The organism is Pseudonocardia lacus, assembly GCF_018531445.1.
GTDB lineage: Bacteria > Actinomycetota > Actinomycetes > Mycobacteriales > Pseudonocardiaceae > Pseudonocardia > Pseudonocardia lacus.
The window spans coordinates 1-52,276 of sequence record NZ_JAHDTH010000032.1; the positions used below are offsets into that span (position 1 = coordinate 1).

The 52,276-nt window shown below is 74.9% G+C and carries 53 protein-coding genes and 1 pseudogene; 27 read left to right on the forward strand and 27 right to left on the reverse strand.

Annotation, left to right across the window (positions count from 1 at the left end; all coding sequences use genetic code 11):
• On the forward strand, window positions 1–912 hold a 912-nt coding region (locus KIK08_RS09565; RefSeq protein WP_305849576.1), incomplete at its 5' end, for a putative PEP-binding protein.
• Window positions 913–1,001: 89 nt separating this feature from the next.
• Here the strand turns inward: KIK08_RS09565 and KIK08_RS09570 are convergent.
• Together KIK08_RS09570 and KIK08_RS09575 are read right to left on the reverse strand one after the other, a co-directional pair.
• Window positions 1,002–1,508 carry a flavin reductase family protein gene (locus KIK08_RS09570; RefSeq protein ID WP_214402683.1) on the reverse strand — a complete coding sequence of 169 codons (507 nt, stop codon included), beginning with the start codon at window positions 1,506–1,508 and terminating at the stop codon, window positions 1,002–1,004.
• 93 nt (window positions 1,509–1,601) lie between these two features.
• On the reverse strand, window positions 1,602–2,690 hold the full coding sequence (locus KIK08_RS09575; protein ID WP_250556657.1) for a sigma-70 family RNA polymerase sigma factor: 1,089 nt from the start codon (window positions 2,688–2,690) through the stop codon (window positions 1,602–1,604).
• Window positions 2,691–2,987: 297 nt separating this feature from the next.
• Here KIK08_RS09575 and KIK08_RS09580 point away from each other — a divergent pair, with 297 nt between their 5' ends.
• A complete protein-coding gene (locus tag KIK08_RS09580) occupies window positions 2,988–3,377 on the forward strand; it encodes a helix-turn-helix domain-containing protein (protein ID WP_214402684.1) in 390 nt (129 codons plus the stop codon).
• Window positions 3,378–3,421: 44 nt separating this feature from the next.
• On the opposite strand, the gene dtd is transcribed toward KIK08_RS09580, so the two are convergent.
• Together dtd and KIK08_RS09590 are read right to left on the reverse strand one after the other, a co-directional pair.
• Window positions 3,422–3,847 (reverse strand): D-aminoacyl-tRNA deacylase, encoded by a 426-nt coding sequence (dtd, locus tag KIK08_RS09585; protein ID WP_214402685.1) that lies wholly within the window; start codon window positions 3,845–3,847, stop codon window positions 3,422–3,424.
• Window positions 3,844–5,334, reverse strand: coding sequence for a DUF7782 domain-containing protein (locus KIK08_RS09590; RefSeq protein ID WP_214402686.1), 1,491 nt, complete (start codon window positions 5,332–5,334; stop codon window positions 3,844–3,846). Before KIK08_RS09590 ends, dtd begins: the two co-directional genes overlap by 4 nt.
• A gap of 58 nt (window positions 5,335–5,392) precedes the next feature.
• Here KIK08_RS09590 and KIK08_RS09595 point away from each other — a divergent pair, with 58 nt between their 5' ends.
• The 3 genes from KIK08_RS09595 (at window position 5,393) to KIK08_RS09605 (ending at window position 6,906) form a co-directional block, all read left to right on the forward strand.
• Window positions 5,393–5,971 (forward strand): HhH-GPD-type base excision DNA repair protein, encoded by a 579-nt coding sequence (locus tag KIK08_RS09595; protein WP_214402687.1) that lies wholly within the window; start codon window positions 5,393–5,395, stop codon window positions 5,969–5,971.
• 28 nt (window positions 5,972–5,999) lie between these two features.
• Window positions 6,000–6,407, forward strand: coding sequence for an ArsR/SmtB family transcription factor (locus tag KIK08_RS09600; protein ID WP_214402688.1), 408 nt, complete (start codon window positions 6,000–6,002; stop codon window positions 6,405–6,407).
• Window positions 6,408–6,588: 181 nt separating this feature from the next.
• The gene (locus tag KIK08_RS09605; protein WP_214402689.1) at window positions 6,589–6,906 is read left to right on the forward strand and encodes a DUF3099 domain-containing protein; all 318 of its coding nucleotides are present in this window, start codon (window positions 6,589–6,591) and stop codon (window positions 6,904–6,906) included.
• Between the two features lie 41 nt (window positions 6,907–6,947).
• Here KIK08_RS09605 and KIK08_RS09610 read toward each other — a convergent pair whose 3' ends face one another.
• Complete coding sequence (locus KIK08_RS09610; protein ID WP_214402690.1) at window positions 6,948–7,814, reverse strand: carbohydrate kinase family protein; 867 nt, start codon at window positions 7,812–7,814, stop codon at window positions 6,948–6,950.
• A 2-nt stretch (window positions 7,815–7,816) separates the two neighbouring features.
• Complete coding sequence (locus KIK08_RS09615) at window positions 7,817–8,737, reverse strand: pseudouridine-5'-phosphate glycosidase (RefSeq protein WP_214402691.1); 921 nt, start codon at window positions 8,735–8,737, stop codon at window positions 7,817–7,819.
• Window positions 8,738–8,838: 101 nt separating this feature from the next.
• Between KIK08_RS09615 and KIK08_RS09620 the strand changes: the two genes are divergently transcribed.
• Both KIK08_RS09620 and KIK08_RS09625 read left to right on the forward strand, forming a co-directional pair.
• Complete coding sequence (locus tag KIK08_RS09620; RefSeq protein ID WP_214402692.1) at window positions 8,839–9,087, forward strand: DUF3039 domain-containing protein; 249 nt, start codon at window positions 8,839–8,841, stop codon at window positions 9,085–9,087.
• 45 nt (window positions 9,088–9,132) lie between these two features.
• On the forward strand, window positions 9,133–9,822 hold the full coding sequence (locus KIK08_RS09625; RefSeq protein WP_214402693.1) for a class I SAM-dependent methyltransferase: 690 nt from the start codon (window positions 9,133–9,135) through the stop codon (window positions 9,820–9,822).
• On the opposite strand, the gene KIK08_RS09630 is transcribed toward KIK08_RS09625, so the two are convergent.
• The 3 genes from KIK08_RS09630 to KIK08_RS09640 all read right to left on the reverse strand — a co-directional run bounded on the left by KIK08_RS09630 (window position 9,750) and on the right by KIK08_RS09640 (window position 13,466).
• A complete protein-coding gene (locus KIK08_RS09630; protein WP_214402694.1) occupies window positions 9,750–10,361 on the reverse strand; it encodes a TetR/AcrR family transcriptional regulator in 612 nt (203 codons plus the stop codon). The genes KIK08_RS09625 and KIK08_RS09630 overlap by 73 nt on opposite strands.
• 496 nt (window positions 10,362–10,857) lie before the next feature.
• The gene (locus KIK08_RS41330) at window positions 10,858–12,282 is read right to left on the reverse strand and encodes a hypothetical protein (RefSeq protein ID WP_214402695.1); all 1,425 of its coding nucleotides are present in this window, start codon (window positions 12,280–12,282) and stop codon (window positions 10,858–10,860) included.
• Window positions 12,279–13,466, reverse strand: a complete 1,188-nt coding sequence (locus KIK08_RS09640; protein ID WP_214402696.1) for a YihY/virulence factor BrkB family protein — start codon at window positions 13,464–13,466, stop codon at window positions 12,279–12,281. Before KIK08_RS09640 ends, KIK08_RS41330 begins: the two co-directional genes overlap by 4 nt.
• A 177-nt stretch (window positions 13,467–13,643) precedes the next feature.
• Between KIK08_RS09640 and KIK08_RS09645 the strand changes: the two genes are divergently transcribed.
• Window positions 13,644–15,350, forward strand: a complete 1,707-nt coding sequence (locus KIK08_RS09645) for a DEAD/DEAH box helicase (RefSeq protein ID WP_308257526.1) — start codon at window positions 13,644–13,646, stop codon at window positions 15,348–15,350.
• A 95-nt stretch (window positions 15,351–15,445) separates the two neighbouring features.
• Here the strand turns inward: KIK08_RS09645 and KIK08_RS39735 are convergent, their stop codons facing one another.
• Window positions 15,446–15,631, reverse strand: coding sequence for a DUF7455 domain-containing protein (locus KIK08_RS39735; RefSeq protein WP_250556658.1), 186 nt, complete (start codon window positions 15,629–15,631; stop codon window positions 15,446–15,448).
• 354 nt (window positions 15,632–15,985) lie between these two features.
• Here KIK08_RS39735 and KIK08_RS09650 point away from each other — a divergent pair, with 354 nt between their 5' ends.
• From KIK08_RS09650 to KIK08_RS09670, 5 genes are all read left to right on the forward strand, one after another.
• On the forward strand, window positions 15,986–16,783 hold the full coding sequence (locus KIK08_RS09650; protein ID WP_214402728.1) for an EamA family transporter: 798 nt from the start codon (window positions 15,986–15,988) through the stop codon (window positions 16,781–16,783).
• A gap of 306 nt (window positions 16,784–17,089) precedes the next feature.
• On the forward strand, window positions 17,090–18,217 hold the full coding sequence (locus KIK08_RS09655; RefSeq protein ID WP_214402698.1) for a sugar ABC transporter substrate-binding protein: 1,128 nt from the start codon (window positions 17,090–17,092) through the stop codon (window positions 18,215–18,217).
• A gap of 80 nt (window positions 18,218–18,297) precedes the next feature.
• A complete protein-coding gene (locus tag KIK08_RS09660) occupies window positions 18,298–19,071 on the forward strand; it encodes an ATP-binding cassette domain-containing protein (protein WP_214402699.1) in 774 nt (257 codons plus the stop codon).
• Window positions 19,071–20,552, forward strand: a complete 1,482-nt coding sequence (locus tag KIK08_RS09665; protein WP_214402700.1) for a sugar ABC transporter permease — start codon at window positions 19,071–19,073, stop codon at window positions 20,550–20,552. Before KIK08_RS09660 ends, KIK08_RS09665 begins: the two co-directional genes overlap by 1 nt.
• A 122-nt stretch (window positions 20,553–20,674) precedes the next feature.
• Entirely contained in the window at window positions 20,675–21,781 is a 1,107-nt protein-coding gene (locus tag KIK08_RS09670; RefSeq protein WP_250556669.1) for an ROK family protein, read from the forward strand.
• Between the two features lie 164 nt (window positions 21,782–21,945).
• Here the strand turns inward: KIK08_RS09670 and KIK08_RS09675 are convergent, their stop codons facing one another.
• Complete coding sequence (locus KIK08_RS09675; protein WP_214402702.1) at window positions 21,946–22,791, reverse strand: hypothetical protein; 846 nt, start codon at window positions 22,789–22,791, stop codon at window positions 21,946–21,948.
• A gap of 458 nt (window positions 22,792–23,249) precedes the next feature.
• Here KIK08_RS09675 and KIK08_RS09680 point away from each other — a divergent pair, with 458 nt between their 5' ends.
• The 5 genes from KIK08_RS09680 to KIK08_RS09700 all read left to right on the forward strand — a co-directional run bounded on the left by KIK08_RS09680 (window position 23,250) and on the right by KIK08_RS09700 (window position 28,216).
• The gene (locus tag KIK08_RS09680; RefSeq protein ID WP_308257527.1) at window positions 23,250–24,236 is read left to right on the forward strand and encodes an ABC transporter substrate-binding protein; all 987 of its coding nucleotides are present in this window, start codon (window positions 23,250–23,252) and stop codon (window positions 24,234–24,236) included.
• Entirely contained in the window at window positions 24,233–24,997 is a 765-nt protein-coding gene (locus KIK08_RS09685; RefSeq protein ID WP_308257528.1) for an ABC transporter permease, read from the forward strand. The genes KIK08_RS09680 and KIK08_RS09685 overlap by 4 nt, the downstream gene beginning before the upstream one ends.
• Window positions 24,990–25,793: an ABC transporter ATP-binding protein gene (locus KIK08_RS09690; protein ID WP_308257529.1), complete on the forward strand. Its 804-nt coding sequence runs from the start codon at window positions 24,990–24,992 to the stop codon at window positions 25,791–25,793. The genes KIK08_RS09685 and KIK08_RS09690 overlap by 8 nt, the downstream gene beginning before the upstream one ends.
• A gap of 94 nt (window positions 25,794–25,887) precedes the next feature.
• A complete protein-coding gene (locus KIK08_RS09695; RefSeq protein ID WP_214402704.1) occupies window positions 25,888–27,069 on the forward strand; it encodes an acyl-CoA dehydrogenase family protein in 1,182 nt (393 codons plus the stop codon).
• Entirely contained in the window at window positions 27,062–28,216 is a 1,155-nt protein-coding gene (locus KIK08_RS09700; protein ID WP_214402705.1) for an acyl-CoA dehydrogenase family protein, read from the forward strand. The genes KIK08_RS09695 and KIK08_RS09700 overlap by 8 nt, the downstream gene beginning before the upstream one ends.
• Window positions 28,217–28,294: 78 nt before the next feature.
• On the opposite strand, the gene KIK08_RS09705 is transcribed toward KIK08_RS09700, so the two are convergent.
• The 3 genes from KIK08_RS09705 to KIK08_RS09715 form a co-directional block, all read right to left on the reverse strand.
• The gene (locus KIK08_RS09705) at window positions 28,295–29,491 is read right to left on the reverse strand and encodes an FAD-dependent oxidoreductase (protein WP_214402706.1); all 1,197 of its coding nucleotides are present in this window, start codon (window positions 29,489–29,491) and stop codon (window positions 28,295–28,297) included.
• A 161-nt stretch (window positions 29,492–29,652) separates the two neighbouring features.
• A complete protein-coding gene (locus KIK08_RS09710) occupies window positions 29,653–30,312 on the reverse strand; it encodes a PadR family transcriptional regulator (protein ID WP_214402707.1) in 660 nt (219 codons plus the stop codon).
• Window positions 30,313–30,405: 93 nt separating this feature from the next.
• Window positions 30,406–30,915, reverse strand: coding sequence for an O-acetyl-ADP-ribose deacetylase (locus tag KIK08_RS09715; RefSeq protein ID WP_214402708.1), 510 nt, complete (start codon window positions 30,913–30,915; stop codon window positions 30,406–30,408).
• A 113-nt stretch (window positions 30,916–31,028) separates the two neighbouring features.
• On the opposite strand from KIK08_RS09715, the gene KIK08_RS09720 reads away from it, so the two are divergent.
• A complete protein-coding gene (locus KIK08_RS09720; RefSeq protein ID WP_214402709.1) occupies window positions 31,029–31,181 on the forward strand; it encodes a hypothetical protein in 153 nt (50 codons plus the stop codon).
• 67 nt (window positions 31,182–31,248) lie between these two features.
• Window positions 31,249–32,448: a multidrug effflux MFS transporter gene (locus KIK08_RS09725; RefSeq protein ID WP_214402710.1), complete on the forward strand. Its 1,200-nt coding sequence runs from the start codon at window positions 31,249–31,251 to the stop codon at window positions 32,446–32,448.
• On the opposite strand, the gene KIK08_RS09730 is transcribed toward KIK08_RS09725, so the two are convergent.
• Both KIK08_RS09730 and KIK08_RS09735 read right to left on the reverse strand, forming a co-directional pair.
• Window positions 32,402–33,682 carry an RNA polymerase sigma factor gene (locus KIK08_RS09730; RefSeq protein ID WP_214402711.1) on the reverse strand — a complete coding sequence of 427 codons (1,281 nt, stop codon included), beginning with the start codon at window positions 33,680–33,682 and terminating at the stop codon, window positions 32,402–32,404. The genes KIK08_RS09725 and KIK08_RS09730 overlap by 47 nt on opposite strands.
• Window positions 33,679–34,029 (reverse strand): YciI family protein, encoded by a 351-nt coding sequence (locus tag KIK08_RS09735; protein WP_214402712.1) that lies wholly within the window; start codon window positions 34,027–34,029, stop codon window positions 33,679–33,681. Before KIK08_RS09735 ends, KIK08_RS09730 begins: the two co-directional genes overlap by 4 nt.
• Before the next feature lie 234 nt (window positions 34,030–34,263).
• Between KIK08_RS09735 and KIK08_RS09740 the strand changes: the two genes are divergently transcribed.
• Both KIK08_RS09740 and KIK08_RS09745 read left to right on the forward strand, forming a co-directional pair.
• A complete protein-coding gene (locus KIK08_RS09740) occupies window positions 34,264–35,877 on the forward strand; it encodes a multidrug effflux MFS transporter (RefSeq protein ID WP_214402713.1) in 1,614 nt (537 codons plus the stop codon).
• Window positions 35,878–35,931: 54 nt separating this feature from the next.
• Window positions 35,932–37,353: a DUF2252 domain-containing protein gene (locus KIK08_RS09745; protein ID WP_308257531.1), complete on the forward strand. Its 1,422-nt coding sequence runs from the start codon at window positions 35,932–35,934 to the stop codon at window positions 37,351–37,353.
• A 32-nt stretch (window positions 37,354–37,385) separates the two neighbouring features.
• On the opposite strand, the gene KIK08_RS09750 is transcribed toward KIK08_RS09745, so the two are convergent.
• A complete protein-coding gene (locus KIK08_RS09750; protein ID WP_214402714.1) occupies window positions 37,386–37,730 on the reverse strand; it encodes a DUF3040 domain-containing protein in 345 nt (114 codons plus the stop codon).
• Between the two features lie 72 nt (window positions 37,731–37,802).
• Here KIK08_RS09750 and KIK08_RS09755 point away from each other — a divergent pair, with 72 nt between their 5' ends.
• The gene (locus tag KIK08_RS09755; protein WP_250556659.1) at window positions 37,803–38,555 is read left to right on the forward strand and encodes an alpha/beta fold hydrolase; all 753 of its coding nucleotides are present in this window, start codon (window positions 37,803–37,805) and stop codon (window positions 38,553–38,555) included.
• Between the two features lie 23 nt (window positions 38,556–38,578).
• On the opposite strand, the gene KIK08_RS09760 is transcribed toward KIK08_RS09755, so the two are convergent.
• From KIK08_RS09760 to KIK08_RS09800, 9 genes and pseudogenes are all read right to left on the reverse strand, one after another.
• Window positions 38,579–40,081 (reverse strand): hypothetical protein, encoded by a 1,503-nt coding sequence (locus KIK08_RS09760; protein WP_214402715.1) that lies wholly within the window; start codon window positions 40,079–40,081, stop codon window positions 38,579–38,581.
• Between the two features lie 288 nt (window positions 40,082–40,369).
• Window positions 40,370–40,669, reverse strand: coding sequence for a hypothetical protein (locus tag KIK08_RS09765; protein WP_214402716.1), 300 nt, complete (start codon window positions 40,667–40,669; stop codon window positions 40,370–40,372).
• An 83-nt stretch (window positions 40,670–40,752) separates the two neighbouring features.
• Entirely contained in the window at window positions 40,753–41,388 is a 636-nt protein-coding gene (locus KIK08_RS09770; protein ID WP_214402717.1) for a TetR/AcrR family transcriptional regulator, read from the reverse strand.
• A 28-nt stretch (window positions 41,389–41,416) separates the two neighbouring features.
• Complete coding sequence (locus tag KIK08_RS09775) at window positions 41,417–41,629, reverse strand: ferredoxin (protein WP_408004655.1); 213 nt, start codon at window positions 41,627–41,629, stop codon at window positions 41,417–41,419.
• A complete protein-coding gene (locus KIK08_RS09780; RefSeq protein ID WP_214402718.1) occupies window positions 41,626–42,828 on the reverse strand; it encodes a cytochrome P450 in 1,203 nt (400 codons plus the stop codon). Before KIK08_RS09780 ends, KIK08_RS09775 begins: the two co-directional genes overlap by 4 nt.
• Before the next feature lie 49 nt (window positions 42,829–42,877).
• The gene (locus tag KIK08_RS09785; protein WP_250556660.1) at window positions 42,878–43,273 is read right to left on the reverse strand and encodes a TraB/GumN family protein; all 396 of its coding nucleotides are present in this window, start codon (window positions 43,271–43,273) and stop codon (window positions 42,878–42,880) included.
• A gap of 121 nt (window positions 43,274–43,394) precedes the next feature.
• Window positions 43,395–43,907, reverse strand: a pseudogene (locus KIK08_RS42210) (erythromycin esterase family protein); the annotation flags it as partial.
• A gap of 204 nt (window positions 43,908–44,111) precedes the next feature.
• Window positions 44,112–44,822: a VOC family protein gene (locus KIK08_RS09795; protein WP_214402720.1), complete on the reverse strand. Its 711-nt coding sequence runs from the start codon at window positions 44,820–44,822 to the stop codon at window positions 44,112–44,114.
• 7 nt (window positions 44,823–44,829) lie between these two features.
• Complete coding sequence (locus KIK08_RS09800; protein ID WP_214402721.1) at window positions 44,830–45,792, reverse strand: cyclase family protein; 963 nt, start codon at window positions 45,790–45,792, stop codon at window positions 44,830–44,832.
• A gap of 265 nt (window positions 45,793–46,057) precedes the next feature.
• Here KIK08_RS09800 and KIK08_RS09805 point away from each other — a divergent pair, with 265 nt between their 5' ends.
• Window positions 46,058–47,599: an acyl-CoA synthetase gene (locus KIK08_RS09805; RefSeq protein WP_214402722.1), complete on the forward strand. Its 1,542-nt coding sequence runs from the start codon at window positions 46,058–46,060 to the stop codon at window positions 47,597–47,599.
• 88 nt (window positions 47,600–47,687) lie between these two features.
• Here KIK08_RS09805 and KIK08_RS09810 read toward each other — a convergent pair whose 3' ends face one another.
• On the reverse strand, window positions 47,688–48,461 hold the full coding sequence (locus KIK08_RS09810; RefSeq protein WP_214402723.1) for an SDR family NAD(P)-dependent oxidoreductase: 774 nt from the start codon (window positions 48,459–48,461) through the stop codon (window positions 47,688–47,690).
• A 149-nt stretch (window positions 48,462–48,610) separates the two neighbouring features.
• On the opposite strand from KIK08_RS09810, the gene KIK08_RS09815 reads away from it, so the two are divergent.
• From KIK08_RS09815 to KIK08_RS41630, 3 genes are all read left to right on the forward strand, one after another.
• Window positions 48,611–50,755: an acyl-CoA dehydrogenase family protein gene (locus KIK08_RS09815; protein WP_214402724.1), complete on the forward strand. Its 2,145-nt coding sequence runs from the start codon at window positions 48,611–48,613 to the stop codon at window positions 50,753–50,755.
• A 203-nt stretch (window positions 50,756–50,958) separates the two neighbouring features.
• The gene (locus tag KIK08_RS09820; RefSeq protein ID WP_214402725.1) at window positions 50,959–51,132 is read left to right on the forward strand and encodes a hypothetical protein; all 174 of its coding nucleotides are present in this window, start codon (window positions 50,959–50,961) and stop codon (window positions 51,130–51,132) included.
• Window positions 51,129–52,276 (forward strand): ABC transporter permease (locus KIK08_RS41630; protein WP_214402726.1); only part of this gene is annotated, 1,148 nt, incomplete at its 3' end. The genes KIK08_RS09820 and KIK08_RS41630, both read left to right, overlap by 4 nt.

The following is a 52,276-nucleotide window of genomic DNA, read 5'->3' on the forward strand; positions in this document are numbered from 1 at the left end:
GAGCCCGCGCGGACCCGCGACGGCGTGCACGTGCTGGTCGGGGCGAACGTCGGCTCCCCGGCCGACGCCGCGGCCGCCGTCGGCGCCGACCTGGCCGGCCTGGTGCGCACCGAGTTCCTGTTCCTCGACCGCGACAGCGCCCCGGACGTCGACGAGCAGGTGGCCGCCTACCGCGGGGTCGCCGAGGCGATGGGCGGGCGGCGGATCACGCTGCGCACCCTGGACGTGGGCGGCGACAAGCCGCTGCCCTACCTGCCGCTGCCGCCCGAGGCCAACCCGTTCCTCGGGGTGCGCGGCATCCGGCTCGCCGGACCGCACCCCGCGCTGCTGCGCGACCAGCTGCGCGCCGCGGTCCGGGTGGCCCACGAGACGCCGGTCAGCCTGATGCTGCCGATGGTCGCCGCGCTCGACGAGCTGCTGGCCACCCGGCGGGAGCTGGACGCGGTGATCGCCGAGGAGGGCCGCGGTGCGCCGGCCGGCCTGCAGATCGGCATCATGGTCGAGGTGCCGGCCACGGCGCTCAAGGCCGCGGCGTTCGTGCCGCACGTCGACTTCCTCAGCATCGGCACCAACGACCTCACCCAGTACGCGATGGCCGCCGAGCGCGGCAACCCGGCCGTGGCCGCGCTGGCCGACCCGCTCGACCCCGGCGTCCTGCGCCTGGTCGAGGTGGTGTGCCGGGCCGCGCAGGGCCGGGCGCTGGTGGCGGTGTGCGGGGAGGCGGCCGGCGACCCGCTGGCCGCCCGGCTGCTGGTGGGGCTGGGCGTGCGGGAGCTGAGCGTGGTGCCGCCGCTGGTCGCCGCGACCAAGCAGGTGGTGCGCGAGCTGGACGCCGGCGCGGCGGCGCTGGCCGCCGTCGGCGCCCTCACCGCCGACAGCGCCGCCGCCGTCCGGGCGGCCGCGGCCGGCTGATCACCCCGTCCCGGAGTTCAGGAAAGCCACGATGCTGCCCTGTGGGTACAGCATCGTGGCTTTCCTGAACCGGGGCGCGGGGGCGGAGGTCAGGTCGGGGGGCGGCCGGTGACGCCGTATGCGCCGCGGTAGTAGAGCAGGGGCGGGCGCTCGGCGTCGGCGCCCAGGTCGTGCACCCGGCCCACGACGATCGTGTGGTCGCCGCCGTCGTACTCGTTCCACAGGGTGCAGTCGATCCAGGCGCTCACGCCCTCCAGGATCGGCGCGCCCGACGGGGCCGGACGCCACGCCACGCCGGCGAACTTGTCCACCCCGGAGCGGGCGAAGCCCGCGCTGAGCTCCTGGTGGTCGGCGGCCAGGACGTTGACGCAGAAGCCGCTGGCCGTGCGGATCCGCGGCCACGTGGTCGACGTCCGGGCGGGGGAGAGGCTGACCAGCGGTGGGTCGAGGGAGAGCGAGGCGAAGGACTGGCAGGTGAAGCCCGCGGGCCCGTCGTCGCTCATCGCGGTGACGACCACGATCCCCGACACGAAGTGCCCCAGGACCTCCCGCATCACCGCGGGCGAGACCGGTCCGGGCGGCGCGCTACCCGTCATGGTGCAGACACTAGTTGCCGAAACGCCGGTGGGGACCGTCGCCGAGGCGACGATCCCCACAGATCTGCGGATGCGTGGATCAGCTGACGGTGGTCAGCTGGCGTAGGCGCGCAGCCGGTCGGCCCGCTCGCCGAGGCGCAGCTTGGCCATGACCTCGCGCTCGATCTGGCGGACGCGCTCGCGGGAGAGCCCGAAGCGGCGCCCGATCTGGTCCAGCGTGCGCGGCTGGCCGTCGTCGAGGCCGTAGCGCATGCGGATCACGTTCTGCTCGCGGTCCTCCAGGGTGGCCAGCACCCGGCGGAGGTCGTCGTGCAGGAGGTGGGAGATGACCGTGGTCTCCGCGTCGGCCGACTCGCCGTCCTCGATGAAGTCGCCCAGGGGCGCCTCCTCGTCGGACCCGACCGGCATGTCCAGGCTCACCGGGTCGCGCGCGTGGTCGAGCAGATCGGCGATCTTGTTCTCCGCGATGCCGGACTCCGCGGCCAGCTCCTCGTGGGTCGCGTCGCGGCCGAGGCGCTGGTGCAGGTCGCGGCGGATGCGGGCGAGCTTGTTGACCTGCTCGACGAGGTGCACGGGCAGCCGGATCGTGCGGGCCTGGTCGGCCATGCCACGGGTGATGGCCTGGCGGATCCACCACGTGGCGTAGGTGGAGAACTTGAAGCCCTTGGCGTAGTCGAACTTCTCCACCGCGCGGATCAGACCCAGGTTGCCCTCCTGGATCAGGTCGAGCAGGGGCATGCCGCGACCGGTGTAGCGCTTGGCCAGCGACACGACGAGCCGGAGGTTGGCCTCCAGCAGGTGGTTGCGGGCGCGGGTGCCGTCGCGGACGACGTGGCGCAGGTCCGCGGCGTACTGCTTGTCGAGCGGGCGGCCCTCGGCGGCGGCCGTGTCCAGGACGTGCTGGGCGAACACCCCGGCCTCGATGCGGCGGGCCAGGTCGACCTCCTGCGCCGCGGTGAGCAGCGCGGTCTTGCCGATGCCGTTCAGGTAGACGCGGACCAGGTCGGCCGCCGGGCTCTGGGCGTCGAGGTCCTCCGCGGACAGCTCCGGGCGCCCCGACTCCTGCGTGGTCTCCTCGATCGACTCCTCGGTGGCGAGCGCCCTGGTGCGATCGGTACGCTGTGCCGGGACCGTCGACACCGTCGTACGGTCTCCCCGCGCTGCGGTGAGTGACGTCGTCATGTGCGTGAGTTCCTCCCCTGCGCGACCCCGGGCGGGCGTGGTGTGCCTCTGCCGGGGTTCTCAGTGCGTCCAACGCGCCGCCGCGCCGTAACGTTCCCAACACGGCGATGTGCCCTCGACCACTCTCAGCGGTCTTTCAGCGTCGACGTGGTGTAGATACCCGGCTTCACCGCCGCCACACGGCAACCGCCCGCGGTGTGACGCATCGCGCCCGCGGGCCTACGCCGGTCGGACCGAGCCCCCGCGGGCCCGACCGGCAGGAGTTCCGTCCATCGTGGTCCCCGGCATGATGGGGACATGAGTTCGGACGGTGACGGGGCCCGGTCGCGGTCGGCGTGGTCGAACCCGCTGGGCGAGTTCATCCGCGCCCAGCGCCAGCTCGCCCGCCTGTCGCTGCGTGAGATGGCCGCCATGACCAGCGTCTCCAACGCCTACCTCTCGCAGGTGGAGCGAGGGCTGCACCAGCCGTCGCTGAAGGTGCTGCAGTCCATCGCCGAGGCGCTGCAGCTGTCCACCGAGCAGCTGCTGGGCCAGGCCGGCTGGGCGACCGGGGCGGAGAAGGACGCGCCCGCGGCGCAGCCCGCCCCGATCGGCACCGAGGACGCCATCCGGGCCGACCCGCGGCTCACCCCCGAGCAGCGCACCGCGTTGATCGGCGTGTACCGCAGCTTCGTCGGCGACGACTGAATCCCCCGCGGCGGTCGCCCGTCCGAACAGCCGGGGAAGCGCGGTCAGGTCTCGACCAGGACGGTGAACGGGCCGTCGTTGACCGATTCGACGGCCATGCTCGCCCCGAACACCCCGGTCGCCACCGTGGCCCCGCGATCACGCAGCCGCGCCACGACGGCCTCCACGAGGGGCTGCGCGTGCTCCGGGCGGGCCGCCGCCGACCACGACGGCCGCCTGCCCTTGCGCGTGTCGCCGTAGAGCGTGAACTGGCTGACCACCAGCAGCGGGGCGCCGGTCTCGGCGCAGGAGCGCTCGTCGGACAGGATCCGCAGCTCGTGCAGCTTGCGGGCCATCGCGTCGGCCGCACCGGCGCCGTCGTCGCGGTGCACGCCCAGCAGCACCAGCAGCCCGGGGCCGGTGATCTCCCCGACGACCTCGTCGGCCACGCGCACCGCGGCGCGCCGCACGCGGGCGGCGACCGCCCTCACGGCCCGGCCGGGCGCAGCAGCCCGTGCCGGACGAACTCGCGCACGGCCGGCAGCGTCGCCGCGACCAGCTCGTCGGCCGGCCGGTCGTGGGCGAACGACAGCAGCTCGACGAGCTCGTCGAGGGCCAGCGCGCCCCGGCAGCCGGCCAGCAGCGCGGCGGCGGGCTCGTCGACCTCGTGGCGCCAGCGCGGCCCGTCCATGCGCGTCACCGCGGCGCCGACCTCGCTCCACCCGTCGTCGCCCGGCTCGGCGAACCGCTCCAGCACCACCGACGGCGCCAGGACGAGCCGGGCGGACAGCAGTGCCTCGTCGGTGGCGTGGGCGCGCAGCCAGTCGATGCGGTCGAGCCAGCCCTCGACCTCGGGGCCGAGCGGGTCCTCGAACTCGCCGTGCAGGTCCTCGAACACGACGGTGGGCGGCCCGTCGGTGCGCCGCAGCACCAGGTGGCCGAAGCCGACGGCCTCCACCCGCTCGCGCTCCATCCAGTCCAACCACTCCCCGGCCTGCGCGCGCGCCTGCGGGGAGGCGGTGTCCAGCCCGCCGTCGCGCTGCCAGGTGCCCACGTGCAGGGCCGGGTCGGCGACCTCGCGCTGCACGATCCAGGCGTCGACGCCGTCGGGCAGCCAGGAGCGCAGCCGGTCGGGCCAGTCCTCGCCGCGCACGTGCAGCCACGAGCCCAGCAGTTGGGCGACCCCGCCCGGGGCGAGGTGGTCGGGCAGCGCGCGGACCAGCATGGCCAGCGCGTCGTCGCCGCCCATGCCGGAGTCGCGGTAGACGAAGTCGACGCGCGGCGGCCCGGGCACGAACGGCGGGTTGGAGACGATGCGGTCGAACCGCCGCCCGGCCACCGGCTCGAGCCACGGGCCCTCCAGCAGTTCGACGTCGAGCTCGTTGAGCGCGAACGTGGCCCGGGCCATGGCCAGCGCCCGCGGCGCGACGTCGGTCGCGGTGACCGAGTCGACGTGCCGGGTGGCGTGCAGCGCCTGCACCCCGCAGCCGGTACCGAGGTCGAGCAGGGTGCCGGCGGGGCGGCGGGCGGTGGCCGCGGCGAGGGTGAGCGACGCGGCGCCGACGCCGGTCACGTGGTCGCGCTCCTGGCGGCGGCGGTCGAGGTCGGACAGCACCCACCAGTCGCGGTCCTCGTCGCCGTAGGGGCGCAGGTCGAGCACCGCGACCCAGCCGTCGCCGTCGCCACGATCAGCTCTGCGCAGCAGCCCGGCGGCCGCGGCGTCGGCCGGGTCCAGCGGGGCCAGCGCCGCGCGCACCGCCGCGTCGGGCTCGACGGAACCCAGCAGCAGGAGCCGGACGAGGACGCCGAGCTCGCCCGCGTCGCGGGTGGTGCGGAACGCCGGCTCGACCTCGCCGCGGCCCAGCGCGGCGTGCGCGGAGCCGCCGAGCAGCGCACGCACCCCGTCGGTGGAGTAGGCGGCCTTGGTCAGCGCGGTGCGCAGGGCGTCGGCGACGGCGGGGGAGAACTGCGGATCCACCCCCCGATCCTCCCGGAGCGGCCGCCGTCCGCTCGTCGGGGGCGCTAACCTGCTCGCCGTGCCGCTCCGCCTGAGCCAGAACGCCGACGCCGACGCGCTGCTCGACCGCGACCCGCTGGCCCTGCTGATCGGGATGCTGCTCGACCAGCGGGTGCCGATGGAGCACGCCTTCTGGGCGCCTGCCGAGCTGGCCGACCGGCTCGGCCGCGACCGGCTCGACGCCGCCGAGATCGCCGGGTACGACCCGCAGGCCCTGGTGGCGATCTTCGCGAAGCCGCGGGCCCTGCACCGCTTCCCCAAGATGATGGCCGAGCGGGTGCAGGCGCTGTGCGCGGCGGTGGTCGAGCGCTACGACGGCGACATCTCCCGGCTGTGGGCCGACGTCCCCGACGGCCTCACCCTGCGCTCGCGGCTGGTCGCCCTGCCCGGCTACGGCATGCAGAAGGCGCAGATCTTCACGGCGCTGCTGGGCAAGCAGCGGGGGGTGACCCCGCCGGGCTGGCGCGAGGCGGCGGGCGCGTACGGCGAGGAGGGCTGCTTCCGCTCCGTCGCCGACGTCGTCGACCCGGAGTCGCTGGCGAAGGTCCGCGAGACGAAGCAGGCCGCCAAGGCGGCGGCGAAGGCGCCGAAGTCCTGAGCGCTGGTGGGCCACTAGGGTCGACGGGGTGCACCAGGTGCCCCCGGCGTTGCGCGGAGCGCGCGTCATCGACCCCGACCAGGTGTGCGACGCGACGGCGGTGCTCGCCGACGCGACCGGGATCGACCGCACGGCGGGCCTGCTCGACGCGCTCGGCGACGCCAAGCGGCTGAGCATCGTGCTCGCCCTGCGCCACGCGGGCGACCTGTGCGTCTCCGACCTGGCGCTCGCGGTCGGGATGAGCGACAGCGCCGTCTCGCACGCGCTGCGGCTGTTGCGCGCCCACGGCATGGTCAGCGCCCACCGGCAGGGCCGGTTGGTGCGCTACCGGGTCACCGGGGAGCTGACCGGGCGCCTGCTCGACGTCGTCTCCGAGGTGGTCGTCGGGGACGTCTCGCTGCACGCGCACGCCGCCGGGAACGGCGAACCGGACTGACCGGACGACCACCCGTCCGGGGCGTGACGCAGGCCACGCCGCCCGCGGCGGGGTTCGCAGGCGACCGGTCGGCGCCGGTGGGACGATGGTCGAGGCGGTCGGGTGGCCCGACACAGGTCGCGGACCATCGCGGTGCATGCCGCCGACGACAGCGCCCCACCGGGTGCCAGCGAGGAGCACCATGTCAGACCCCCAGCAGCGTGCCGCCGAACCGGTGCTGATCACCGACGCGGAGCTGTCCTACGAGGAATCCCTGAAGGTCCGCAAGCAGCGCTACAAGATCATGATGGGGCTGCGGATCCCGCTGATGGTGCTGGCCGCGGTCTTCTACCAGATCCCCTGGCTGGCGGTGTCGCTGCTGGTGCTGTCCATCCCGCTGCCCTGGATGGCGGTGCTGATCGCCAACGACCGGCTGCCGCGCAAGGTCGAGAAGGTCAACCGGTACCAGGCCGACCGGCGCGCCATCGAGCCCAAGGAGCACCCGGTCATCGACGGCTGACCGTCGAGAACGAGGTTGTCGTGATCAACAGGGCTTGTTGATCACCACAGGTTCGTTCTCGACGGGCTCGGGCGGGCACCCGGGACGGTGACGGCGGCCGAGCCCGCGGCGCACCCGGCCCGCAGCGCCTCCACCGGCCCGGCCCCGCCCAGCCAGGCCACCAGCAGGCCCGCGTCGAACGCGTCGCCGGCGCCGGTCGGGTCGACCACCGTCGCCCGCGGGGCCGGCACCGCCCACGTCCCGTCGCCGTCCTCCCAGATCGCCCCGGCCGCACCGCGCGTCGCGGCCACCGCGCCCACCCCGGGCACCAGCGGGTCGGGGCCCAGCGCGGCCAGTTCGTCGGCGTTGGGCAGCAGCAGGTCGACCCCGCGCACCCACTCCCGGAACCGCCCGGTCAACCCGGGCGCGGCCTGCGGGTCGACCGAGCGGCTCAGCCCGCGCGCCGCCGCGGCCGCCAGCGCCACCCGGCCCGCCGCCCGCGACGACTCGTCGAGCAGCACGTAGCCCGACAGGTGCAGGTGGTCGACGCCGTCCAGGTCGGGGATGTCGTCGGGGTGCAGCCGGGCGGCGGCGCCCCGGTCGGAGAGCATCGTGCGCTCGCCGTCGCCGAGCAGGACGACGACGGTGCACGTCGGGGCGTCGCCGTCGACGGCGAGCACCGGGCGGACCCCTGCGTCGGCGAGGTCGCGCGCTGCCGCGCGGCCGGCCGGGTCGTCGCCCACCCGCCCGACCATCGTCACCTCGGCGCCCAGGTGCGCCAGCCAGGCCGCGGTGTTCGCGCCCGCCCCGCCCGCGCCGGTCCGGATCGCCGCCGGCACGTCCGCGCCCGGCACCGCGGGGCGCCCCGGCGTGACCCGCACGTCGAGCGCCACGTCGCCGACCACGACGACCCGGGGTGCGCGGGGCACGCTCAGCCGACCGCGGCCACGGCCACGCGGGCGGCGAGCTCGGCGTTGGCCCGCACCAGGGCCAGGTTGGCGCGCAGGCTCGCCCCGCCGCTGCCGGCGTGGAAGTGCGCCAGCAGGGCCGGGGTGACGTCCTTGCCGGTGATCCCGCGCTCGGCCAGCAGGGCGAGGCCCTCGGCGAGCAGGCGGTCGTGCAGGTCGGCGTCGAGCTCGTCGTCGGCCGGCACCGGCTGGGCGAGCACGGCACCGGCCGGGGCGCCCAGCTCCCGGTGCGCCCGCCAGGCCGCCGCGGCCTGGGCGGGCTCGTCCACCCGCCAGGGCACCGGGTGGCCGGAGTCGCGCCGGTAGAACCCGGGGAAGGCGTCGGTGCGGTAGCCCAGCACCGGGACCGACTCGGTCTCCAGCACCTCCAGGGTGGCCGCCACGTCCAGGATCGACTTCACCCCGGAGCAGACCACCAGCACCGGCGTGCGGGCCAGCGCGCCGAGATCGGCCGAGACGTCCCAGCTGTCGCGGGCACCGCGGTGCACGCCGCCGAGCCCACCGGTGGCGAACACCTCCACCCCGGCCAGCCGGGCCAGCGCGGCCGTGGCGGCCACCGTGGTGGCGCCGTCGCCGCCGAGCCCGACGGCCGGGCCCAGGTCGCGGACGGAGAGCTTGCGCAGCTCGCCGGAGCAGACCCGGTCGAGCTCGCCGGCCGACAGCCCGACCCGCGGCACGCCGTCGAGGACGGCGACCGTGGCGGGCACGGCGCCCTGCGCGCGGACGGCCTTCTCCAGCTCGTCGGCGGCGTCGCGGTTGCCCGGCGCGGGAAGGCCGTGGGCGAGCAGCGTGCTCTCCAGCGCGACGACGCCGACGCCGCCGGCCAGCGCCTCGGCGACCTCCGCGGACACGCGCACGGGGCCCGGCCCGGGGGAACCACTCACCACTGCCTCCCGTCGGGGCCGTCCTGTCCATCATCGACATTACCGGCGGGCGGTCCGAGCGGTGGCTGCCCCGCCACGGTCGCATGCGGCATCATGGGCGAATGGCCACCCAGGTGCTGCCCGATGTCGACACCCGCCCCGAGGGCACCGACACCACCGGCGACGACACCCCCAAGATGTTCCACTACGTCCGCAAGAACAAGATCGCGGAGAGCGCTGTGCTGGGCAACATGGTCACGGCGCTGTGCGGGGAGACTTTCCCGGTCACCCGTTCCCCGAAGCCGGGCTCACCCGTCTGCCCGGACTGCAAGAAGATCTACGAGTCGCTGCGGCCAGGGGACGACAGCTGAGCGATCGTCTGGTTGAGCACGCCTTCTCGGGGGAAACTCGTCACTGTGCGCAATGACACGACCAGCGCTGACAGCCGCTGGACGGCGACGATGCGGGGCTGGATCTACAACCGGCTGGTGTCGGGCCTGACCACGAGCTGGTACCGCGAGGTCCTGACCAGGCTCCCCGACGGGGCGCGCGTGCTGGACGTGGGGATCGGCACCGGTGCCGCCCTCGCCCGCTGCGCGGAGATCGTGCGGGCCAAGGACCTGGAGATCGTCGGCCTCGACATCGACGCCGACTACCTCGACCGCTGCCGCGGCGAGATGGCCAGAGCCGGGCTGGCCGGGCGCGTCGAACCCGTGCTGGCCTCGGTCTACGACCACGACGACGGCCCCTACGACGCGGTCTACTTCAGCGCGAGCCTCATGCTGCTGCCCGACCCGGTGGCCGCCATCTCGCACACGGCCGGGCTGCTGACCCCGCAGGGGCGGCTGTTCAGCACCCAGACCTTCCACCACCGCCGCTCGGTGGTGCGGGAACGGGTCAAGCCGATGCTGCACCGGCTGACCACCATCCACTTCGGGCGCGTCACCTACGAGCACGAGCTGCGCAACGCGTTCATCGCCGCCGGCGTGGAGCTGGTCGAGCTGACGACGATGAGCGACCGGGGCAACTCGTCCTACCGGCTGGCCGTCGGCCGCGTCCGCGGCGCCGAGGACGACGCGGGCGACGGCCGGGCCAGCGCCGCCTGACCCCCGGCCCGCTCGAAGCCGTCCAGCAGGGCGGTGAGCCCGAACCGGAACCGCTCCTCGGCGTCGGCGGCGGCGCGGCCGCCCCCGGCCGCGGCGACGACCTCCGCGACCACCAGGCCGACGGTGAGGCTGCGCACACACCCGATCATCGACACCCCGGTGTGCGGGTCGAACCCCGCCACCGAGAGCCGACCGGTGAGCCGCTCGTTGCCGCTGGCCACCGTGCCCGCCCGGGTGACGAACACCCCCACCGCCCGCGGGTGGCGGTGCAGCACCGTGCGCACCCGGCACGCGTACGTGGCCAACTCCTGGCGCCACGACGCCGCCCCGGCCGGGCTGTCGAGATCCATCTCGGCGTGCAGCGCGTCGACGATGCCGTCGAGCAGGGCCGCCTTGTCGGGCAGGTGCCGGTAGATGGCCATCGGATCCACCCCGAGCTCGCGTCCCAACCGCCGCATCGAGAGGCCCGCGAGACCGTGGTGGTCGACGAGGGCGAGCGCGGTGTCGACGATGCCCTGGCGGGAGAGGCCCGCCGTCACGGGGGCCGACCGGGTTCGCTGTCGAACATGTGTTCGATTCTAGCGTGGTGAGTGGTCGGGTGGGCAGGGCTCGGCGCCTTCGGCGCATTTGAGGGCCGGGCTTCCCGTTCGGCCCGGGGCCCGGTTCGAGAGCGAAGACGCCAATGGGGGTGCGTGGTGCGTGGTCGCCATCCGAGGTCGAGTCGATCATGTCTTCGGGGTCCTCGCAGATCCGGCGGTGTGCTCGCAGCCCGCCGGCGGGCTGCGACGACTCAGCCAAGGCTGCGACACCCAGCTGGCGCTGCGAGGACACCTCACCCCGCGCTGCGAGGACGCCCCCGTCCGTCCCGCTCCGTCCCGCTCGGCCGCGGAGCGGCCATTTCACCCCCGGTAGCCCCTGCTTGATCCGAGGTCGCCCTCCGCGCAGGAGCCGCCGGAGGTCCCTCAACAGCCCGCCGGAGGCCCCTCGAAAGCGCCGACGGCGCTCAAGCCGCCGGAGCCCCTCAAACAACGAGCGTCATCGCGACAGAACGTAATCCCCCGGCGTAGGCGCCACCGCGTGCAACCCCCGCCCACCCAACTCCGGCGGCGCGTCCACCCGGGCTCCGCTGCGCTGGTCGAGCCAGCGGAGGTGGTCGGTCCACCAGGAACCGGGCAGGGGGATGGCGGTGGTGTGCCAGGTGTCGGGGTCGGCGGGGGTGGCGGGGGCCGCGCGGAAGGTGCGGTCGGAGCCGGGTGGGGCGATCAGGGCCTCGACCGGGCCGCCGGAGGCGAGCGTGAAGCGGGTGTCGCCGGCCAGCAGACGGGCGCTGCGGTACGCGCTCGGCCACGGCCCGTCCTCGCCGGCGACGACGTAGGCGTCGGTGTCGACCTTGGACAGGTCGATGGGGGTGCCCAGGACCCGGACGGCCCCGGCGTGGGCGAGGGCGTCGCGGGCGGCGATGTCGGTGAGGTCGTCGTGCAGCGCGGCGGGCACCCGGGTGGTGTCGGCGGCCCAGAACAGCAGTTCGGCCGAGGGGTCGGCGATCGGTGGCGGGGGAGCGGGGCGGGCTCGTCCGAGTGCGGGCAGCAGCAGGGTGAGGGTGGCCGCCCGGTCGGTGGCGCCGGCCGCGACCAGGTGCGCGAGCAGCGCCGCGGTGATCGTGCCGCCCGAGCCGGTGGCCACCAGCGACACCGCGGACGTCCGGGTGACCCGCTCGCAGGCGTCCATGGCGTCCAGCACGGCCCGCGCGTACGCGTCGAGGCCGCGGTCGGCGTGCTCGGCGCGGGGGTTCCACCAGGACAGCGCGAACACCTGCTGCCCGCCGGCCACCAGGTGCTCGACGAGGCTGCGGCCCGGCGCGAGGTCGGTCAGGTAGTGGCGGTTGACCAGGGAGGGCACCAGCAGCACCGGCACCTGCCGCACGGTCTCGGTGCGGGGCAGGTACTGGATGAGCTCGAACAGCGGGGTGCGCAGCACGACCGCCCCGGGCGTCGCGGCGATCTCCTCGCCGACCACCGGTGCCGGACGCGCGTTGCGTGGTGGCGGGGCGGACGCCCGCCGCCCCGGCACGACGGCCTCCACGAGGTCGTCCACGGCGGTGAGGACGGCGTCGAGGCGGTCGCGGTCGGCCTGGTCGAGCCCGGCGTCGTCGATCAGCCCGGCCGCGGTGGCCCGCCCGGCCCGGTGCGCCTGCACCAGCCGGCTCAGGGCGGGGTTGCCGGGGAGGTCGGGTTCGGGGTCGGCGGTGCCCAGACCGACCCGCAGCAGCTGCCCGGCCAGCGCGGCGGTTCGCCGGCCCACGGCCAGTGGACGGCCGGCCAGTCCGGTGACCAGGCGCAGCACGGTGCCGGTGGGCGGCGCGTCGGGCGGGGGCTCGGCCGGCGGGCCTCCGGCGAGGGGCGGGGCGTCGGCCAGCGCGTCGAGCCCGGCCAGCGCGGCCGGGTCGGGCTGCTCCGTCATCCGCCGTCCTCCGATCCGGTGTCCGCCGCGGTCGGCCGCGACCGGACCGGCCCGCCCGTGGGGTCGCTCGCCGCGCGGTGGGGGGCCGCGCCGCCGACTCCGGGCGATGAGGTGGGCGTCGCCGGCCGCCGACCGGTCGCGCCTGCCTCGTCAGCATGGACGGTCGCGAGGTCCGGCGGCAAGGGCGCGGGCTCGGCGTCGGGGCGGTCGGTGCGCCGGTCGTGGGCGGCGGCGGCCCGGACGGTGGCGATCCGGTGCATCGAGCGCACCCGTTCGGACCTGCGTCGTCGACACGTCGGCCGCGCCGGCCACTCCTCGTCGATGGCGTTGTTCAGGTGCGCGCCGAACACGATCGACAGCCCGAGCAGGAACCCGAAGAGCAGGAACGCGATCGGGGTGGCCAGCGCGCCGTAGGTGTACCCGGTGCTCAGCAGCACCGCGATGTAGATCCGCAGCCCGGTCGTCGTGGCGATGAAGACCACCATCGCGACCAGCGCGCCGGGCAGCAGCCGTCTCCAGGGCAGCGTGTGCGGCAGCGCGAGCCGGTACAGCGTGGTGAGCACGATCACGACGAGCAGCCCGGACGCCGGGAAGTAGAGCCGGTCCAGGAGGTCGACCGCCGTCGGGCGCCACGGATCGGGCAGCACCCCGGGCAGCAGCTCGGGGCCCAGCGCGATCACCGGCAGGGTGAGCACCGCCACCACCAGCGCCACCAGGTAGAGCAGCAGGGAGAAGATCCGCTGCCAGACCGGGTGGCGCACCAGCTTCTGGCCGTGCGCGTCGGTCACCGAGTCGACGATCGAGGCCACCGCGGACGAGCCCGCCCACAGCGCGACGACGAACCCGACGGAGACGATGTCGGCGCGCCCGATGGTCAGGATGCTGTCGGTGGTCGGGACGATGATCTCGTCGACGACCTCCGGGGTGAACACGCTGGCGGAGAAGCCGACGATTGCCCCGCGCACCGCCTCGGTCGTCTGCGGGCCGAACCAGTCGCCGACGAAGCCGAGCGCGCCCAGCAGGGCCAGCAGCAGCGGCGGCAGCGACAGCGCCTGCCAGAAGGCGGCCTGCGCGGAGTGCGAGAAGACGTCCTTGTCCCAGGCCCGGCCCAGCGCCCGCCCGGCGACCCGGCGCAGCGCGCCCGGCCGGTGCGCGAGCCGTGCGGCAGCGTCGTCGGAGATCATCGCCTGCCCAGCATGGACCAACCGGTTCCGCCGGACGTGCCGCGGTGGGTCTGCCGGGGTGCGTCGATGCGGTCCCGTTACGCTGGGGCGGCCACCCGGGGTGGTGTCGCCCGAGGTCCGCCCCGACGGACCCGGCCGCGCGACGCGCTCCCGAGCAGTCGAGACTCAGGGAGTCGTGTGTCCCAGGCCCCGCAGATCGCTCCCTCCGCACGTCCGCTGCGCGCCTGGCAGCGCAGCGCGCTCGCCCGCTACCTGGCCGCCGCGCCGCGCGACTTCCTGGCCGTCGCCACCCCCGGCGCGGGGAAGACGACCTTCGCGCTGCGCGTCGCCGCCGAGCTGCTGGCCGACCGGACGATCGAGGCCATCACCGTGGTCACCCCGACCGAGCACCTCAAGCACCAGTGGTCGCAGGCCGCGGCCCAGGTCGGCATCGCGATCGACCCGGAGTTCCGCAACACCGCGGGCGGCACCTCGTCGGACTACACCGGCATCGCGATCACCTACGCCGGCGTGGCCGCCCACCCGCTGCTGCACCGCGCGCGCACCGAGAACCGCAGGACGCTGGTCATCCTCGACGAGATCCACCACGCGGGCGACGCGCGCTCCTGGGGCGACGGGGTCAAGGAGGCCTTCGACGGCGCCACCCGGCGGCTGACCCTGACCGGGACGCCCTTCCGCAGCGACGACAACCCCATCCCGTTCGTCGACTACCTGCCCGACGCCGAGGGGGCGCTGCGCAGCCGCGCCGACCACTCCTACGGCTACGCCGAGGCGCTGGCCGACGGCGTGGTCCGGCCGGTGGTCTTCCTGGCCTACACGGCCACGTCGAGCTGGCGGACCAGCGCCGGCGAGGAGATCACCGCCCGGCTCGGCGAGCCGCTCACCGCGGAGCAGACGGCGCGGGCCTGGCGCACGGCGCTCGACCCGGGCGGGGAGTGGGTGCCGGCGGTGCTGGCCGCGGCCGACCGCAGGCTGACCAGCCACCGCAACGGCATGCCGGACGCCGGCGGCCTGGTGATCGCCACCGACCAGACCACCGCCCGCGCCTACGCGGGCATCCTGGCCGGCATCACCGGCACGATGCCGGCGGTCGTGCTGTCCGACGAGAAGGGCGCCTCCGCCCGCATCGCCCGGTTCGCCGAGTCCGACGAGCGCTGGATGGTGGCCGTCCGGATGGTGTCCGAGGGCGTCGACGTGCCCCGCCTCGCCGTCGGCGTGTACGCGACCAGCGCCTCGACCCCGCTGTTCTTCGCCCAGGCCGTGGGCCGGTTCGTCCGCTCGCGGCGCCCGGGGGAGACGGCATCGGTGTTCGTGCCGAGCGTCCCGGTCCTGCTCGGGCTGGCCAGCGAGTTGGAGGCCCAGCGCGACCACGTGCTGGGCGCGCCGCACCGCGGCGAGGAGAAGTGGGACGACGAGCTGCTGGCCGCCGCGCAGCGCCAGCAGGACGAGCCCGGCGAGGACGACAAGTCGTTCACCGCGCTGGGCGCCGAGGCCGAGCTCGACCAGCTCATCTACGAGGGCACGTCGTTCTCCGCCGACGAGGAGGACTACCTGGGCCTGCCCGGCCTGCTCGAGCCCGAGCAGGTGCGCACGCTGCTCAACCAGCGGCAGAAGGAGTGGATGACCCGCTCCAAGGCGGCTCCCGCCCCGGCGGCGCCGCCGCCCCCGCCGCGCCCGGAGCGCGGCCGGCTCTCGGTGCGCGAGCAGCTCACCCAGCTGCGCAAGGAGCTCAACACGCTCGTCGCGCTGCACAACCACCGCACCCGCAAGCCGCACGGCGTGATCCACAACGAGCTGCGCAAGGCCTGCGGCGGGCCGCCCACGGCGATGGCCAGCATCGAGCAGCTCGAGGAGCGGATCGCCACCCTGCGCAGCTGGCGCTGACGGGCCGGCGGACCCGGGTACGACGAAGGGCGGGAGCCCGTGGGCCCCCGCCCTCCGTCACGTCACACGGCGCCGGATCGAGGTCCGGCGCCCGGTCAACCGCCGGACTGCATCTCGACGCGCAGCTCGCGGAGCTTGTCCCCGTGAGCCTTGGCGTGGTGTCCGCAGAACAGCAGCTCCCCACCGGACGGCAGAACCGCCCGGACCTTCGCGGCCGCTCCGCACCGGTCACAGCGGTCTGCAGCGGTCAACTCGGGTCGGGTCAGGGTTCCAGGCTGCATAGCGGTCTCCCTCCGTCTCGGCTCCGGGCTGGGCCCGGAGCCGCTCACTGTGACGACCGCTCACGCGGTACGTCCCACTCTCCCAGACGTTCAGAACCCCTGCACATGTTCCCGCCGGGGTGGCGAGAACGGTCACGTCGACCGAGTTGGCCGTTCGCAGCACGGTGGCTGCCGGTTGCCTCGGGGGCTTGCTGATTCAGTTGACGACATGTGAATCATGCGGTGCACGATGGAGTGGCCGCAAGCCGACTCGTGTAAACAACGTCCGAGCGGTGACTACCGTGTGGAGTCGTGACGACAGCATTGGTGGCGCGGGCCCCGGCCCCGGCCCTGTTCGTCGTCGGCGCGGTCTCGATGTACGTGGGCGCGGCGCTCGCGGTGGGCCTGTTCGACCGGCTGCCGCCGGCGGCGGTGGCCGTGCTGCGCGTGCTGGGTGCGGCGGTGGTGCTGCTGGCGTGGCGGCGGCCGTCGGGGGAGTCGTGGCGCGGCAGGCGGCTGCTGCGGGCCTCGGCGTTCGGCCTGGCCACCGCGCTGATGAACGTGGCGTTCTACGAGGCGATCGCCCGGCTGCCGCTGGGCACCGCGGTGGCGATCGAGTTCTGCGGCCCGGTGGCGGTGGCCGCCGTGGCCTCGCGCCGGTTCCGTGATGTCGGGGCGGTCGTGCTGGCCGCGGTCGGCGTGCTGCTGATCGCCGATGTGCGCTGGTCGGGGCAACCGGCAGGGGTCATCTGGGCGCTCGCCGCCGCCACCATGTGGGCGGCCTACATCCTCCTGGGCAAACGGGTGGCCACCGCCGGCAACGGACTGGACGACATGGCCGTCGGGTTCGCGGTCGCCGCGGTGCTGCTGTCACCGCTCGTGTTCCTCGGCGGGGTGGCACCGCTGGTCGATCCGATGGTGCTCGTGCTGGGCGTCGGGGTGGGCGTGCTGTCCAGCGTGGTGCCCTACGTGCTCGACCAGCTGGTGCTGCGCCGCGTCGGGCAGGCCCGGTTCGCGGTGCTCCTGGCGCTGCTCCCGGCCACCGCGACGGTGGTGGGTCTGCTCGCGTTGACCCAGGTGCCGAGCCTGCTGGAGGGGGCCGGCATCCTGGCGGTGGTGGTGGCCGTCGCGGTCCGGTCGAGGGACGGGGACAGCCCGCCGCCGGCCGATTGACCCCTTCTCGGCACGCACAGTGACCACTCGGACGCTGACGTGGTGTGACGACCGACGTGGCGTTCGAGTGAGCGATGGGCGCTCGGGGTGAACCCTCGGTCGGCGTAGCCACCGGGCGGGTCGCGGTGGGTCCGGTGGCCGGCTACTTACGGTGCCATCCGCAACAAACCAGGGCCGCGTGACGCAAATGTGACGATTTCGCTACGACTTGAACGATTCAGTGTGCTTGGCGCCACGCGGGTCGGCGACATACGTTGTCGCCCACAACATTTACCCCCTGATCCCCGACGCTGTGGAAGGACAACCATGCGCATCAGGAGAACAGCGATCGCGGCCGCCGGGCTGGGGCTCGCTCTCACCCTCGCCGCCTGCGGCCAGAACGCCGCGACCCCCTCGGCCCCGGCCGAGAGCGGAGGCGCCGCGGCGCCCGCCGAGGGCGCGGCCAAGGTCGGCGTCATCCTCCCGGAGACCGACAGCTCGGCCCGCTGGGAGGGCTTCGACAAGCCGCTGCTGACCGAGGCCATGGCGGCCGAGGGCCTGGACGCGGACATCCAGAACGCCCAGGGCGACGAGCAGAAGTTCGCCACCCTGGCCGACGGCATGCTCTCCAGCGGCGTCAAGGTGCTGGTCATCGCCTCGATCAGCAGCGAGTCGGGCGCTGCGGTCGCGGAGAAGGCCAAGGCGCAGGGCGTGCCGGTCATCGACTACGACCGCCTCAACCTCGGCGGCTCCAGCGACTACTACGTCTCGTTCGACAACACCCGGGTCGGCAACCTGCAGGGCGAGGGCCTCAAGGAGGCCCTGGCCAGCACGCCGGGGGCGCAGGTGATCGAGATCGAGGGCGCGCCGACCGACAACAACGCCACCCTGTTCTACAACGGCCAGCAGGAGATCCTGAAGCCGCTGTACGACTCGGGCGCGCTGAAGCTGGTCCAGTCCCAGCCGATCGAGAAGTGGGACAACCAGATCGGCGGCACCACCTTCGAGCAGATCCTGACCGGCAACGGCGGTGCGGTCGACGGCGTCGTCGCCGCGAACGACGGCCTCGCCGGCGCGATCATCACCGTGCTGCAGAAGTACGGCCTCAACGGCAAGGTCCCGGTGACCGGCCAGGACGCCACCCCGGACGGCCTGCAGGCCATCCTGCGCGGCGACCAGTACATGACGGTCTTCAAGCCGATCAACGAGGAGGCCGAGGCCACCGCCAAGCTGGCCGCCGCGCTGGCCAAGGGCGACAAGGCCGCTGCCGACGCGATCGCGACCGACACCGAGAAGGACCCGACCGGCAACCGCGACGTGCCCTCGGTGCTGCTGACCCCGCAGTCGATCACCAAGGACAGCGTCAAGACGGTCATCGACGCGGGCGCCGTCAAGGCCTCCGAGGTCTGCGTGGGCGACCTGCAGGCCGTCTGCACCGAGCTCGGCATCAGCTGACACTCGGCCCGTCCGGGCGGGGAGGCGCCGCGATCCGGCGCCTCCCCACCGGCGCATCCACGAGAGCCGAGGAGGGCTCGATGACCGATCCGATCCTGCAGCTGAGGGCGGTGTCGAAGAGCTTCGGCGCCGTCCAGGTGCTGCACGACGTCGACTTCACCGTGCGCGCGGGCGAGGTCACCGCGCTGGTCGGCGACAACGGCGCCGGCAAGTCCACGCTGGTCAAGTGCGTGGCCGGGATCCACCCGATCGACGGCGGGGAGATCCTGTTCAACGGCGAGCCGGTGTCGATCACCGCCCCGGCCGACGCCGCGCGCCTCGGCCTCGAGGTCGTCTACCAGGACCTCGCCCTGGCCGACAACCTCGACATCGTGCAGAACATGTTCCTCGGCCGCGAGCGCGGCCGGTCCTGGCTGCTCGACGAGGCCGACATGGAGCAGGCGGCGCGCAAGACGCTCGCCTCGCTGTCGGTGCGCACCGTGACCTCGGTGCGGATGCCGGTCGCGGCTCTGTCCGGCGGGCAGCGCCAGACCGTGGCCATCGCCAAGGCGGTCCTGTGGGACTCCAAGGTCGTGCTGCTCGACGAGCCGACCGCCGCGCTGGGCGTGGCCCAGACCCGCCAGGTGCTCGACCTCGTCCGCCGCCTCGCCGAGCAGGGCCTGGGCGTGGTGCTGATCAGCCACAACATGGCCGACGTCTTCGAGGTCTCGGACCGCATCGCCTGCCTGTACCTCGGCCGCATGGTGGCCCAGGTGCCCACCAAGGAGGTCAGCCACGGCCAGGTCGTCGAGCTGATCACCGCGGGCCGCTCCGGCGAGCTGGGCCTGCAACGACCGGAAAGCGTGACCGCCTGATGGCTGCTCCCACCGAGGGTCCCGAGAAGGCGGACCTCAACAAGACCGATCCCGAGCCGGCCGGCGCCGCCGAGCGGGCGGCCCCGGCGTCGGCGCGGGCCGCCGACTTCGGCATCGACACGACGGCCAAGTCCACCAGCGAAGCCGTTCGCGGCTACCTGACGAACCTGCGCAACGGCGACCTCGGCGCCCTGCCGGCCCTGCTCGGCCTGCTGGCGCTGTTCATCCTGTTCACCGCGCTGGACGGCGGCGGCACCTTCCCGAGCCTGCTCAACCTGGCCAACCTGCTCCAGCAGGGCGCCGGCCAGACGATCATCGCCATGGGCCTGGTGTTCGTGCTGCTCACCGGCGAGATCGACCTGGCGGCCGGCACCGCGTCCGGGCTCGCCGCGGCGGTCATGGCCCTGCACCTGGTGGCCGGCGGCAACCTGCTGGGCGCGATGGGCACCACGGTGTTCATCATGTTCGCGCTGGTGGTCGTGCTGGCCATCGCGCTCGCCCTGCTGCTGCGGATCTGGGCGGGCGCGGCCTTCTCCGCGGTGGCGCTGATCCTGCTCGTCATCGGGTTCCCGCCCAACCCGTGGCTGCAGATGCTCATGGCGGTCTGCGTCGGCGTCGTGATCGGCTGCCTCACCGGGTTCCTGGTGGCCAAGGTCGGCATGCCGTCGTTCGTGGTGACGCTGGCGCTGTTCATCGCGTGGCAGGGCGTGATCCTGCAGCTCATCGGCGACGGCGGCACGCTGGGCCTGCGCGACCCGGTGCTGTTCAACGTGGCCAACGGCAACCTGTCCACGCTGTGGAGCTGGGTGCTGTTCGTGGTGGCCGCGGGCGGCTACGCCGCGGTCCTGCTCAACCGGCAGGCCTCGCGCCGGCGGCTCGGCCTGGTCGCCCAGCCCACCGGGCTGGTGCTGCTCAAGATCGCCGCGGTGGTGGTGCTGGCCGCGATCGCGACGCTGCTGCTCACTCAGAACCGCGGCCCCGGCTCGGTGGTGATCTCCGGCGTGCCCTACGTCGTGCCGATCGTGCTGGTGCTGATGGTGGCGGGCACCTTCGTGCTCGACCGGACCCGGTTCGGCCGCCACGTCTACGCCGTCGGCGGCAACCGCGAGGCCGCCCGCCGCGCGGGCATCGACGTCGTGCGCATCCGGGCCACCGTGTTCGTGATCTCCGCCGCGTTCGCCGCGATCGGCGCGATCGTCTACTCGTCCAAGGTCGGCTCGGTCTCGCCCAGCGCGGGCGGCGGCAACACGCTGCTGTTCGCGGTCGGCGCGGCGGTCATCGGCGGCACGTCGCTGTTCGGCGGCCGGGGGCGGATCAGCAATGCGGTGATCGGTGGCGCGGTGCTCGCCACGGTCAACAACGGGCTCGGCCTGCTCGGCATGCCGGCGTCGGTGGTGTTCCTCGTCAACGGCGTCGTGCTGCTGCTGGCCGCCGGTGTGGACGTGCTCTCCCGGCGTCGATCGGCCGTCTCCGTACGGTGAGCCGGGCGTGGGTCGGCAGCGGGACGAACGACGGTTCCGCTGCCGGCACCCCGGACCCCGCCGCCGCGCGCAGCACGGCGGGGGCCCGGCCCGACGAGGCCCGCCGGCACAACCGGGCCGCGCTGCTGCGCCGGCTGCACGTGCACGGTCCGCGCACCCGCGCGACCCTGGCCACCGAGCTGGGGCTCAACCGCAGCACGATCAAGGCCGTGGTCGACGGGCTGGCCGAGGCCGGCGTCGTCAGCGAGGCCGTCCCGGCGCAGCGCAACGGCGCAGGCCGGCCCTCGCTGATGGTCATCCCGGAGGCCGAGGCGGCCGTCGTGCTGGCCATCGACGTGCGGGTCGAGCAGGTCGCCATGTCGATGGTCGGCATCGGCGGCCAGGTACTGGGCCGGCACAGCTGGAACCTGCACAGCCGCACCCGCACCCCCGGCGAGGTGATCACCCACATCGCCGAGTCGGCGCAGCTGCTCGGCGAGGAGCTGGCGGTCACCGCGCAGGGGGCCGGGGTGTCGGTGCCCGGTGTGGTCCGCCGCGACGACGGCTGGGTGCACGAGGCCCCCAACCTCGGCTGGCGCGACGTCGCGCTGGGCACCCGGCTGGCCTCGGTGCTGCACGTCCCGGTGCAGGTGGCCAACGACGCCGAGCTGGGCGCGCTGGCCGAGCACGTGCGCGGCGCCGCCCACGGCGTCACCGACCTGGTCTACATCTCCGCGGACCGCGGCGTCGGCGGCGGGGTGATCTCCGAGGGCAGGCCGCTGCGGGGCACCCGCGGCTACGTCGGCGAGCTCGGGCACCTCGTGGTCCGCCCGGGTGGGCGCGACTGCTACTGCGGATCACGCGGCTGCTGGGAGACCGAGGTCGGGGAGGCGGCGATGTGCCGCGCCCTGGGCCTGCCGGAGGACTCCCCGCGCGGGGTGGTCGTGGCCGAGCTGCGCTCGCTGGCCACCGCCCCGCTCCCCGGGCCCCTCGACGAGCTGGCCGAGTGGCTGACCACGGGCCTGGTGACGGTGGTCAACATGATGGCCCCCGAGCTGGTGGTGCTGGGCGACCTGTTCGCGGCGCTGCCGCCCCCGCTGGTCGACCGGGTCCGCGCGGCGGTGCACGAGCGGAGCCTGGTCAGCAGGGCGGTCGGCGGGACCGTCATCGCGACGAGCCCGTTGGGGCGCGACGCGAAGCTGGTCGGGGCGGCGGAGCTGGCGTTCGAGCCGGTGCTGGGGGCGGTGTAGGCACCCGCCGGCACACGCACACCCGGCGGCTACGACGCACGTGCCTCGACATGTGCGTCGCAGCCGCCGGGTGCGTGTCGTGCAGGGTGGCGGCCGGACGGCGGAGGGCCCACCGGCCCGCCTCGGGGGGCTGGACGGGCCGGTGGGGGCTCTCCGCCACCGGGTCAGGCGTCGGCCGGCACGACCTCGCAGCTCTCGGCGACCGAGGTGTCGGCGAGACCGGCCCGCTGCAGGATGGCGGCGCGCCGGTCCTGCAGGGTGTTGGCCAGGTTCTCGGCCAGGGTGGCGAACTCGTTCGCGGCGGCCTCCGGGTTGGCCTCGCGGGCGACCCTGGCGGCGAAGCGCGGGAAGTCCGCGAGCAGGCGGGCCTCCAGCTGGGCCTCGTTGGCGGCCAGTTCGGTCTCCGCGCGGGCGGCGGCGGCCGGGTCGACGCCGGACAGGTCGGGCTCGTCGCAGCTGATGGCCAGGTTCGTGAGCTCGCGGGCCGCGGGGTCCGCCGGGTCGGCGGGCTCGGGGGCCGCCGGCTGCTCGGGGGCCTGCGGGGCCTCGGCGTCGTCCCCGGGGACGACGACCACCGGCGGCGCGGGCTGCGCGGGCGCGGACGCGTCGGCGCAGCGGGCGTCCAGCGAGGCGATCCGACCGAGGATGATGTCGGCACGGTCGCGGATGGCGCCCAGCTTGTCGGCGAGGCTGCCGTCGGTGATCGTGGCGAGCACCCGGGCCTCGGCCTGCTTCTCGTTGTCCAGCAGCCCGATCTGGGTGGCGCGCTCGGCCAGTTGGGTCTGCGAGCACCCGGCCGGTGCGGCGGGCGCCTGGACGTCGGCGAGTTCGGCCTCGGCGGTCGAGCCGCTGGCCGAGCTGGACAGCGAGATGGCCTCCGAGGCGTCGACGACGGCGTCGGTGGCGCCGGTGGCCAGCGACGTCGTCAGGATGAGGGTGGTCGTGGCGAGCACGGCCACGCCGAGCCCGGCGTAGAGGGTCGTGCGGGCCTGACGGGACTTCGGGAGCATCGCTCCTCCTGGTCGTTCGTCGGCCCGGCCGCCGCCGCGTGCGTGTCGTGGGGAGCGACGGGGTGGTGGCGGCCGGACCGTGCGGCACTGTGCCGCTCGGGGGGTGACCCGAACGTTATGAATCCGATACGCGTCGATCAACGGATTGGGCCGGGAGCGTCGCCGACCGCGTCGGTGGCGGCGCCGACCGTTGACCTGCGAACTACATGGCGCCGCCGGGCGATCCGCCCCGTCCCTCGGCGCCAGGGGTGAGAAATTTCCGCCGCCGTACGTGCACGCGGGCGCCGGGCGACCGCGCCGCGTAAGCTCGGCCCCGACCCGCGGGAGCCCACGATCCGAGGCTGAGAGGGCGGCAGGCCGGCCGTCGACCGTTCGAACCTGACCCGGTTAGCACCGGCGTAGGGAGGACCGTCGTGGCGCGTGCCCGCCCATCCCGTTCCCTGCCCATCCTCCTCGGCGTGCTCGCGCTCGCCGCGGCGGCCTGCGCGGCACCCGGCAGCGGTGACCCCGGCTCGCCGGGCACCGTGCGCATCGCGCTGGACTGGACGCCGAACACCAACCACACCGGCCTGTACGTGGCCCAGCGGGAGGGCTGGTTCGCCGAGGCCGGCCTGGACGTGCAGATCCTGCCCTACAACCAGACCTCGCCCGACACGCTCGTCTCGTCCGGGTCGGCCGAGTTCGGGGTGAGCTTCCAGAACTCGTTCACCTTCTCCAAGGCCGCCGGGGCCGACATCACCTCGGTGATGGCCGTGCTGCAGCACTGGGGCTCGGAGATCGCGGTGCGCGCCGACCGCGCGGACATCACCTCGCCCGCCGACCTCGACGGCAAGGTCTACGGCGGCTTCGGCGACCCGGGGGAGGAGCCGAAGTTGCGCGCCGTCATCCAGAACGCCGGCGGGCGCGGCGAGTTCTCCACGGTCAGCCTGGGCACCACCGCCTACGAGGCCCTCTACTCCGGCGACGTCGACTTCACCGAGCCGTTCGTGGCCTGGGAGGGCATCGAGGCCGAGCTGCGCGGCGAGCCGCTGCGCACCTTCGCCTACAGCGACTACGGCTTCCCGGACGCCTACGGCGTCGTGCTGATCGGCAACTCGCCCTGGCTGGCCACCCACCCCGAGCAGGCCACCGCGTTCGTCCAGGCGGCGCAGCGGGGCTACCAGCTGGCCGCCGACGACCCGGCGCGGGCCGCGCAGGTCCTGGAGGAGGCCAACCCCGGCGCGTTCAGCGAGCCCGAGCTCGTCGAGCGCAGCCAGGCGATGCTGAGCGAGCGCTACCTGCTCGACGAGTCGGGCCGGGTGGGCACGCAGACGCTGGAGCAGTGGGCGGGCTACTCCGGCTTCCTGGTCGACGCCGGCGTGCTGACCGGCCCGGACGGCGCCCCGGTGACGACCAAGCCGGACTTCTCGACCTGGTTCACGACGCAGTACCTCGCGCAGCCGTGAAGGCCGTGGCGGGCCGGTTGCGCCGGCTCGTCCCGGCGCTGGTGCTGGTGGCCGTCGGGCTCCTCGGGTGGCAGTGGTACGTCACGGCGTCGGGGGTACGCCCGCAGGTGCTGCCCTCGCCGCTGCGGGTGCTCACCGAGGGCTGGGCATTCCGCGCCCAGATCTGGGCGAACACGCTGCCGACGCTGCAGGTCACCGCGGTCGGGTTCGCCGTGTCGCTGGCGGTGGGCTGGGCGATCGCGGTGGCGGTGGACTTCTCGCCGTGGCTGCGCCGGGCGCTGACCCCGCTGCTGGTGGCCTCGCAGACGCTGCCGATCATCGCGATCGCCCCGCTGCTGATCATCTGGTTCGGCTTCGGGCTGCTGCCCAAGGTGGTGGTGATCGCCCTGGTGACGTTCTTCCCGATCGCGGTCGGGCTCATCGAGGGCTTCGCCCGCACCGACCGGCAGGCCACCAACCTGCTGCGCAGCATGGGCGCCTCGCGCTGGGAGCAGTTCCGCTACGTGCGGTTGCCCGGGGCGATGCCGTCGTTCTTCACCGCGCTGCGCATCGGCATCACCTACGCGGTCACCGGGGCGATCTTCGCCGAGTACGTCGGGGCGAGCGCCGGGCTGGGCATCTTCATGAACCTGCAGAAGAACTCCTTCCGCACCGACCTCGTGCTGGCCGCCGTCCTGGTCACCGCGCTGATCTCGATCACGCTGTACGGGCTGACGTTCCTCGTGCAGCGCCTGGTCGCCCCCTGGAGCCGTCGTGCTTGATCCGGAGCGGGCTGAGCACAAGCTGGTGATCGAGGGGCTGCGCAAGGCGTTCGGGCCGCTGCCGGTGCTCGACGGCGTCGACTTCGACGTCGCACCGGGGGAGTTCGTGGCGTTGGTCGGCCCGAGCGGCTGCGGGAAGTCCACCCTGTTCGACGTCGTCGCCGGGCTGGAACCGCCCGACGCGGGACGGGTGCTCGTCGACGGCGCGGACGCCACCGGAAGGGTCGACCCGTTCGCCTACATGCCCCAGCGCGACCTGCTGTTCCCGTGGCGGACGGTGCTGGACAACACCACCCTCGGCCTGGAGGTGGCCGGGATGCCGCGCAAGGCCGCCCGCGCGCGGGCGGGGGAGCTGTTCGAGCCGTTCGGGCTGGCCGGGTTCGAGCGGGCGCGGCCGGCGGAGCTGTCCGGCGGCATGCGCCAGCGGGCCGCGCTGCTGCGCACGGTCGTGCAGGACCGCGCCGTGCTGCTGCTGGACGAGCCGTTCGGCGCGCTCGACGCGCTCACCCGGATCGACATGCAGCTGTGGCTGGAGGGGGTCCGCGCGGGCTTCGGATGGACCGTCCTGCTGATCACCCACGACATCCGCGAGGCCGTGTTCCTGGCCGACCGGGTGCTCGTGCTCGGCCCGCGACCGACGTCCGTGCGCCACGAGGTCGTGGTCGACCTGCCCCGTCCGAGGGGGGTGGCGATGATCACGCAGCCGCGGTTCGCCGAGCTGGAGGCGCGGGTGCTGGAGCAGGTCAGCCGCGGTCGGGCCGACGCGCCGGAGCCCGCACGCGATTCCGAACACTGATTTGTGCGCCACAACCCCTGATCTGGTGCGTTCGGACCAGTGACCGGCGGGCCCGTCGTCGGTTACGGTCCGGACCGACCGTCACGGAGGTGTCATGGACGACAGCGCACGGGTCGAGAAGGCCGCGCGGCAGGTCGTGGAGACGCACGACCCCAAGAAGGTGCCACTGCGGGAGTTCCTGGGCGCGTGCTACGACGCAGGCGTCTCCTGGGTGCACTTCCCGGAGGGCCTGGGTGGGCTCGGGGTGTCCCGCGGCCTGCAGGCCGTCGCGGACGAGATCCTGCAGGGCGCGGGCGGGATGAACCCGTTCGCCATCAACCCGATCGGCCACGGGATGGCCGCCCCCACCGTGCTGGAGCACGCGCAGGGCGACCTGGCCGCGCAGTTGCTGCGCCCGCTGGCCAGCACCGAGCACATCTGGTGCCAGCTGTTCAGCGAGCCGGGCGCCGGCTCCGACCTGGCCGGGCTGGCCACGTCGGCGGTCAAGGACGGCGACGAGTGGGTCATCAACGGCCAGAAGGTGTGGACGAGCCTGGCGCACCGGGCCCGCTACGCGCTGCTGCTGGCGCGCAGCGACCCCGACGCGTTCAAGCACAAGGGCCTGACGTACTTCGTCATGGACATGCAGGCCCCCGGCGTGGAGACCCGGCCGCTGCGGCAGATGACCGGGCAGGCCGAGTTCAACGAGGTCTACATGACCGACGTCCGCATCCCCGACTCGTACCGCCTCGGTGCCGTCGGCGACGGCTGGCGCGTCGCGATGACCACGCTGATGAACGAGCGCTCCTCGATCGGCGGCAGCTCGTCGGTCCGCGGGGTCGGCGCGATCGGTGACGCGGTCGACCTGTGGGCCGCCCGCCCCGACCTGCGCACGCCGGTGCTGCGCGACAAGCTGGCCGCGCTCTGGACGAAGGCCGAGGCCCAGCGCCTCACCGACCAGCGGGCCCGCCGCTCGGCCGGCGCCGGCTCGCCCGGACCGGAGGGCTCGATCGCCAAGGTCGTCTCGGCCGAGCTCAACCAGGCCGTCTACGCGTTCTGCATGGAGCTGCTCGGCCCGGAGGCGACGCTCTACGGCGACTACACGCTGCGCGACATCGGCCGCATGGAGGACTACCGCGGCGGGGTCCAGCAGCGGTTCCTGCGCGCGCAGGCCAACACCATCGAGGGCGGCACGTCCGACGTGCTGCGCAACGTCATCGGCGAGCGCGTGCTGGGCCTGCCCGGCGACCTGCGCGCCGACAGCGGCAAGCCGTGGAAGGAGATCCCCCGTGGCTGACACGGCTGTCCAGGAGGAAGCTCTGTCCCCCGAGTTCGTCTTCACCTCCGAGCAGAAGGACCTGCGCAAGGCGGTCCGCGAGCTGCTGGCCGACCGGGCCGACGAGGCCACCGTCCGGGCGCTGATGGAGACCGGGTCCGGCTACGACCCGCAGGTGTGGGCGCGGCTGGGCGGCGAGCTCGGGGTGCTGGGCCTGGCCGTGCCCGAGGAGCTGGGCGGGGTCGGCGGCACGCTGGTCGACCAGGCCGTCGTGGCCGAGGAGTTCGGGGCGGCGCTGCTGCCCGGTCCGGTGCTGGGCACCGTCGGGCTGGCGATCCCGGCGCTGGTGGCGCTGGGCGCCGGGGCCGGGTCCGAGACGGCCGAGCTGCTGGAGGCGCTGGTCGCGGGCACCCGGACGGCCGCGTTCGCGGCGCCGGAGTTCGGGGCCGCCCCGCAGGTCACCTCCACCGGTGACGCGCTGAACGGCACCCTGTCGCAGGTGGTCGACGGCGGCGCCGACGTGCTGATCGTCGCGGCCACCGGCCCCGACGGCCTGGGCCTCTACGCCACCGAGGGCGGCGAGCGCAGCAGGCTGAGCACGTTGGACCAGACGCGTCGGCAGGCGAGGGTCGTCCTCGACGGCGCCCCGGCCCGGCTGCTGGCCTCGGGCGCGGCCGCGGAGAAGGCCATCGCGCACGCGCAGCGCGTCGGTGGGGTGCTGCTGGCCGCCGAGCAGGTCGGCGGCGCGCAGAGGCTGCTGGACCTGTCGCTGGCCTACGCCAACACCCGGCTGCAGTTCGGCCGGAAGATCGGCTCGTTCCAGGCCGTCAAGCACCGGATCGCCGACATGTTCGTGCTGGTCGAGCACGCCCGCTCGACGGCGTACCACGCGGCCTGGGCGTTGCAGGACGGCTCGGACGACCCCGACCTCGCGGTCAGCGTCGCCCAGGCCACGTGCTCGGAGAACTACCAGAAGGTCGCCGCCGACACCGTCCAGGTGCACGGCGGCATCGGCTTCACCTGGGAGCACCCGACGCACCTGTACTACAAGCGGGCCGTCACCGACGCCGCCCTGCTGGGCAGCGCCGCCGCGCACCGCGACCGCATCGCCGCCCTGGTGCTGGACACGGCCGAGCCCACCGGCCGCGCCACCGTCGCCCAGGGCTGAAGCCCACCGTCGAGAACGAAGTTGTGGTGAATTGGACCGGTCCAAATTCACCACAACTTCGTTCTCGACGGGGGTGGGTCAGGGGGTCAGGGCGGTGGCGCGGGCGTCCCAGTCGATCCTGAAGCGCTGCTGGGGGCCCAGGGTGCGCTCCGGGTTCATCAGGTAGCGCGTGGCCAGCGGCATGACCGCCCGCATCATCAGCCGGCCGACCGCGCCGGGTGCCTTGGCGTGGTTGATCCGGGCCGCGGCGGCGGCGATCCGTTCGACGCGGGGCCGGCGCGCCGCCTCGTAGGCGGCGAACGCGGACGGCACGTCGGGCAGGTCGCGCAGGCAGCGGGCCAGCTCGATGGCGCTCTCCACGGCCAGCGACGCGCCCTGGCCCGAGCTGTTCGACGGCGCGTGCACCGCGTCGCCGACCAGCACCATCCGGCCCCGGTGCCAGTGCGGCACCGGCGGCATGATGTGCAGCGCCCCCGCGACCTGCAGCGTCTCGACGAGCGCGGTGTCCATCAGCGCCGCGCCCGGGTCGTCGTCGGCGTAGGTCTCGCGCAGCGTGCGCAGCCACTGCTCGGCCGGCACCGCCCGCGCCTCGGTGAACGGCATCGGGGTGGGCCGGGGGAGGTTCGCGCCCCAGCCCGTGCGGCCGTCGGCCAGCGACCAGTACAGGTAGTACGCCCGCCGGCCGAAGGCGAACGTCATCGTCCCCGGCTCGCCGACGCCGTGCGTGGAGATCCCCTCCAGCCCGAGCAGGCCGGTGTAGCCGGCGTCGGGGGCGTCGGGGTCGATCAGCTTGCGGACGGTCGAGTGCACCCCGTCCGCCCCCACGAGCACGTCGGCGGTGGCGGTGCGGCCGTCGGCGAACCGGGCGGTGACGCCGGAGCCGGTCTCCTCGACCCCGACCAGGCGGCTGCCGTGCACGATCGGCACGCCCTGCTCGGTGGCGACGCGGTGCAGCTCGCGGTGCAGGTCGCCGCGGGGCGTCTGGCGCTGCGGGGGCAGGTCGGCGAGTCGGGGCAGCTCGACGCGGCTGTCGCCGCCGGTCGACATGGCGGTGCTGGTGATGGGCTGGCCGGTGGCCACGGCGCTCTCGGCGCCGACGACCGCCAGCGCGGCCTGCCCGTTCGGGGCGATGGCCAGGCTCCCGCCGATGCCGTCGGCCGGGCCGGGGTGGGCCTCGTGGACGGTGGCCTCGATGCCGGCCTTGCGCAGGGCCATCGCGGCCACCGGACCGGCGATGCCGCCGCCGATGACGATCGCCGTTCTCACGTCGGACATGGGTGCTCCCAGGGGTGTGTGTGCGGTTCGGTGCGTTGCGCGAACCGCCCGTGGGGGAGCTCCCGGTTATCCTCGTGAGTGCCATCTCGTGGCCGGGTCGCCCCGCGCGGCGCGGTTCGAGGGTGCGGGCCCCGGTGTTGCAGCACCGGGGCCCGCTTCTGTCAGTCGGTGGGCTCGGCCGTGGTGAACGTCCCTTCCGCGAGCGCGGCGACCTCCGCCGACACCCGGCCCGTCTCGTGCCAGGCCCGCCACTCGGCCATGCCGGGGTAGCGGCCCGAGTCGATCTGGTCGAGCAGCCCGCGCACCCAGGAGGCCTCCGCCTCCCGCATGGCCAGCTCGAACTCGTCCTCGACCAGGAACAGCGGCGGGACGGTGCCCGCGTGGCCGGCCAGCGCCGCGCGCCGGCCGGAGACCTCGGCGTCGAGCAGGTCGATCCGCCCGCGCAGCAGCTCGGCCGCCTCGTCCGGGGGCAGCACGACCAGCACCGACAGCCCCGCCTTGAACCGGCTCGGCTCCGTCTCCGGCGTCGAGACCAGCTCGCGGGCCCAGTCGAGCAGCTCGGCGCGGCCCTCGTCGGTGATCCGGTAGACGGTGCGCTCGGGGCGGGCGCCCTGCCGGGAGCTCTCCGCCGCCGCCAGCAGCCCGTGCTTGTCCAGGTTGCGGACGACGGTGTAGAGCGAGCCCCACTTGATGGGCATGTCGTCGTCCTTGCCCCACCCGCGCAGGGCCTGGCCCATCTCGTAGGGGTGCATGGGGCGGTAGGCGACGGTGGACAGGACGGCGAGAGCGAGGAGGTTGCCCACCCGTCGTCGCTTCGCCATCACGGACCTCGTCTCCGATTGTTCGTCCACGAGTATACGCACGCGGGGAGTTGTCGGGGAAGCCCGTCCCGAGAGTCGCTCCGGCGCGGGGTTTCAGCCGGCGGCGGCGGTGAACGCCCGCAGCGCGGCGTCGTCGAACAGCACGAACCGGACCTCCGCCACGTTCGTCGGCGTCTCGCGGACGGTCGTCACGGCGATGCGGGCGGCGTCGTCCATCGGCCAGCCGTAGACCCCGGCCGAGATCGCCGGGAACGCGACACTGCGCGCGCCGAGCTCGTCGGCCACGCGCAGCGACTCCCGGTAGCAGGAGGCCAGCAGGTGCGAGCGGTCCTCCCGCTTCGCGTGCACGGGGCCGACCGTGTGGATCACCCAGCGGGCCGGGAGCCGGCCGGCGGTGGTGGCGACGGCCCGGCCGGTCGGCAGGCCGTCGGGGAGCGTGGTCGCGCGCAGCTCGCGGCAGGCGGCGAGGATCTGCGGGCCGCCGCGGCGGTGGATGGCGCCATCGACGCCGCCCCCGCCCAGCAGCGACGAGTTCGCGGCGTTGACGACCGCATCGACGTCGGCCTCGGTGATGTCCCCGCGCACCAGGGCGATCTCGGTCATCGGGCCATCCTGGCCCGCCGCGGGTGCACCCGCAGGGACGCCCGTTTCATCAGTTCTGGGGATAACGTCCGTTCGGCGGTAACCGTGTGCGTACGTTCGCCGAAGTCGGGGGCATGACCGCCTACGACTTGGGTCACCCCCCGCGGCCCGGCGCCGCGCCGGGACCGTCCCTGACCACCCGCCCCGACGTCGGCGCCTTCATCGCGATGATGTTCGGGCTGGCCGTGTTCGCGTTCCTGCTGGGGCTGCTCGCCCTCGCCGTCTGACCCCGGTGTGACCAAGCCGTCCGCCGGAGTGCGGGCGGGTGCGCCGGTCGCCACGTAGGAAGAGCGGGTGACGGCTGCGCCACCCACCACCCGCGTCCCGCTCGGGCTGGTGCTCGCCCTGGGCGGGCTGTCCAGCTTCGGCCCGCTCGCCCACGACCTCTACCTGCCGGCGCTGCCGGCGATGGCCGCCGACCTGGCCACGACCGAGGCGGCCACCCAGCTGACGCTCTCGGCCTGCATGGTCGGGATGGCGCTGGGCCAGCTGCTGGTCGGGCCGCTCACCGACCGCGTCGGACGGCGCGGACCGCTGCTCGCGGGCGTCGCGTTGTTCGCCGTCACCGCCGGGCTGTGCGCGCTGGCCCCGTCGATCGAGCTGCTGCTCGTGCTGCGCCTGGTCAGCGGGCTGGCCGGGGGCGCCGGCATCGTGATCGCCCGGGCGATGGTGCGCGACCTGTACCAGGGCGCCGCCGCGGCCAGGGTGTTCGCGCTGCTGGTCACGGTGACGGGCGTGGCGCCGGTGGTGGCGCCGCTGCTGGGCGGGCAGCTGCTGCGGGTGACCGACTGGCGAGGCGTGTTCTGGGCGCTGGCCGCCATCGGGCTGGTGCTGCTGGTGGCGGCCCTGACCCGGCCCGAGTCGCTGCCGCCGGAGCGTCGTCGCGCCGGGGGCCTGCGGGCCACCGGCCGGGTGGTGGGCCGGCTGCTGCGCGATCGCTCGTTCGTCGTCCCGGCGCTGGTGCAGGGCCTGGGCGTGTGCGGGATGTTCGTCTACATCGCCATGGGCAGCTTCGTGCTGCAGGGCGTCTACGGCCTGGACGTGCAGGGCTTCTCGCTCGTGTTCGCGGCCAACTCCCTGGCGCTGGTCCTGCTGGGCCGGCTCAGCGCGGCGCTCGTCGGCCGGCTCGGGGCGCGCCGGCTGCTCGCGGCCGGCGTCGGGTTGGCCCTGCTGGCGGCCGTGGCCATGCTGGTGGGGGTGCTCGTGTCGGACTCGGTGTGGGCGCTGCTGCCGCCGCTGCTGGTGCTCGTCGGCTGTTCCGGGCTGATCCTGCCCAACGGGACGGCGCTGGCCCTGGCCGAGCAGGGCGAGGTCGCCGGTACGGCGTCGGCGCTGGTCGGGCTGACCCAGTTCGGGCTGGCCGCCGCGGTGCCGCCGTTGGCCTCGCTGGGCGGGGTGTCCCCGGTCGTCATGGCGGTGACGACGGTGGCGACGACCGCGGCCGCCGTCACCGTGCTCGTCGTCGGTCGGCCCGGTCGGGTCGGCGCTCGGTGAGCGCGGCGAGCCGGTCCCGCAGGTGGGCGCGGTGCGCGGCGTTCTGCGGCAGCCGCAGGGCTGCCGCGTAGGCCGCGGCGGCCTCCTCGTCGCGGCCCAGCCGGGCCAGCAGTTCGGCGCGGGCGGCGTGCGCGGCCGGGTAGTCGTCCAGCCCGGACACCGCGTCCAGCTCGGCCAGCCCCGCCCCGGGCCCGTGCAGCTCGGCCACCGCGACGGCCCGGTTCAGCCGCACGACCGGGGTGTCCTGCACCGTCAGCAGCACCTCGTACCAGGACAGCACGGCCGCCCAGTCGGTCTCGGGCCAGCTCGGGGCCAGCGCGTGGCAGGCGGCGATGGCGGCCTGCACGACGTAGGGGTCGGGGACGTCGGGGGAGCGGCGCAGGCCCTCGCCGACCAGGACGACGCCCTCGGTGATGAGGGCGCGGTCCCAGCGGGAGCGGTCCTGGTCGGGCAGCAGGACCGGACGGCCGTCCGCCTGGTGGCGGGCCGCGCGGCGGGAGTCCTGCAGCAGTTCCAGCGCCAGCAGGCCGAGCACCGAGGCCTCGCCCGGCATCAGCTCGGCCAGCAGGCGGGTCAGCCGCACGGCCTCCCCGACCAGTGCCGGGCGGACCGGGGCGTCGCCGTGCGAGGCCGAGTAGCCCTCGTTGAACAGCAGGTACACGGTCGCCAGCACGCCGCGCAGGCGTTCGGGCAGCTCGTGGTCGTCGGGCACCCGGTACGGGATCCGGGCCCGGGCGATCTTCTGCTTGGCCCGGGTCAGCCGCTTGGTCATGGTCGACTCGGAGACCAGCAGCGCCCGCCCGACCTCGGCCGCGGACAGCCCGCACAGGGTGCGCAGCGCCAGTGCCACCTGGCTGGGCACGTCGAGCGCGGGGTGGCAGCAGGTGAAGACGAGCCGCAGCAGGTCGTCGCGCACCGCGGGCTCGTCGGGCTCCTCGGCGGGCGGGTCGAGCAGGGCCACGGCGTCGGCCTCCTTCCCGCCGCGGGCCGCTTCCCGACGGGCGAGGTCGATCGCCCGGCGGCGCGCGGTCAGCGTGAGCCAGGCCCGGGGCTCGGACGGGACACCGTCGCGCGGCCAGGTCGCGAGCGCCCGCTCGGTGGCGTCCTGGACGGCGTCCTCGGCGAGCTGCAGGTCGCCGGTGACCCGCACGAGGGTCGCCAGCACGCGCCGGCCCTCGTCGCGCACGAGGCGGACGAGGGCGGCGCGCGCCGGCTGCGGATCGGGCGTGCTCACCCGCCGAACTGGATGATCGGGCGCACCTCGACGCCGCCGTCCCACGCCCCCGGGATCTGCGCGGCGACCTTGATCGCCTCGTCCAGGTCGGCGCACTCGAGCAGGTAGAACCCGGAGAGCACCTCCTTGGTCTCGGCGAACGGGCCGTCGGTGGTGACGATGTCGCCGCCCTTGCCGCCGCGGACCCGGACGGTGGTGGCGGTGCCGGTGGGGTAGAGCGCCGCGCCGCCGCGGATCACCGCGGCGGCGGCCTCGCCGAACTCCGTGTAGTCGGCCATGACCGCCTCCTGCTCGGGGGCGGTCCAGTCGAGGTCGGAGGAGTAGATGATGGCGGCGTAGGTGGGCATCGGGGGCTCCTTCGGGACGTCGGCCGGTCCGATCGACCGGCTCACCCTATGAACGGTCGGACGGAGCGCGTCGGGACATCCGCGGCACGAAAAGCTGCCGGCCGGTGTTTGCCCTGTACGCCAGGCGGACACGCGACCGGACAGTGCACTCCGAGTGCGGATACCCTCCCCGTCGAACCGGGAATGCCCCGATCGGCCGACGAAATAAGTGCGTGCTCACCGTAGGAAATACGGGTGATCGTGACCTCCGCGGTGCGCGTCCGGACCGGCCGGGTGCTCGCGCTGGGTGCCCTGTCGAGCTTCGGTCCGCTGTCACTGGACCTCTACCTCGCCGGCCTCCCGGCCATGGCCGCCGACCTGCGGACGACCGTGTCGGCCACCCAGCTCTCCCTGTCCGTCTGCATGTTGGGGCTGGCGCTCGGGCAGTTATTCGCGGGGCCGATCACCGACCGGCTCGGCAGGCGGCGGATGCTCATCGGCGGGGTCGCGATGTTCGCCGTGACGTCCGCGCTGTGCGCGGTGGCCCCGTCGATCGAGGTCCTGCTGCCCCTGCGGCTGCTCGGCGGCCTGGGCGGCGGGGCCGGCATCGTCGTCGCCCGGTCGATGGCCCGCGACCTCTACGATGGCCCCGTGCTGGCCCGGGTGCTGGCGCAGCTGATGCTGGTCAGCGGCATGGCGCCGGTGGTCGGGCCGGTGCTGGCCGGGCAGGTGCTGCGGTTCACCGACTGGCGCGGGCTGTTCGCCGTGCTGGCCGGGATCGGCCTGCTGCTGCTGGTCACCGCGCTGACCCAGGGCGAGACGCTGCCGGTGGAGCGCCGCCGCGCGGTCGGGGCCCGCGACACCGCCCGGGTGCTGTGGAGCCTGCTGCGCGACCGCACGTTCCTGCCCCCCACCCTCGTGCTGGGGCTCGGGCTGTGCGCGATGTTCACCTACCTCGCCATGGCCAGCTTCGTGCTGCAGCAGGTCTACGGCCTCGACCCGCAGACCTTCGCGCTGGTGTCCGCGGTCAACGCCCTGGGCATCGTGGCGTTCTCCCAGGCCAGCGTGCTCCTGGTGCCCCGCGTGGGGTCGGTGAACCTGCTCACCGCCGGCGTCGGGCTGGCCTGCCTGGCGGCGGCGGCGATGGCGGTCGGGGTCGTCGTCTCCGGCTCGGTCGTCGCGCTGCTGGTGCCGCTGTTCGTGCTCGTCGGCTGCACCGGCCTGATCGGTCCCAACGCGACCGCGCTCGCCCTCGACCGGCACGGCGACCTCGCCGGCAGCGCCTCGGCGCTGCTGGGCCTGTCGCACTTCGGGTTCGCCGCCGTCGTGCCCCCGCTGGCCTCGCTGAACGGCGTGTCGCCGCTGGTCATGGCGATCACCGCGGTGGGGACTACGGCGACCGCCGCCACCGTGCACCTGCTGGCCGTGCGCCCGCGGGCCGCGGCCGCGTCCCCGCAGGTGCTCGGCCGGGCCGCGGTGGACCCGTGGGGTGGCCCGGTCGCGGCCGTCCCGGCGCCCAGCACCTGGCGCGAGCCGGTCCCGGAGGCCGTCCCGGACCCGGCGGACTTCGACTACCAGCCGCACGCGCGCTGGCGGCGCCTCGAATGGGCCCCCGTCGTCGACGCCCGGCCCGACGGCGCGACCGGGACGGGCTGGCTGCAGCCCGTCGGCCGGGCCAGCCGCACGGCCCACGAACTCGCCGCGGAGCGGCAGCGCGAAGAGCACCTGCGCAGGCTCCGGTGGGAGCTGGACCGCCGCCGCGAGTGGCAGCGGATCGCCGAGCACGCCCGGCAGGCCCGGATCGCCATCGAGGAGACCGAGCGGCTCGCCGCCGCCGACACCGACCCGACCGGACGATCGGCGCGCTGAGCGCCGGGCAGCCGCCGGCCCGCGCCGGCGTTGCTGCGGACGTACGATCCCGGCGTGGACGCCCCGGCCAGGCACGCGCACACGGTCCTCGCCGACGCCGACGGCGAGGCCTACATGTCGTTGCGGCGCCGGCCCGTGGAGCGCTCGGAGCGCTACGCGATCGGCAAGAACCTGCGCCGGCGCGTGCCGCGCTCGTCGCTGGCCGAGTGGGAGCCGCCGCGCGGGCGGCCCGACCCCGTCCAGCAGATCATCGACAACCACGTGGGCCGGCTCGACCGGCTCGTCCCGATCCGGGTCGGGCGGATGATCGCCTCGCCCTACGGGTTCCTGCGCGGCTCGGCCGTGGTGATGGCCGAGGACGTGGCCCACCTGCCGGCCACCGGGATCACCCCGGTCGTCTGCGGCGACTCCCACCTGGGCAACTTCGGCTTCTACGCCTCGCCGGAGCGCGACCTCGTGATGGACCTCAACGACTTCGACGAGGCCCACCCCGGGGGCTGGGAGTGGGACCTGCGCCGGCTGGTGGCCAGCATCTGGGTCGCCGGCCGGCACAACGGCGCCGCGGAGGACGGCTGCCGGGCCGCCGTGGCCGCGTGCGTGGCGGCGTACCGCGACGAGGTCCGCTACCTCGCGGAGCAGCCGCTGCTGTCGCGCTCCTACCAGCGCCTCGACGTCGACCGCCTGCAGGAGGACACCCCGAAGGGCTCCCTGCGCCACGCCGTGCAGAAGGCCGCCCGCCGGGCCCGCAGGCGCACCAGCGACCGGGCGCTGCCGCGGTTCACCGAGCAGGTCGGCGAGGTGCGCCGGATCGTCGAGGAGCCCCCGCTGATCACCCGGGTGACCGGAGCCGAGGCCGAGCTGATGGCGGTCGCGCTCGACGAGTACCTGCTCACGCTGGCCCCGCACTGGCGGCGCATGCTCGGCGGCTACACGCTCGTCGACATCGCGCACAAGGTCGTCGGGGTGGGCAGCGTGGGGCTGCGCGCGTACGTGGTGCTGCTGGAGGGCTCCTCGCCGGAGGACGTGGTGTTCCTGCAGCTGAAGCAGGCCCGCCGGTCGGTGCTCGCCCGCTACGTGCACGGCGAGTCCGCCTGGCACGCCCACCAGGGCCAGCGGGTGGTGGAGTACCAGCAGGCGCTGCAGACCGTCAGCGACCCGCTGCTGGGTTGGACGACCGTGGACGGCCGCCAGTACTACGTGCGCCAGTTCCGCAACATGAAGGGCACGGTGCCGCTGGACGCCATCGACGCCGGCTCCCTCGCCGACTACGCCGGGGTGGTGGGCCACCTGCTGGCCAAGGGCCACGCCCGTACCAGCGGGGCGTCGATGATCGCCGGCTACGTCGGCGGTTCCCCGAAGCTGGACGAGGCGCTGTGCGCGTTCGCCCGTGCCTACGCCGACCAGACCGAGGCCGACCACGCGGCGCTGGTGGCGGCCGTCGACCGCGGCCTGCTCCCCGTCGAGCGGGGGGTGTAGGCCCGCGACGGGGGACCGCGGCTACGACTCGGCTACGACTCGGCGGGCTTGCGCGCGGGCGGGCCGCCCGCGGAACGCTGCCGGCGCAGCGTGCGCAGCCGCGGCAGCACCAGCACGAGTCCGGTCAGCGCGATCGACCCCGCGACCGCCGCCGCTCCGGCCACGCCGCCGATGAAGGCCGCCGCCAGCAGCAGCGCGCAGGCCACGGCCGCGTAGACCGCCAGCGCCGCCTTGGGCAGCGGCTCGGCCGTCGACCCGCCGATGGAGAACCGCCGGATCAGCTCGGGATCGTCCTCGGTCAACCGGCGTTCGAGCTCGGCGAGCTGCTTGCGCTCGGCGTTCGTGAGGCGGCGGTCCGACGGCAGGTCTGGGAACATGTCAGGGAGTACCCCGGAATCGTCCGGGTCATGGGACGAGTTTCGGGAGATCACCAGGTGAGAGCGGGGAACATGACGGCGTCCGCCCGGGTGCTCGGGCGGGCGCTCTACCGCGAGTTCGGTCCGGTCCTCGGCATCGGGCGCGGCCGCCTGCGCCGGCACCCGGTGTGGACCTCGCCGACGCCCGACGGCGACGGCGTCGGCGTGGTCGTGGTGCCCGGGTTCGGGGGCACGGACCCGAGCATGGCACTGCTGCGGCGATGGCTGCGCGGGCGCGGCTACCGGCCCACCGGCGCCAGCCTGTGGTTCAACCTCGGCTGCACCGGCGACCTCGTCGACCGGTTGGAGCGGCGCGTCGTCGAGCACGCGAGGGCCACCGGCGGGCCGGTCGTCCTGCTCGGGCACAGCCGTGGCGGCTGGCTGGGCCGGCTCGTCGCCGTGCGCCGCCCCGAGCTCGTGCGCGGGCTCGTCATGCTGGGCAGCCCCGTCCTGGACCCGCTCGACGCCCGCGGTCTCGCCCCGCTGCTGCTGCGGCTGCTGGTCCGGCTGTCCGCGGTCGGGCTGCCGGGCCTGCTCGACCGCGAGTGCATCGACGGCGCCTGCCGCGACGTCACCGTGCGGGGGCTGTCCGCGCCGCTGGAGGTCCCGGCGGTGGCGATCTTCTCCCGCGAGGACGGCGTGGTCGGGTGGGAGTCGTGCCGCGACCCGGCGGCCGAGTGGGTCGAGGTGCGCAGCAGCCACACGGGGATGGGCATCGACCCGGAGCTCTACGAGCACCTGGTGCCGCGGCTGCGGGCGTGGGTGCGGCGGATCGCCGCCGCCTGACCGGTAGCGCTACCGGGGTCGGGTCAGCGGCCCCGATCCCCGCGGTCGGAGTCGCCGCGGTCCTTCCCGCTGTCGCCCCCGCTGTCTCCGTCGTGACGGTCGGAGCCGCTGCGGTCGTTCTTGCTGTCGCTGCCGTCGTGGTCGGAGCCGGCGCGGTCCTTCTTGTCGTCGCCGTCCTTCCCGCTGTCGCCGTCCTGCTTGCTGTCGCCGTCCTGCTTGCTGTCGCTGTCGTGGCGGTCGGAGTCGGCGCGGTCCTGCTTGCTGTCGCCGTCGTCGTGGTCGGAGTCGGCGCGGTCCTCGTCGCTGTCGCGGTCCTTCTCGGCGCCGCGATCGTGCTCGTCGCCGCCACTGTCGCCGCCACTGGCGCGGTCGGAGGCACTGCCCTCGTCGCGAGACCCGCTCTCGTCAGCGGCGCGCTCCTCCTCGCCGGAGTCCTCCTCCGACGAACTCCCGCCGTCGTGGTCGTCGAACCACTGGTCGCTCGTCCAGGACGCCTGCGGGGAGCCGGCCTCGAACCAGTCGTCGCTGGCCCAGCCGCTGTCGTCGGGCTCGACCCGGTCGGCCTTCCCGGGCTCGAACCACTGCTCGGCGGCCCACCGGGACGCCCCGAACCGGTCGAGCGCCCGGTGATCGTCGCGCGCGTCGGCTCCGCGGTCGCCGCGGGAGGGGCGGTCGTCGTCGTGGACGGGCGGAGCGGGCCGCTCGGCGGGCCGGGGCGCCGCGGGCTGGTCGCGCGCCTCGGTGGCCCGGCCGTGCGCCGAGGAGCGCTCGAACCAGTCGGGGACGTGCGCGGCGCTGTCGCTGTCGTGGCCGTTGCCGTTGTGCTGGCGGTCGTCGTCGCTGTGCCGGTTGTCGCCGGTGTGGCCGTCGTGGTGGTCGCCGTTCGACCCGTTGCCGTGCTCGGCGCGCGCCTGGGGCTCGTGGCCGGTGTCGTGCGACCGGCCGGGCGCGTCCTCGGTGCCGTGCGCGGGGGCGGCGACGAGCCGATCGGCCGGCTGCGCGGGGGCGGGGACCATGGCCAGCGCGCTGCCCCGGCCGGGCACCAGCGGGTTGTCGAACTCGAACGGCAGGCCGGGGATCGTGGCCGCCTCGGCCAGCGCCGCCTCGGCGGCCGGCGGCAGGCCCAGGCGCGTGCCGGCGGCGAGCGGGGGCTGTTGCTTGTGCGGGCGGTCGAGGCGGGTGCCGGAGCCGTCCGTGTCGGCGTCGACGGGCTGGGCGGGCACCGGGGACGTGGTCGTCGGTTGCGGCTCGGGTGTCTCGACCGGAGCGGCGCCGGTGCCGGCGAGGGGCTGCAGTGCCGCCGTGTACGCGACCGAGCCGGTGGCGACGGCGACCATGCCGGCGGCGAGCGTGGTGGTCAGCGCGGCGCGCGGGCCGTTGTGGCGGTCGGCGCGGCGGCGGTTGCGGGCGGGCGGGGCGGCGGCCGACGAGCTGCCGCCCGCGGTCGGGACCGCGGGACCGATGAGGTCGCTGTCGCGAACGCCCGCACGGCGTCGCGGAGAGCCGCTGGCGTGCTTGCCCCCCACCAGACCTCCCCCTGCCGAAGCCCGACCGATCACGGGTAGTGCACATCCTGCCGGTGAACCCGGGTGGAGGGTAGACGGTGCGTGGCGGCGGCCGCGCGGCGGAACGGCGATTCGTGACGGCGCTGTTTCCGCGGCGGCGGCGGTTAGATCAGACAGCGGGTACGGCGTACGGCCGTTCAGTCGAACCAATTGCGCGAAGCGGACACGTGTTGGCGGGCACCGACACGCGTTCGGCGGCAGCGGGAGCGGATGGCGGATTTCCGCCGTGTGCGGAGGTCGGGACGGGAGTCAGGCGGGTCGGCGGTCGTCGGCGGGTCCGGTCTCCGCGGCGGGATCGGGCAGCTGCCGCGCCGGCGGGATCGCCCGTGACGAGGAGGAGGGCGTCGACCGCGCCGCGATGCGGCCGCGCGCCGTGCTCAGGTGCAGCGCCACCGCGCCGGTGATCAGCTCGGCCTCGGCGTCCCAGCGGGTCTCCCGCTCGTCGTCGGGCAGGGCCTGGTAGGAGATCAGCAGGCCCTCGAGCGCGGCGAACAGGTCGCCGACCGCGGCGGACCTGCCGGTCGGGCCGGATGCGGGCGGGCGGGTCATGCCCTCGTTGGTACCGAGGGCCGGAGTCGGGCCCAACACGGCTGCGATACGGCACCGTGAACTCACGCTGCGTGCGTCCGTGGTCAGCCGACGGGCGAGCACTCGCCGTGGGCGGGCGGCACCGGGGGTTCCCACCCGGTCGCGGCCGGCGGGGGGAGCGCCGGTGCGCCCGGGCGCAGGCCGTCGAGCAGCAGGGACAGGTACCGGCGGCGGTCCGCGCCGTCGGGGTCACCCTCCCGCACCACCGCCAGCACCATCACCAGCACCGCGGCCACGTCGCGCAGCGAGACGTCCGGGCGCACCGCGCCGGCCCGCTGGGCCGCGCCGAGGACGTCGCCGAGGTCGCGCAGGTAGCGCTCGGCGACGTCCACCCCCAGCACGCCGGAGTCGCGCGCCGCGCGGAACAGCCCGCGGTGCGCGGCCACCCGCTCCAGCGTCGCGCCGAGCACGTCGCGCAGCCCGGTCGCCGGGTCGGCGGCCCGGCGGGCGGCCTGCGCGAGCGGTTCGATCTCGGCGCCGAACACCGTCTCGAACGCGGCCCCGACGAGCCCGTCGCGGCCGCCGAAGAGCCGGTACACGGTGGCCACCCCGACGCCCGCGCGCTCGGCGAGGTCCTCGAGGCGCACCTGCGGCCCGCCGTCCTCGAACGCGGCCACGGCCGCGGCGACGATCCGCGCGCGGTTGCGCACGGCGTCGGACCGCCGCCGGATTCCGGGCATTTGCGCACGTTAACACCCGTGCCGTCGGTCAGCCGTCGATCAGCCGCAACGCACCCGACGGGCAGGTCTGCACCGCCCGGCGCACGCCATCGCCGTCGGGCGGCTCCTCGACCAGCACCACGACCAACCCGTCGTCGTCCTGGTCGAAGACGGCCTCGTCGGCGAACACGCAGTTGCCGGCGCCGACGCAGACGTCGCGGTCGGCGAGCACCCGGACGGTGCCCGTTCGCGGGGCGCTCACCAGGTCACCTCCAGGCCGGTCAGCCCGTACACGACGTGGAACGACCGGAACGCCGCCGTGCCCGGCACCTCGGCCAGGCCGGGGAACCGGCGCAGCAGCGCCGGGAACGCCACCCGCATCTCCATGCGGGCCAGCGGCGCGCCCAGGCAGTGGTGCACGCCGTGGCCGAACGCCAGGTGACCGACCTCGCCCCGGGTGATGTCGAGGCGGTCGGGGTCGGTGGTGGCGTCGGGGTCGCGGTTGGCCGCCGGCAGCGCGAAGACCACCAGCTCGCCCGCGCCGATCCGCGTCCCGCCGATCTCGACCTCCGTCGTGGTCGTGCGCACGACGCCGGTGTGCACGATCGACAGCCAGCGCAGCAGCTCCTCGACGGCGGGCGCCACGGCGTCCGGGTCGTCGCGCACGAGCGCCAGCTGGTCGGGGTGGCGCAGCAGGGCCAGCGTGCCCAGCCCGAGCATGTTCGACGTCGTCTCGTGCCCGGCGATGAGCAGGATGTTGGCGATGCCGATGAGCTCGTCGGTGCTCAGGTCGTCGCCGTGCTCGCGGACCAGCATGCCCAGCATGGCCTCGCCGGGGTCGCGCTGCTCGCGCGCGACCAGCCGCGCCATGTACTCGCGGGACTCGGCCTGCAGGCGCATCCGCTCGCCCGGCGGGACGGACATGTCGAGCAGTCGGCTGGTGCGGTGCTCGAAGCCCGCCCGGTCCTCGGTGGGCACGCCGAGCAGCTCGCAGATCACCAGCGACGGGACGGGCAGCGCGAACGAGGAGATCAGGTCGGCGGGCGGGCCGCAGCGCTGCATCGCGTCGAGGCGCTCGTCGACGATCTCGTGGATGCGCGGCTCCAGCCTGCGCATCCGGCGCACGGTGAACTCGGGGGTGAGCAGGCGGCGCAGCCGGGTGTGCTCGGGCGGGTCGGCGAGCAGGGGATTGCCCGCCCGCATCCGGGCGAGCGTGGCCGCGTCCGGCACCGGCATGCCCGGCATGCCGCGCATCGGCGTCGCGTTGCTGAACCGGGCGGAGTCGGCGAGCGCGGCGCGGACGTCGTCGTGGTGGGTCAGCACCCAGACGTCGACGCCGAACGGGCTGCGGGCCCGGCCGACCCGCTCGCCCTCCCGCAGCGCGCCCAGCTCCGGGGCCGGGTCGAAGCCGTCGCGGCGCATGTAGACGGGCAGTTCGGCGGCGGTGGTGGTCTCGCTCATGTGCTGGTCCCCCGATGGTCGCTGGCCGAGCGGTAGTGATAGTCGGCTATCACATCACCCGGTATACCAGGACCCGCCGGGTCACGACTCCCACTCGTCGCGGTCGACGGGGGGAGATGCGGTCGAGGACGGCGACCGCGTCATACGCGCGGGCGACCGGGACGGGCTGGTAGGTGTCCAGCACCCGGATCCGGTCCGCGGCGCCGGGTAGGTCGCGCGCATCGACGGCGGAACCGCCGGGCACCACGGCCTCGACGCTGCCCACGACCGGGGCGTCGAGCTCCACGTCGACCACCGCCACCCCGCCGGGGGCGTGCGGGTCGGGCCGGCGGGTGGGGGTGGTGCCGCCCGCTGCGGTCACCGCGAGCGCCACGTAGCCCGCGCCGAAGCGGGCCGCCAGGTGGCTGCCCGGCACCGCCTGCTCGTCCACCCCCGGCAGCGGCATGCGGGTGCGCTGGATGTGGCTGTTCGCCGCGCCCACGACGATCCGGGCGTCCGGCCCGCCCCCGCTCCAGCGCCCGGAACACGGTCTCGGCCATGCCGCGGTCGCGCGCGGTGAGACCGGTCGGCCGTTCCCCGGCCATCAGCTGGACGATGCCGCGCAGCCCGTGGTCGAGCAGGCGGGCGAGGCGCAGCTCGTGGCGCACGACGTCGTGGGCGTCGGAGCCGTCGTCGAGCGCGTCGAGGTGCACCGCCAGGTCGGCCAGCGCGGCCGTCATCGCGTCCCGGTCGGCCGCGTCGAGCCCGGCGTAGCGGCGCTGGGCCGGAGGGGCGTGCTCGTCGGCGTACCCCTGGACCCGGGCGACCAGCGCGTCGACCAGCGGGAGCGCCGCCGGGTCGATGGCCTCCAGCCTGCGCCGCACGCTGCGCAGCGCGGGCAGCGGCGAGGCGGTGGACCCGGGCACGTCCAGCCCGACGAACGGCAGCGACATCTCGCGCATCCAGCTCAGCTGCGCGCGCACCTCCGGGCAGCGGCCCATCCGGTAGGTGAGGCCGTGGCGGCCCAGCGCGTCGAGGTCGCCGGGGCCGCCGCGCGTCCAGGCGTCGACGGCCAGGCCCTCGCTGAACCCGGACTCCATCCCGAAGGCCGTGAACCCGCAGCGCCCGACCAGGAACCGCGTGAGCCGGTGGCGCAGCAGCGCGTACTCGCGGACGAAGTGCGCGCTCTCGCCGATCGCCACACCCGCGCCCCGCGCAGCCGCTCGGCCAGCGGCTCCAGGTCGTCCAGCGGGGCGGCGGGGTCGAGCGTCGCGAGTCCGGCGATGATCATCCCGGGACCGTAGTCACCTCCGCACGGAGCGGAACGTGGTCCCCGCGACCTCGAACGACACCATCGCCGAGCCCGGAGCCGCCCACAGGTCGACGCCGACCAGGCCCGCGCGCTCGCCCTCGCCGACCGTCACGGTTGACCGGTCGTCCAGGACGAGCCGGTCGCCGTCGGGCTCGATCGCGAGCGCGCGCGACCACCGGTCGAGCAGCGCCGCCGGATCCGGTCCGGCCAGCCGCACGCCGGCGATGCCGTCCGCGACGACCGCCCGCGACCGCTCGGCCCAGTGCGGCCCGCCCCACCGCCACGACGACGGCGGCTCGGCCTGGTCCAGCGAGATGATCGCCGCGCCGACGTCGGCCGGGTGCACGTGCGTCGACCGGATGTCGTCGTAGTCGTCGACGTCGAGCACCGAGCGCATCCCGTTGGTGGCGAGGCGGCGGCGGCCGTCGTCGAGGTCGTCGACCTGGAAGATCGCCATGTAGCCGCAGTCGCCGCCCTGGCGGGCCATGTGCCGCTCGGCGGGCGAGCCCGCCCCGGGGGTGTGCGGGCTGACCACCTCCAGGAAGGCGTCGCCGACCGGGAACACGGCGTTGTGCAGGCCCCACCGGCCGACGAGCGGGTCGACGAACGGCTCGCCGAGCCCCAGTTCGCGCCGCCACACCTGGCAGACCGCCTCCCGGTCGGCCGCCGCCACCGCCACCTGGCGGATCCGCAGGGTGCGCACCGCGGGCCTACTTCAGCGCCAGCGCGTTGGCCGGGGAGCCGATGCCGCCCTTCGCCCGCATCGGCGCGCTGGACAGCATCACCTCCCAGCGGCCGTCGGCGCGGCAGTCCTCGACGAGGTCGTGCAGCCACCACAGCTCGCCGATGGCCAGCCCGAACTGCCCGATCAGCACGTGGTGCAGGAAGCCCCACGGCCACGCCTCGGGGCGGAGGTCGGGCGGCCAGACCTCCAGCGCGGGCGCGTCGGTGACGGCCGCGGCGATGTGCAGGTCCCAGAGGTACTCGGCCATCTCCGGGGTGTGCTCGATCCCGACGGCCGCCAATGTGTTGCGGTCGGCGGCGCGCACCCGCTCCGGCCGGGCCAGCGTGGCGTACCAGCCGAGGAAGCCGGTGTGCAGGACGAGCGCGTCGCCGGTGGTGATCTCCACGCCGGCCGCCCGGCGCGCCGCCTCCAGGTCCGCGACGCCCAGCGCCACCGCCGTGCCCGGCCCGCCGCGCTCCTCGACGACGCCGGCCACGTCGAGCACGACGGCCCGGGTCACGACGCCGCGGGCGCCCCAGTGGTCGATCGTGTTGGAACCCTCCGCGACGTCCTGCTGGGTGCGCCCGTTGTAGAACCGCTCCGGGCCGAACGCGACGTGCGCCAGCGCGTCCCACTGGCTGCCCGACTGCGGGTAGAAGTTGTCGTGCACGTCGTCGAGGGTGAGGCCGGGGCGGGTGACCAGCGTCGTCCGCCGGTCGGCCCCGCGCCCGAACAGCGGCGGGTCCAGGAAGTCCGAGGGCAGGTCGAGCGGGAACACCGCGCCCTTGCGGACCAGTCCGGCCGCCTGCACGGCCTTCTCCGGGGTCACGAGGTTCAGCAGCCCGACGGAGTCGTCCTCGCCGAACAGGTGCCAGCCGGACCGGGCACCGCCGTCGGTCTCCGGGAGGTCGCGGTAGCGCGGGAGCGCCCCGTCGCCGCGGTCTGCCATCGCCCAGGCCCCTTCGCCGTTGGATGATCGTCGCCCCCATTCGACGGCCGGCGGGCGGGTCTGTCAACGCCCGGTGCCGAATGAGGGCTACTCAATCCGTCCCCGACCTGGTCAGCGGGGGTGAGTGGATATCCGGCCGGCCGCCCGCGGTCGGTCGGGGTACCGAAAGCCGGGCACTCAATGGCTGACCGGAGCCCGGTGCGGCGGTTACTGTCGCCGTGGACCCGCATCGACGCAGACGCGGGCCTGGGAGGGTGGACCGCACATGCACCTGAGCACCCTGGCCGCCACGCACGGCGACAAGCCCGCCGTGATCATGGGGGGCACCGGAGCCACGATGTCGTTCCGCGAGCTGGAGGACAGCTCCAACCGCATCGCCCGGCTGTTCCGCAGCCGGGGCCTGCGCCCCGGCGACCACGTGGCGATCCTGCTGCGCAACCAGCTCGAGGTGTTCGCGGTGGTCTTCGGGGCCCAGCGCGCCGGCCTGCTGCACACCTCGGTCAACTGGCACCTCTCCGCGGCCGAGGCGGCCTACATCGTGCGGGACTGCGGGGCCCGGATGCTGGTCTCCGGAGCCGACCTGGAGGACATCGCCGCGCCCGCCGCCGAGTCGCCGCTGCTGGAGTCGCGGGTCACGATCGGGCGGGTGGAGGGCCAGGAGTCGCTGGACGACGCCGTCGCCGGCCTGCCGACCACCCCGATCGACGACGAGGTCGAGGGCGGCTACATGTGGTACTCCTCGGGCACCACCGGCCGGCCGAAGGGGATCCTGCCGCAGCTGTCCGGCGCCCCGTTCGGCACCGGGAACGCGCTGGATCAGCGGCTGGGGGAGGCCTTCGGGTTCGGGCCCGACACGGTCTACCTGTGCCCGGGCCCGCTCTACCACGCCGCCCCGCTGGCCTGGTCGGTCGGCACGATCCGCAACGGCGGCACCGTCGTGGTCATGGAGCGCTTCGACGCCCGCGCCTCGCTGGAGCTGATCCAGCGCTACCGGATCAACTACGGCCAGTTCGTGCCCACGATGTTCGTGCGGATGCTGAAGCTCGACGAGGCCGAGCGGGCCGCCTACGACGTCTCCAGCATGCGGATGGCCATCCACGCGGCCGCGCCGTGCCCGATCGACGTCAAGCAGAAGATGATCGACTGGTGGGGCCCCGTGCTGCTGGAGTACTACGCCGGCAGCGAGGGCAACGGCATGTGCCTGATCGACAGCATCACCTGGGCGCAGCGCCGCGGCTCGGTCGGCCAGCCGGCGAACTGCAAGGTCCACATCTGCGACGCCGAGGGCAACGAGCTGGGCCCGAACGCGGTCGGCACGATCTGGTTCGAGTCCGAGGGCGTCGGGTTCACCTACCACAACGACCCCGAGAAGACCGCGAGCGCGTACAACGACCGCGGCTGGAGCACCCTGGGCGACCTCGGCCACCTCGACGAGGACGGCTTCCTGTACCTGTCCGACCGGCGCTCCGACCTGATCATCTCCGGCGGGGTGAACATCTACCCGCGCGAGGTCGAGGACGTGCTGGTGCTGCACCCCGCGGTCGCCGACGTGGCCGTGATCGGCCTGCCCGACGAGGAGATGGGCCAGCGGGTGCACGCCGTCGTCCAGCCGGCCGACCCCGGTGTCGATCACGCCGCGCTGGCCGAGGAGCTGCGCAGCTTCGCCCGCGAGCGGATCGCGCACTTCAAGGCACCGACGTCGGTCAGCATCGAGGCGGAGTTCCCGCGGCTGCCCAGCGGGAAGGTGCTGCGCCGGGTGCTGCTCGACCGGCTCACCGCCCAGGCCACCACGGGCGCGCCGGGCTGAACCCCCGTGCCCGTTCCCGTCGAGAACGAAGCTGTCGTCGAAATGGACCGGTCCAATTCGCGACGACTTCGTTCTCGACGGGAGTTCGTCAGCGGGGGGCGAAGCGCTGGCCGGCGTCCAGGCGCAGGCACTGGCCGTTGAGCATCGGGTTGTCCACGATCGCCAGCACCAGCTTGGCGTACTCCACGGGCCGGCCCATCCGGCGCGGGAACGCGGCGTCCTTGGTCAGGGCGTGCTTCTGCTCGTCGGTGATCCGGCCCTTGAGCACGCCGGTGTCGAACAGGCTCGGCGCGATGGCCAGCACCCGGATGCCCAGCGAGCCGAGGTCGCGGGCCATGGTCAGGCACATCCCGGCGATCGCGGCCTTCGTCGCGGTGTAGGCGACCTGGCCGATCTGGCCCTCGAACGCGGCGATCGAGGCGGTGTTGACGATGACGCCGCGCTCCCCGGTCTCCTCCGGGTCCTCCGGCTCGTTGCGGGCCATGTGCGCGGCGGCCAGCCGGCTGATGTTGAACGTGGCCACCGCGTTCAGATCCATGATCCGGCGGAACGTCTCCAGGTCGTGCGGGCCGTCCTTGCCCAGGGTGCGCTTCGCCGCGCCCCCACCGGCCGTGGTCACCGTGACGTGCAGCCCGCCCAGGCGCTCGACCGCCTCGTCGATAACCCGCTCGGTGCCCTCGAAGTCGGTGACGTCCATCTCCAGGTAAGTGCCGCCGAAGGCGGCCGCCACCTCCTCGCCCGCCGACCCGGGGCGGTCGACGACGGCGACGTCCGCGCCGCGCGCGGCCATCGCCTCGGCGCTGGCCCGGCCCATGCCGGACGCGCCCCCGAACACGATGGCCTTCTTGCCCTTGATCTCCACGGGGCCTCCCCAGCGAGCGCGGTTTTCCGGACACTCTAATTCGCGCGCGGTCGGTGTCCAGGCCTGGACGGCGCAGGGGGCTGCTGCTGGGCTCGCAAAGCGAATACTCTTCGCCGGGACGGAGCGGTCTGCGGAAGAAGGTGCCTGGCATGGCGTTGGCGATCACCGAGGAGCACGCCGAACTCAGCGGCGTGGTGCGCGAGTTCGCGGTCGAGCAGGGGGCGCGGGCCGCGACCCGCAAGGCCGCGGTGGACCCGCCCGCGCCCGGTGCCGACCCCGACCCGCTGTGGAAGCAGCTCGCCGGGCTGGGCTGGGCCGGGCTGCACCTGCCCGAGGAGCACGGCGGCTCCGGCTACGGGCTGCCCGAACTGGCCGTCGTGCTGGAAGGGCTGGGTCGCGAGGTGCACGGCGGACCGCTGCTGTCGACGGCCGTCGCGTCCGCGCTGGTCGCGCGGCACGGCACCGCGGAGCAGCAAGCCGCCCTGCTGCCGGGGCTGGCCGACGGCAGCACCCCGGCCTCGCTGGCCGTCGTCGGGTCGGTCGGCGCCGACGGGCGCGGCGACGCCGGCCCGGCGCTGGGCGCGGTGTGGGCGGCGCTGCACCTGGTCCGCAGCGGCGACGACGTCGTCGTGCTGCGCGGCGACGCGGTGCGGGTCTCGGCCCTCGACGGGTTCGACCCGTCGCTGGGTCTCGCGGCCGTGCACGTCGAGGGGGCGGGCGAGGTGCTGGCCGGTGCGGCCGCGTCGGCGACCCGGCTGCTGCGGGTGCTGGCCGCCGCCGAGGCGGCCGGTGGCGCGCGGGCCACCCTGGACATGGCGCTGGCCTACGCGAAGGTCCGCGAGCAGTTCGGCCGCATCATCGGCAGCTTCCAGGCCATCAAGCACCACCTGGCCGACATGCAGGTGCGCAGCGAGCTGGCCGTGGCCACCGCGTGGGACGCGGCCCGCGCCGAGCCCGGCGACGGTGACGACGCGGACGGGCAGGCCGACCTGGCCGCCGCGACCGCCGCCGCCGTCGCGGTCGACGCCTACCTGCAGAACGCCCGGATGAACATCCAGGTGCACGGCGGCATCGGCTTCACCTGGGAGCACGACGCCCACCTCTACCTGCGCCGGGCGACGGCGCTGGCCGCGCTCGCCGCCCCGCGCGACGCCGCCACCGCCGACGTCGCGGCCCGGGTCGCGGCCGGCGTGCGCCGCAAGCGCGACGTCGCGCTGCCGCCGGAGGCCGAGCAGTTCCGGGTGAGCGCGCGCGACTTCGCCCAGCGGTACCGGGACGCGGCCGAGGGCGAGAAGCGCAGGCTGGCCCTGGAGGAGGGCTACCTCGTGCCGCACTGGCAGCGGCCGTTCGGCCGCGGGGCCGGGCCGGTCGAGCAGCTGGTGCTGGAGCAGGAGCTGGTCGGGTTGGGCCTGCCCAACTACGGCATCGGCGGCTGGGTGCTGCTCACCCTCACCCAGACCGCGTCGCCCGAGCAGATCGAGCGCTGGGTGCGCCCCGGCCTGCTCGGCGAGCAGGTCTGGTGCCAGCTGTTCAGCGAGCCCGGCGCCGGGTCGGACGCCGCGGCCGTGCAGACCCGCGGGGTCAAGGTGGACGGCGGCTGGCGGGTCACCGGGCAGAAGGTGTGGACCTCCGGGGCCCAGCACTGCCAGCGCGGCCTGGCCACCATCCGCACCAACCCGGACGCCTCCAAGCACGCCGGCATCACCGCCATGGTCATCGACCTGACCGCGCCGGAGGTCACCGTGCGCCCGCTCAAGGAGATCACCGGGCACTCGATGTTCAACGAGGTGTTCTTCGACGACGTCTTCGTGCCCGACGAGGACGTCGTCGGCGAGCCGGGCGCGGGCTGGGCGGTGGCCAGGGCGACGCTGGCCAACGAGCGGGTCAGCATCGGCGGGCAGCGGGCCGGCTTCTCGGCCCGCAAGCTGCTCCGCCTGGTCGACAAGCACGCCCCGGGCGACACCGGCCTGACCCGCGAGGTCGGCGCGCTGATCGCCGTGGAGGCGGGCATCGAGCTGCTCAACCTGCGGACCGTGGAGCGGGCGGTGCTGGGGGCCGAGCCGTCGGTGGAGGGCAACGTCAGCAAGCTGCTCGGCGCCGAGCACGGGCAGCGCGTCAGCGAGCTGGGGATGCGGATCGCCGGCGCGGCCGCGGTCACCGGCGGCGAGCCGGAGCTGGCGCTGAACTACCTCTACCAGCGGGCCATGACGATCGCCGGCGGGACGTCGGAGGTCAGCCGCAACGTCATCGCGGAGCGGATCCTCGGGCTGCCCCGGGAGACGATCAAGAACTAGCGCCCGTCCCCCGGCGGGTCCGTCGAACCGGGCCCGCCGGGGAAGGCGCCGCACTGCCGTCCGCCGCGTGCCGTCCCGCCTCGCGGCGGCCCGCGGGTCGCGCCCGCCGCTGAGGTCGGCTCGGCCGGAAGTACGAGGGCCCGCGCCCGGATCGGACCTCCGGCCGAGGTGGCGGACCCGCCCGCTCCGCGATCGTTCCGCCCATGGTGGACGTGATCTGGGCGACGCTGGGCGTCGCGGGCTGGATGGTCGGGGTGCTCGTCCTGCTGACGATGGCGCTGTTCCCGTTATTGGAGGCCGTCGAGGCGCATCGCGACCGCCGGGCCGGCAGGCCGATCGGCGCTGACCGACCCGCGCCGGCCGGAGCGGGGCGGTGATCGGAGCGGCGGCGGGCGCGCTGCTGGCCGAGACCCGGCGCCGCCCGGCCCGGCTGCTGCTCACCGGTCTCGCGGTGCTGGTGGCCACGGTGTTCGCGGCCGGCACGCTGCTGCTGGCCGAGACGCTGCGCGGCTACGTGAGCGAGCGCGCCCAGCAGACGCCCGCCGGGGCGGCGGTCGTCGTGCTCGGCGCGGACCTGCCCGACCCCGAGCCCGACGGGGCGGCGCTGGCCGCCGCCGCGGCGGGCGTGCCCGGCGTCGCGGAGGCCGTCCCGCACTGGGTGGCGCTGCTGCCGGTCAGCGGGGCCGGTTCGACCACCCGCTGGGAGGTCGGGTCCGACCCGATGGTCGGGCCGCTGACGCGGCTGCCGGTGCCGGTGCAGGGCCGGGTCGCCGCGGCGCCGGACGAGGTCGTCGTGGGCGGGGCCACCGCCGAGCGGACGGGTCTGTGGCCCGGTGCGTCGCTCACCGTCACCCCGGACGGAGGGCCGCCCCGGGCGGTGACCGTCACCGGCGTCGTCGACGTGCGCCACGACGGGGTCAACACGCTCATCGGCACTCCGGAGGCGATCGGGTCGATGGGGGCGCAACTGGCCCAGATCGACGTGGCCGCCGCCCCCGGCGCGGACGAGCAGGCGCTCGTGACGGGCGTCGGCGCGGCCGTCGGGGCGCCGGGGGCCGTGCTCAGCGGCGACGAGCAGCGGCTGGCGGAGGTCGAGTCGAGCTCGCGGACCGTCGCGGGTGTGCTGCTCGGCGTGGGGGTGTTCGCCGGGCTGGCGATGGTGGCCGCGGCGGTCGTGGTCGCCTCCACGTTCCGGATCGTGCTGACCCAGCGGCGCACCCAGCTCGCGCTGCTGCGCTGCGTCGGGGCCCGGCGCGGCCAGGTGGTGCGGGCGGTGCTGGCCGAGGCCGCGGTGTCCGGGCTGGTCGCGGGGACGCTGGGGGTCGGCCTGGCGGTGCTGCTCGGCTACGGCGTGACCGGCGTGCTCGCGCTGCTGGGCCCGGGGGCGGCCGTTGCGCTCGTCGTGCCGTGGGCCGGGATGCTCGGCTGCCTGCTCGTCGCGGTGCTGGCCACCGTGCTGGCCGCGCTCGCGCCCGCGCTGGCCGCCGCCCGCATCCCGCCGGTGGCCGCGCTGGGGGCGGC

Coding starts and splice junctions, on each gene's coding strand:
- KIK08_RS09650 (WP_214402728.1), top strand. CDS start 15,986: ATGTACGTGGGCGCGGCGCTCGCGGTGGGCCTGTTCGACCGGCTGCCG.
- KIK08_RS09620 (WP_214402692.1), top strand. CDS start 8,839: ATGGCCACCCAGGTGCTGCCCGATGTCGACACCCGCCCCGAGGGCACC.
- KIK08_RS09720 (WP_214402709.1), top strand. CDS start 31,029: ATGACCGCCTACGACTTGGGTCACCCCCCGCGGCCCGGCGCCGCGCCG.
- KIK08_RS39735 (WP_250556658.1), bottom strand. CDS start 15,631: ATGCAGCCTGGAACCCTGACCCGACCCGAGTTGACCGCTGCAGACCGC.
- KIK08_RS09580 (WP_214402684.1), top strand. CDS start 2,988: ATGAGTTCGGACGGTGACGGGGCCCGGTCGCGGTCGGCGTGGTCGAAC.
- KIK08_RS09570 (WP_214402683.1), bottom strand. CDS start 1,508: ATGACGGGTAGCGCGCCGCCCGGACCGGTCTCGCCCGCGGTGATGCGG.
- KIK08_RS41330 (WP_214402695.1), bottom strand. CDS start 12,282: ATGACGGAGCAGCCCGACCCGGCCGCGCTGGCCGGGCTCGACGCGCTG.
- KIK08_RS09765 (WP_214402716.1), bottom strand. CDS start 40,669: ATGACCCGCCCGCCCGCATCCGGCCCGACCGGCAGGTCCGCCGCGGTC.
- KIK08_RS09770 (WP_214402717.1), bottom strand. CDS start 41,388: ATGCCCGGAATCCGGCGGCGGTCCGACGCCGTGCGCAACCGCGCGCGG.
- KIK08_RS09695 (WP_214402704.1), top strand. CDS start 25,888: ATGGACGACAGCGCACGGGTCGAGAAGGCCGCGCGGCAGGTCGTGGAG.
- KIK08_RS09800 (WP_214402721.1), bottom strand. CDS start 45,792: ATGGCAGACCGCGGCGACGGGGCGCTCCCGCGCTACCGCGACCTCCCG.
- KIK08_RS09660 (WP_214402699.1), top strand. CDS start 18,298: ATGACCGATCCGATCCTGCAGCTGAGGGCGGTGTCGAAGAGCTTCGGC.
- KIK08_RS09750 (WP_214402714.1), bottom strand. CDS start 37,730: ATGTTCCCAGACCTGCCGTCGGACCGCCGCCTCACGAACGCCGAGCGC.
- KIK08_RS09705 (WP_214402706.1), bottom strand. CDS start 29,491: ATGTCCGACGTGAGAACGGCGATCGTCATCGGCGGCGGCATCGCCGGT.
- KIK08_RS09735 (WP_214402712.1), bottom strand. CDS start 34,029: ATGCCCACCTACGCCGCCATCATCTACTCCTCCGACCTCGACTGGACC.
- KIK08_RS09655 (WP_214402698.1), top strand. CDS start 17,090: ATGCGCATCAGGAGAACAGCGATCGCGGCCGCCGGGCTGGGGCTCGCT.
- KIK08_RS09575 (WP_250556657.1), bottom strand. CDS start 2,690: ATGACGACGTCACTCACCGCAGCGCGGGGAGACCGTACGACGGTGTCG.
- KIK08_RS09815 (WP_214402724.1), top strand. CDS start 48,611: ATGGCGTTGGCGATCACCGAGGAGCACGCCGAACTCAGCGGCGTGGTG.
- KIK08_RS09605 (WP_214402689.1), top strand. CDS start 6,589: ATGTCAGACCCCCAGCAGCGTGCCGCCGAACCGGTGCTGATCACCGAC.
- KIK08_RS09805 (WP_214402722.1), top strand. CDS start 46,058: ATGCACCTGAGCACCCTGGCCGCCACGCACGGCGACAAGCCCGCCGTG.
- KIK08_RS09820 (WP_214402725.1), top strand. CDS start 50,959: ATGGTGGACGTGATCTGGGCGACGCTGGGCGTCGCGGGCTGGATGGTC.
- KIK08_RS09715 (WP_214402708.1), bottom strand. CDS start 30,915: ATGACCGAGATCGCCCTGGTGCGCGGGGACATCACCGAGGCCGACGTC.
- KIK08_RS09710 (WP_214402707.1), bottom strand. CDS start 30,312: ATGGCGAAGCGACGACGGGTGGGCAACCTCCTCGCTCTCGCCGTCCTG.
- KIK08_RS09785 (WP_250556660.1), bottom strand. CDS start 43,273: ATGCCGCTGCCGGGGGTGGACGAGCAGGCGGTGCCGGGCAGCCACCTG.
- KIK08_RS09780 (WP_214402718.1), bottom strand. CDS start 42,828: ATGAGCGAGACCACCACCGCCGCCGAACTGCCCGTCTACATGCGCCGC.
- KIK08_RS09675 (WP_214402702.1), bottom strand. CDS start 22,791: ATGCTCCCGAAGTCCCGTCAGGCCCGCACGACCCTCTACGCCGGGCTC.
- KIK08_RS09640 (WP_214402696.1), bottom strand. CDS start 13,466: ATGATCTCCGACGACGCTGCCGCACGGCTCGCGCACCGGCCGGGCGCG.
- KIK08_RS09755 (WP_250556659.1), top strand. CDS start 37,803: ATGACGGCGTCCGCCCGGGTGCTCGGGCGGGCGCTCTACCGCGAGTTC.
- KIK08_RS09665 (WP_214402700.1), top strand. CDS start 19,071: ATGGCTGCTCCCACCGAGGGTCCCGAGAAGGCGGACCTCAACAAGACC.